The organism is Ferrimonas gelatinilytica (assembly GCF_039544205.1).
Classification (GTDB): Bacteria; Pseudomonadota; Gammaproteobacteria; order Enterobacterales; family Shewanellaceae; genus Ferrimonas; species Ferrimonas gelatinilytica.
This window is the reverse complement of sequence record NZ_BAABLF010000028.1, coordinates 1-56,979: the sequence shown is the minus strand read 5'-3', so window position 1 is coordinate 56,979 and position 56,979 is coordinate 1. Positions and strand designations below refer to the sequence as shown.

Sequence of the window (56,979 nt, the reverse complement as noted above, 5' to 3'; positions counted from 1 at the left end):
AGGTGGCGGAAACCGAGTGGCGCGGCGTGATGGAGGGGATCCCGCCGGAGCTGGGGTTACGTAAGCCACAGTTGGCCAAAGAGCAGGCCAATGTGCGCAGTGCCGAGGCCGCCCTCTCCCGGGCCCAGCGCAACCTGGAACGCACCGAGATCCGGGCCCCCTTCGACGGTATCATCACCGAGCGAAACGTCGATCTGGGCCAGTACATCAATGTCAGCGTCAACCTGGGCCGGGTACAGGGGACCGACATCGCCGAGATCCGCCTGCCTCTGCCACCGGAAGACCTGGCCTACCTCAACGACGAGAACAGCGGCACAGTCACCCTAATCCAGACCCAGGCCGGGCAGACCCGCCAATGGCAGGCCCAGCTCGTTCGCTCCGAAGGGGTGATCAACGACGCCAACCGGATGATCTACCTTGTGGCCCAGCTGGATGATCCCTACGCCATGGAAAGTGCCGGAGTACCCCTGAAGTTTGGCAGTTTCGTCAACGCCGAGATCCAGGGCCGTCGCGTGGATAACCTGCTGGCCCTGCCCCGCCATGCGGTGCGCAGCCAGCGGATCACCGTCATTAAGGCGGACAACACCGTGGAGCTACGCCCCGTCGAGGTGGTGCGTGCCGATCTGGAGCAGGTTTATGTTCGCACCGAGCTGGCTCCTGGAGAGCGGATCAGCCCCAATGTTCTCGATAGCCTGGACAGCGGCCGTAAGGTCAAGATCGCCGGTGAGGAGCCGGTGGATGAGGCCGAGGGGGGTCAGGGCAGCGCCAGCCAGATGGCCGTGGCAGGGGGTTAGCGATGAGAGCGACAGACAGCAGTAAAGGGCTGATTGCCTGGTTTGCCCGCAATCCGGTGGCCGCCAACCTTCTGATGATCATCCTGATCGTCGGCGGCCTCTTCTCCGCCAAGATCATCAACAAAGAGGTGTTCCCCAAGTTCGAGATCAACCAGGTGATGGTTCGAGTCGCCTATCCCGGCGCCGCCCCCCAGGAGATCGAAGAGGGGATCACCATTAAGATCGAGGAGACCATCAAGGATATCGAGGGGATCAAGCGGGTCCGCTCGGTAGCCCGGGAGGGCTCCGGCGAGGTACAGATCGAGGTGGAGGATGATTTTGATCCCAAGGACATTCTCGATGAGGTGAAGCTGCGAGTGGACGCCATCGCCACCTTCCCAGAGAGCATCGAAAAACCCAACATCTACCAGATCAAACCCCAGGCCAGCGTCATGTGGGTCTCTGTAGCCGGTGACAGCCTCAACGACACCGAACTCAAGGAGCTTGGCAAGGTGATCCGTGATGAGATCACCGCCCTGCCGGGGGTTACCAAAGCCGAACTTCAGGGGGCGAAAGCCTACGAGATCGCCATCGAGGTCTCCGAGCACAAGCTGCGGGAGTACCGGCTCACCTTTGACGACGTTGCCCGGGCGGTGAACGCCTCCTCCCTCAATCTGCCCGGCGGTTCCATCCGGGCCGAAGGAGGCGACATCCTGCTGCGCACCGACGGTCAAGCCTACGTCCAGTCGGACTTTGATCGCATCGTGCTGCGTACCGAGGCCGATGGCACCCGGTTGATGCTTTCCGACGTGGCCACCATCATTGATGGCTTCGAAGAGCGGTTGGGCCAGGCCAGGTTTGATGGCCAGCACTCTGTGGTGATCGCCGTAAACAGCGTCGGCGACCAGGACGCCCTGGCGATCGCCAAGCGGGTCAAGGCGTACGTTGCCGAGAAGCAGGCCCAACTGCCGGAGGGGATCGTGGTTGCCCATTGGGGTGACATGACCCAGTTTCTCTCCGGACGCCTCAACATGATGCTGAAAAACATCGCCCAAGGGGCTCTGCTGGTGTTCCTGGTACTGGCATTGTTCCTGCAGTTGAAAGTGGCCTTCTGGGTGATGATGGGTCTGCCTATCTGCTTCCTTTCCGCCCTGTTTTTCATGCCGCTGGAGCCAATGTCGCTCTCCATCAACCTCATCACTCTGTTTGGCTTCATCCTGGTGCTGGGGATCGTGGTGGATGACGCCATCGTTATCGGTGAGTCCTCCTACGCCCAGACCGAGAAAGACGGTCACAGCACCGACGCGGTGATCAAGGGCGCACAAAAAGTGGCGATGCCCGCCACCTTCGGGGTGCTCACCACCATCGCGGCCTTTATCCCGATGCTGATGATCACCGGCTTTGTCGGGGTGATCAGCTCCGCCATCGCCTGGGTGGTGATCCTCTGCCTCACCTTCTCGCTGGTGGAGTCCAAGTTGATCCTCCCTGCCCACCTGGCCCACATGACCCCACCCAAGCCCGGTGTCGGCTGGCAGCCCTGGCTGCGCTTCAAGGCCCGCTTCGACCGCGGCGTGCAGCACTTTATCCATCAGCGCTACCGCCCCGCCATGGGGTGGATGATGGGCCATCGCTACTCGGTACTGGCGGCCTTTATCGGTCTGATGATCCTCTGTGGCGGCCTCATCGCCTCGGGTCAGGTCCGCTTCGTCAACTTCCCGGACATCCCCTCCGACTTTATCGATGTCAAGGTGGAGATGGAGTCAGGGGTTTCCGAGCGGCAAACGCTGAAAGTGGTGCAGCAGCTGGAGGAGGCGCTCTTTGATGTGGATGCCGAGATCGCCCGTGAGCAGGGGATCGACGTAATTCGCCACGCCTTTGTCTGGTCCGGCAGCCGCACCACCGCCAACATGGTGATCGAGTTAACCGCCGGCGAAGAGCGTGAGGGGCTGGACGCGGTCAAGATCGCCGCCCGCTGGCGGGAAAAGTTGCCGGAGCTGGTGGGGATAAAGAATCTCAATATCAACGCCTCCACCGGCGATCAGGGGTCTGACGTCGCCTTCCGCCTCAACAGCGCCAACATGGATGATCTGATTGCCGCCAGCGATGAGCTCAAGGCGGAGCTGGCCAACTACGAGGGGCTGTTCGACATCCAGGATAACTTCTCCTCCGGCTCCCAGGAGATCCGCCTAATGATTAAGCCGGAAGCGGAAGCCCTGGGGCTGACCCTCTCCGACCTGGCACGCCAGGTACGCTATGGATTCTATGGCTACGAAGCCCAGCGGATCCTGCGAAATAAGGAGGAGGTGAAGGTGATGGTGCGCTACCCCGCCGAGCAGCGCCGCACCATCGGGCACCTGGAGAACATGCGGATCCGTACCCCCGCCGGCCACGAGGTGCCCTTCTCCAGCGTCGCGAGCATCGAGCTGGCCAAGAGCTTCTCCGCCATCACCCGGACCAATGGGGTTCGCTCCATCACCGTGCGAGCGCGGGCGTTCAAAGAGAAGGTGGAGCCGGGCAAGGTGATCGCGGAGGTCAACAAGAACTTCATTCCCAAGCTCACGGGGCGCTACCCGGGCCTGACCAGCGCCCTGGATGGCAGTGCCGAGGAGGACGCGGAGAACCGCATTTTGGTAATTCAGGGCACCTTCTTCGCCCTGTTCACCATCTTTGCCCTGATGGCAATACCGCTGAAATCCTACAGCCAGCCGCTGATCATCATGTCGGTGATCCCCTTCGGCATGATCGGCGCTGTAGTTGGCCACTTCCTGCTGGGCCTGGACCTATCGATGCTCAGCCTGTTCGGGATCGTGGCCCTGGCGGGGGTGGTGGTGAACGACTCACTGATCATGGTGGATTACGTCAACCAGGCTCGAGCCGATGGCTTCTCGCTGCGGGAATCGGTGCAGCAGGCAGGGACAGAGCGCTTCCGTGCCATCGTGCTAACCTCGCTGACCACCTTCCTGGGGCTGGTGCCGATCACCCTGGAGAGCAGCCTGCAGGCACAGATCGTTATCCCCATGGCGGTCTCTCTGGCGTTCGGGATCCTGTTCTCCACCCTGGTTACCCTGGTGCTGGTACCTGCGCTCTACCTGATCCTCGACGACATTCAACGATTCTTTGCCTGGTGGTGGCAACCGGGGGGAAAACCTCACCCGCTGCGACGCACCGAATAACCTCCAGGTATCGAGAGGTCCACCAAATCGCTCCCTCCCGGGAGCGATTTTTTTGCCTGCGGCCCAGCGTTGCAGCGCCCTCGATGCTCCCTCCACCGGACCAAGGCTCACCCCAGTTACCCGATTCCGCCATCGGCACTTCTCTGCGCCGTACTCCCCCGAGTCGAGGTTAGCGCGGTGTGCGCGCTAACCGCTTCGGCATGGAGACTCAGGTACAAAAACGCCCCCGGATCACTCCGGGGGCGTTCAATGGATGAGGCTTGAGAATCAGGCGTTTTCTGCCGCCACGCCGCGCTCACTGCGCTTGTAGATAAGGCCGATAACCAGGGAGATGGTCACAGGCAGGATCCAGGCCAGGTGCATGTCGAACAGGGGCAGGAAGTGGAACGCTTCGACGATCGGGGCGGCGAGCCCTGCCACGTTGAGGCCACTCAATACCCCGGTAAACAACGCGCTGATCAGCATGGTAGAGAGGGTGGCTGTGCGAGCAGCAACGAAGGGGCGGGCAAAGACAAAGATAACCACCGCCACGGTCACCGGGTAGATGATGAACAGCACCGGGATCGAGATGGCAATCAGCTGCTCCAGACCCACGTTGGCCACCAGCAAGCAGGTGATCACACAGATAAACACCCAGTTGCGGTAGCCGAGGCTGATCTTCTCGTTGAAGAACTCGGCGAAGGCGGTGGTCAGACCCACAGCGGTGGTCAGGCAGGCCAGCACCACAACGGCGGCCAACATCACCACGCCGAAGCTACCAAACATGCCATGCACGTAGGCGGCCAGGATCGCGCCGCCATTGCTGGCATCCGGGGCCATCTCTACGCTAGCGGCGCCAACATAGAACAGAGAGATGTAGACACAAGCCAAACCGGTGGCGGCAATGATGCCTGCAAGCAGCATCTGGCGAGCCTGACTGGCAGGTTCCGTCACTCCCTTACGACGAAGAATATCCAGCAGCAGGGTACCGAACATCATGGCACCCAGAACGTCCATGGTCATGTAGCCTTCCAGGAAACCGGTGGTGAGGGCATCCTCAGCCCAGCCGCCCTGGGCAGCAGGCACTGCCACTTCCGGAGCGAAAAGTACGGACAACGCCAGCACCGCCAGCAGCAGCATCAGTGTCGGCGTCAGCGCCTTACCAACAATGTCCATCAACTTTCCGGGATAGAGTGCCAGCAGGGCCACCAGGGAAAAGAAAGCGGCAGTGAAGACCAATTGCGTCATTGAGCTGGTAGCCCCCAGGAAAGGCACGGCGCCGATCTCATAGGCCACCAGACCGGTACGGGGGATCGCAAAGGCCGGACCGATAACGATGAAGATGGTGGCGGCGATGGTCACGCCAACCCAGGTGGGCAATCCGCGGGTCATGGCACTCACGCCACCGCCGGTGCGGGCAATCGCCACCATGCAGATCAGGGGCAAGCCCACCGCAGTCAGCAGGAATCCGGCCATGGCCGGTACCAGGTTTGGTCCAGATTGCATTCCGGCCAGGGGTGGGAAAATGATGTTACCCGCGCCCAAGAAGAAGGCGAACAACATGAATCCGAAACTTAAGGTATCGGCGGCGGTGAATTTCTTGCTCAAAACTGACCTCAACTTCAATCAACGATCTATCTGTAGGGGAACCGACGGCGACGTAAACCTATATGTACACTTTAGTTGACCAGTACTGGGGCGAATCACATCGATTTATGACTGTTTTACCGTGAATTTCCGCACCAGCCGGCCAAAAAACGTGCAAAAATTTAATTTGCAGGGAAAATCTGACTCATTCGGCAGAGACACTAATACCAGCAGCCAAACCCGCACACAATACGCAACACCGAAATACAACAATTCAAATCTTCTCGTTAACATAGTGATGGCGACGCATTTTTCAGAATTTGGCGGTAAAATCTGCTAGAGTCTGCCGCCCTAAATGTAGATCGCAGCCCGCCACACCATGCCCTTTACCTTCAAGCAGTTTCACGTCGACGACAGCCGGTGCGGCATGAAGGTGAGTACCGATGCGGTGCTGCTGGGCGCCTGGGCAGAGGTCAGACCTGATTGCCAACTGCTGGACATCGGCACGGGCAGCGGGGTGTTGGCACTGATGGCGGCGCAACGGGGAGCCAGGCAGGTTGTGGCGGTTGAGCTCGACGCTGCCGCAGCGGCTCAAGCACGAGAGAACTTCTCCGCCTCCCCCTGGCCCGAACGGCTGCAGCTTCGTCACGAGGCGATTCAGCGCTTTGTTCCGGATCAGTCCTTCGATGCCATCCTGTGCAATCCGCCCTACTTCCAGAGCGGCGCACGCAGCGAGCGATGCGATAGGAGGGCACTGGCTCGTCACCATGACGGCCTGACTCAGCCCGAGCTGCTAACGGCCATCGTGCGCTTGCTCAGCCCAGAGGGCTGTGCCAGCCTGATCTTACCCATGGCCGAGGCACAGCAGCTGCTCCAGATGGCGCCTCAGTACGACTTACACTTGAGCCGCTACTGCGAGGTACGCACCACTCCGGCCAAGCCGGTCAGCCGCCTCCTGCTGAGCCTGTCGGCAAAACGGTCACCGCCGCATGCCGAATCCCTGGTGATCCGCCAGAGCGATGGACGCTACAGCATTGACTTTTGCCGCCTCACCGAGGCTTTTTACTTGAATACTGGATCGCAACGCCCATGAGCTTTTCCGAACTGGATCTTGACCCCCGACTGGAGCGCGCCCTTCTTCGCGCCGGTTACAGTAAACCCACCACCATCCAGAAGGCGGTGCTGGAGACGGCCCTGGAACAGCGGGATATCCTCGCCAGTGCCCCAACTGGAACCGGTAAAACGGCGGCCTTTCTGTTGCCGGCGCTGCAACACCTGCTGGATTTCCGCCGTCGGGATCCGGGCCACGCCCGGGTACTGATCCTGACCCCGACCCGGGAACTGGCAGAGCAGGTACGGCAGTACGGCGAAAAGCTGATCGAGGGCACCGGGCTTACCATTGGGGCGATCGTCGGTGGCAGGGACTTCCAGCTCGACGCGGATCTGCTCGGTGGCAACCTGGATCTGCTGGTGGCAACACCAGGACGCCTACTGCACTATCTGGAACAGGAAAAGTTCGATCCTCGCCAGGTGGAACTGCTGATCATTGATGAAGCGGACCGGATGCTGGACATGGGCTTTATGCCGGATGTTGAGCGCCTCGCCGGTGAAGTGCGCTGGCGCAAGCAGACCATGCTGTTCTCCGCCACTCTGGAAGGTTCGGGGCTGGAGCGCTTTGTAAGCACCCTGCTCGAGGATCCGGTTCGGTGTGACGCCCAACCACCGCGCAGTGAGCGAAAGAAGATCAACCAGTTGGCTTACCGCTGTGACGACGCCAGCCACAAGTTCAAAATCCTGACCCGGCTGCTGGCGCAGCCAGATTGCGAGCGCAGCATCATCTTCTGCCGCACCAAGGAACGCGCCACCGCCCTTCACGCCCAGCTTTTTGCCGCCAAGTTTCGCGTCGCGGTACTCCAGGGGGGGATGACTCAGGGCAAACGGGATGACGCCCTGTTGAAGTTCAAGGAGGGCCGGGTCAAGCACCTGATCGCCACCGATGTTGCCGCCCGGGGCTTGGACGTGCCGCAGATCAGCCACGTCATCAACTTCGACATGCCCCGCAGCGGCGACGTCTATCTGCACCGCATCGGCCGCACTGCCCGGGCCGGCGCCAAGGGCACTGCCATCTCCCTGGTGGAAGCCCATGACGCCCCCATGCTGACCAAGGTCCAGCGCTATACCGAGGAACCGATACGCAACCGCGTCATCGACGACCTTCGACCACAGACCCGGGCCCCGAAATTTCGCAAGCCCAAGAAGAGTAAAGTGGCCGCAAAGAAAAAGGGCAGCAAAAAGGCCAAGCCGGGTAAAGGGTAAGCGGTCGGAGAAAAACTCGCCGCCGGTAGCAGCGTGGTTCCCCCTGCCACCACGTGTTAACATCCCCGCATCCAAAGAGACGCAGGGATGTTAACGTGGCGCAAAAGGAAAACAGCGGCGTCGGACTGTCCAATGTCCTGGCGAAACGTCGTCATGACCCCCCCATCAGCTTGGCTCACCCCCCCTTTAGCCTGCAGCTGCTGTTGTTGACCGTGGTGGTGATAGGTACCGCTTACCTACTGCTCTCCCTGAACCGCCAGATGCTCTATGAGCGCCTCGCTGCGCAACGCTTTACCGAAATGCAGGTGTTCAGCGATCGCATCAACGAGGCACTCCTGCGCCAGGAAGCCTCGGTCCAGCTGATCAGCCAGCTGCCTTTGGGCCAGCAGGCTGATGACGCCGGGACCCACTTCACCGAATCCATGCTGCAACAGATGCAGAGCAACCTGAACCGATTCGAGGCCCTGGCCCTGTTAGATGGTCAGGGAAGATCACTGTTCAAGGCGGGCCACAGCGAGTACCTCAGCCTGACTCGCGATGAGATCCTTCAGCAGCGGCAACAGCTGGACCCGGAGGAGCTTTTCGCCTCCAAACTCTACCTCGATAGCCAACGTCATGCCGCCTACCAATGGTTGTTGGTCCCCCTTCCCAGTAATCCCCTAGGGGCCGAATCCCTGCTGGCTCTGGTCAATATCAGCGATCTTTGGGAGAGTTTCTACGCCGTCTATGATATCCGCCGCTTGCCGCTTTTCCTGATCGACGCCGAGGGCAATTCCCTCAATCTCACCTCACGGGAGACGGGGTATCAAGGATCCATAGAGAGCCAGTTCCCGCAGCTTTGGAAGCAGGTCCGCCAGAACAGCTTCGGTCAATATACCGAGGCCCCCCAGCACTTCGTCTACATGCAGGTGCGTCCGGACAGCCACTCTCCCCTCTACCTGATGACCTACCTGGATGAGCGCACCGACCACCCGGTGGCGGATCGCTACCAGAGCCAGTTCTACCTCGCCATGTTGGCGCTGCTGGTGGTGCTGGCCCGACTGCTATGGCTAAGGCGTTACCGGCAGGACCACCAAAGCGCCCGGCTAAGGGCGGAGCAGCTGGCTGAGCACCTGTTTGAGCGGGACAACGGCACTGGCATGTTCGATAGCGCCGGCTACTGCCTGGCCGCCAACAGCAGCCTCTGCACTCAACTGGGAATGACCCCAGAGCAGCTGAACGAACGTCGGTTCCGCAACCTGTTCGACAGCGACCCCATGAATATCGATGTTGTCTGGCAGCTCGCCCGCTCCTCGGGATACTGGCAGGGACAGCTTATGCCCCGGCAGCAGGACGGCCCGCCGTTCCTGGTCCAAATCCGCCACCTGAAGTTCAAGGGCTCCAGCTCCCTGATGCTGGTGCGCCTGGAGGAGAGCCTCAAGCAACAGGCACAGCAACAGCGGGTTCGCTATCTCGCCAGCTTAGGGGAAAGCGGCTGTGGCCTGGCGTTGCTGGATACAGAACAGAACATCGTCGAGTGCAATGCGGCGATGTTGCAGCTGTGCGCTCAGCCCAAAGACCAGCTCGTTGGTCTGGGCTGGCAGCAGCTGCTGGCCTGGCACAACAATGAGATGACCCAGGTGCTCTCCCATCAACTGGGGGCCCGCGGCAGCTGGCAGGGCCCACTCTGGCTGCGCCGGGGTGATGGGGCCGTCAGCCGCTGCCTGGCCAATATTCAGCTCAACGAAAGCAACGATGGCGAAGATCCCCACTGGGTACTCGCCCTGATGCCGCTTCGAGATCCCAACCTGCCGCTGGAGGCGCCGGAGCAGATCCAGAAAAAAGAACTCCTGCAGCAGCGGGTGCGCCAGCAGGAGAATGGCCCCTGCTCGCTGCTGGTGTTACACCAGGTCCATGCCAGCACGCTCAATGGCTTTACCGATCTGGACAGTCAGCTTTTTCATCAATTCAAAATGCTCAATGTCCTGCGCCCAGCCCTACCAGCCGATGCGATCGTGGGTGACGAGCCGCTGCCGGGGGAGATCCATATCCTTCTGCCACACTGGGAGGACAGCCGGGCCACCCGCCTGGCCAGCAACCTGATCAAGCTGTTGCGCAAGAGTGAGCGGCCGGAAGACCTGGTGATCGGCATCGCCAGTGCCACCGCGCCCACCGAGTGGGACCCGCTACTGGCCAAGGCCCAGGCCGCGGTGGAAAGGGCCAAGTTGACCGGCCAGCGGGTCTGTCAGGCGTATACCCGCCACAACGAATAAGCCAACAAAAAAACCAGCCATGGTGGCTGGTTTTCTCACTTGAGCTGGACGCGTCAGAATTTATACAGCAGGGTTGCCAGTAGCTCGGTATCGGTACTTTCCTTGCCCACCTGGGGATCCGAGTTGTGCCTGATGTTGTAGCCCACCTTCATCGCCAGGTTACCCACCAGGTTAGCGCTGACGGAGGTTTCACTGCGACTGATGGTGGCCCCGTCGAAGGCGTACTCCGTGGTCAACAGCTGCTTGAACTCGGCGTTTTCTGAAAAGCGCCACCAGAACTCCGCCTTGGCACGGATGATGACGTCATTTTCATTCTGTCCACCCGGGTTATCGTCCTGGTCGACCGCCTTGTAACTGTAACCCGGGCCCGCTTCAGCCACCAGGGTCATGGTTTCCTGCTCGATAAATCGATGACCATAACCCAGCGCTGCCGTGGCGACATAGTCATAGCCCGAGAACTTGTCGATCTCGCCGCTGGCCATGGCAAAGAAGTAGTGACGGCCAGTGCTGGGGTAGTTGGTCTGCCCCAGCAGGTAATATCGCTCCGCGGAGCGGGTATCCCCATCCTCCGCATAGAGGGTTTCCGCCAGGTACTGGTTGCTCCACTCGCCAATGGTGTGCTTGCTGTCGACCTTGCCCTTGATGGAGGTGGTCTCGGTGTTACCGCTGACGATGGTGGCCCCAAGCTCCGCCGCCCCTTCGAAAGCAGCCACGGCCGGTCCGGCGATCATAGCGAGGCTGATCCCCATCGCTGTCGACAATTTTTTCATGCTCACTCCATGCACTGAATAATTAACGCGCCCAAAAATCAACGACATGATAACAATTCACACACAAGATACATAAAAAAACGCCCGCGTCAGCGGGCGTTTTGTCGAACCTCTGGGTTTACAGGTTAACCTTGGGATCCAGTTCGCCGGTCTGGTAGCGCTTGTACATCGCCTGCAGCGACAGCGGCTTGATCTTGGAGCCCTGGCCAGCACAGCCAAAGGCTTCGTTGCGGGACTCGCAGATCGCCGCCATGGCGTCCATGGACTGCTTGAGGAACTTACGGGGGTCAAACTCCGCCGGGTTCTCCGCCAGGAACTTGCGGATCGCCCCGGTCGAGGCCAGGCGCAGATCCGTGTCGATGTTGACCTTACGGACACCGAACTTGATCCCTTCGACGATCTCCTCCACCGGCACGCCGTAGGTTTCCGGGATGGCGCCACCGTACTGGTTGATCACCTCCAGCCACTCCTGAGGTACGGAGGAGGAGCCGTGCATCACCAGGTGGGTATCCGGGATCCGGGCGTGGATCTCCTTGATGCGGTCGATCCGCAGCACATCGCCGGTGGGCTTTTTGGAGAACTTGTAGGCGCCGTGACTGGTGCCGATGGCGATAGCCAGCGCATCCACCTTGGTGGCGGACACGAAACGGGCCGCCTCTTCCGGATCCGTCAGCAGTTGGTCCGCACTGAGGATCCCCTCGGCACCAACACCATCCTCTTCCCCGGCCATGCCGGTTTCCAAACTTCCCAGGCAGCCGATCTCCCCCTCAACGGAGACACCACAGGCGTGGGCAAACGCCACGGTGCGCTGGGTCACCTGGACGTTGTAACCGTAATCCGCCGGGGTCTTGCCATCTTCACGCAGGGAGCCATCCATCATGACGGAGCTGAAGCCCATCTGGATGGAACGCTGACAAACGTCCGGGGAGGTACCGTGATCCTGGTGGATACAAACCGGCACATCCGGATACTGCTCCAGGGCGGCTTCCATCAGGTAGCGCAGGAACTGGGGGCGGGCGTATTTGCGGGCACCGGCGGAAGCCTGAACGATTACCGGTGAATCGGTCTTCTCCGCCGCCTGCATGATGGCACGCATCTGCTCCAGGTTATTGACGTTAAAGGCCGGCACCCCGTAGTTGTGCTCGGCGGCGTGATCCAGCAATTGACGCAGAGAGATCAAAGCCATAAATGTCTAGCTCCATGTAGGCGATTAAAGTCTACCCAAAGGATAGAAAAATAAAGGACCGGCGCATCGCCGGCCCGAAACGAAATAGGTAATTATTGGGCAGCGCGGGCTTGCAGCATCGCCACCGCGGGCAGGGTCTTCCCTTCCAGGAACTCCAGGAATGCACCACCGCCGGTGGAGATGTAGGAGACCTTATCGGCGATGCCGTACTTGTCGACTGCCGCCAGAGTGTCACCGCCCCCGGCGATGGAGAAGGCGCTGGACTCGGCGATCGCTCGGGCGATGCGCTCGGTACCGGCACCGAACTGGTCAAACTCGAACACCCCAACCGGGCCGTTCCAGACAATGGTACCCGCCTGCTTCAGGATGGTGGCCAGGGCCTCGGCACTGTTTGGGCCGATATCGAAGATCATGTCATCCTCGGCCACCTCGGAAACCGGCTTCAGGGTCGCCTCCGTGTCCTCGGCAAACACCTTGCCGCATACCACGTCGGTCGGTACCGGAATATCCCCGCCGTTGGCTCGGGCCTGGGCGGTGAGTTGCTGGGCCTGCTCAATCAGGTCAGCCTCGTACAGAGACTTGCCCACCGGGTGGCCGGCGGCGGCGATAAAGGTGTTGGCGATCCCGCCACCCACCACCAGTTGATCCACCTTGCTGGAAAGGGACTCCAGCACCGTCAGTTTGGTGGAGACCTTGGAGCCGCCCACGATGGCGACCATGGGACGGGCGGGGTTATCCAGCGCCTTGCCAAGGGCGTCCAGCTCCGCCGCCAGCAGGGGACCGGCACAGGCGGCAGGGGCAAACTGGCCGACACCGTGGGTGGAAGCCTGGGCCCGGTGAGCGGTACCGAAGGCATCCATCACGAAGATGTCACAGAGCGACGCGTAGGCCCGGGCCAGGGTTTCATCGTCTTTCTTTTCACCCACGTTAAAACGAACATTCTCAAACACCACCACTTCGCCATCATTCAGCTCTACCCCGCCGAGGTAATCCCGCTCCAGGCGCACTTTCGCCTCCAACTTGGCGTTGAGGTAGTCGGCGACCGGTGCCAGGGAGAACTGGGCGTCAAACTCCCCCTCGGTGGGACGACCCAGGTGCGACATCACCATCACCTTGGCACCCGCTTTTAGGGCATGCTCAATGGTGGGCAGGGAAGCACGCAAACGGGCATCGGAGGTGATCACCCCATCTTTAACCGGGACATTGAGATCCTGGCGGATCAACACGCGCTTGCCAGCCAGCTCCAGCTCAGTCATCTTCAGAATGTTCATAACAGCGGTTCCTTAACGATTTGATATGAATTGATTACGTTTCTCCGCCATCGCCCAGGCGGTATCCAGCATCCGGTTGGCGAATCCCCACTCGTTGTCGCACCAGAGCAGCAACTTCACCAGGTGGCCATCCGCCACCCGGGTCTGGGTGCCGTCCACCACCACCGAGCGGGCGTCATGGTTGAAATCACAGGAGACCAGGGGGGCCTCGGTATAGCCCAGTAACCCCGCCAGGGGGCCAGCCTTCGACGCCTGGCAAAGCAGGCGATTGACCCCCTCGATGTCGACCCTATGGCTCAGGGTCAGGGAGAGATCCATGGCAGTAACGTTGGTGGTGGGCACCCTTACCGCGATCGCCTCCAGCTTGTCATGCAGTGCCGGCAGGATTCGCTCGATCCCCCGGGCCAGCTTAGTATCCACCGGGATGATCGATTGGCTCGCGGCGCGGGAGCGGCGCAGATCCGGGTGGTAGGCATCCAACATCGGCTGGTCATGCATGGCGGAGTGGATGGTGGTGATGGCACCGCGTTCGATGCCAAAGGCCCGGTGCAGCAAAGAGAGCACCGGGACCGAACAGTTGGTGGTACAGGAGGCGTTGGAGACGATCCGCTCGGCGCCGGTGAGCGCCTCGTGGTTGACGCCGAACACCACGGTGGCGTCGACCTCCGCATCGGCAGGATGGGACACCAGCACCTGGCCCGCCCCGGCGGTCAGGTGTGCCTCGCACTCCCGGGCCGTGGCCAACTGGCCGCTGCACTCCAGAACCAGGTCAACGCCCATCTCGGCCCAGGGCAGCGAGGCCGGCTCCCGCTCATGCAGCAGGGCGATGCGATCCTCGCCGATGCACAGATGCTCACCTTCGATCCGCACCGGCTCAGCGAAACGGCCATGAGTGGAGTCATACTGGGTCAGGTGGGCGATCCCCTCGGCGCTGGCCAACTCGTTGATGGCCACCACGCGAATACGGTCCTGCCACCTTCGTTCATACAGGGCCCGAAGGGTTGAGCGGCCTATTCGGCCAAATCCATTGATGGCAACGCGTAATGTCATGGCAATCGAGTTCGAGGTAAAATGCGAGCTGACGTCCGGTGTCGAAGCGGGCGACAGTGTATCTCAGTTTAGGGGGCAGCCCCAAGGTATTCGATAACCCCAAGGTCAAGAAAAAAGCCGTTGATACCGTGATAAAAGCCAATTTGAGAACTTTCCCCCGGAGCCTCGCCGATGCGGCTTGACCGTCTGCTTGGGCAGCACCGTCACTGGAGCCGCCGTCATGTGCGCCTCCTGCTGGCGACCGGCCAAGTCCGGGTCGATGGCCAGGAAATCACCGACGGCACCTTCGAGGTCCTGCCCCAACACTGTGTCGAGGCCCAGGACGAGTGCCTGCAAGCCGGCCGCCCCCGCCACTACCTGATGCTTAACAAACCTGCCGGGTTGCTCAGTGCCACCTCGGATCCGGTCCACCCCACGGTGATGTCACTGTTGCCGCCGGCGCTGGCTCAACAGCTCCATATCGCCGGACGCCTCGACAGGGCCAGCACCGGATTGCTGATCCTCACCAATGATGGCAACTGGTCACGCAACCTGACTTCGCCGACGCAGCGTAAGCCCAAAACCTACCGGGTTCGCCTGGCCCACCCCATCCACCCGGATACCGCCCGAGTGTTTGCCCAGGGGATCCACTTCCCGTTCGAAAACATCACCACCTTACCGGCTAAGCTGGAGCTTTTGGGGGAGCGGGAGGCCCGGTTAACTCTGTACGAGGGGCGCTATCATCAAATCAAGCGGATGTTCGGGCGCTTTCGAAATCCGGTCCTTGCCCTGCATCGAGAGCGCATGGGCGAGCTGTGGCTCGATGATCTTGCCGAAGGCACTTACCGGCCGCTGACCGAGTCGGAGATCGCCAGCGTCTGATCCCGGTGCGGCGCAGCAGTGGCGGTCAAAACAGGGTATACTTCGCGCCCGTTCCTTCTCCGGCAAATTCGACAGGCAAGCAGATGGTCAAAATCGGACAGTTCAACACCCTCACCGTGGTCAAACGGATGAGCTTCGGCCTCTATCTCGACGGCGGCGAGCTCGGCGAGATTCTGCTACCGAAGAAGGTGGCCCCAAAAACCGCGGAGCCCGGCGATCAGCTGGAGGTGTTCCTCTACACCGATTCCGAGGATCAGTTTATCGCCACGACCGCCCGGCCCAAGGCGGCGGTGGGGCAGTTCGCCAGCCTCAAGGTCAAGGAAGTCACCCGCATCGGCGCCTTCCTCGACTGGGGACTGGATAAGGACCTGCTGGTGCCCTTCAACCAGATGAAGACACCGCTGGAGGAGGGGCGCTGGGTGCTGGTTTACCTCTATCTGGATGAACACACCGACCGCATCGCCGCCAGCACCAAGCTGGATCGCTTCCTCGACCAGGAGCCGGCCAACTACCGGGAGAAGGAGCGCGTCTCCGTGGTGATTGGTGGCAAGTCCGATCTGGGTTACAAGGCGATCGTGAACGACGCCCACTGGGGGGTGATCTACTACGACAGTGTCTTCAAACCGCTGAAGATCGGCCAGCGGATGCCGGGCGTGATCACTAAGGTCCGGGAGGGAGGGCGCCTCGACGTCAGCGTCAATCCGCCGGTCAACAAGCAGGTGGATCGCCTCGGCGAGGAGATCCTGGCCTACCTGCGCAAGCAGCCCGACGGCTTTGCCCCTCTCTACGACAAGACCGATGCCGAGACCATCAAGGCGATCTTCGGCGTCTCCAAAGGGGTGTTCAAGCGGACCATTGGCGGCCTCTATAAAGCGGGCCACATCACCCTGCTGGATAACGGCATCGCCCTGCGCTAAGCGCACTCTTTGCCGCGCCGGCGCCCTGTTCCGGGGGCCGGCCCACCCTTTTCGCTTCCCTGCCCACAAACGATGCCCGCCATGATCGATCTGCCGACCCTACTGCTGTTCATCCCCACCTTTTTTGCCGTCTCCATTACGCCGGGGATGTGCATGCTGCTGGCCCTGAGCCTGGGGATGAGTGTCGGTTTTAAGCGGACCCTGCCGATGATGGCCGGGGAGCTGCTCGGGGTGGCGACGGTGTCGCTGGCGGCGGTGTTCGGGGTTTCGGCCCTGATGCTGCAGTGGCCCGTGCTGTTTACCCTGCTGACCGGCGTGGGCGGCGCCTACCTGGTTTACCTCGGGATACAGATGTGGCGAAGCCGGGGAGAGCTTGGCAGCGGCGATGCTGTGGCTGAGGTCGGCGCCGGAGCACTGTTTCAGCGCGGCCTGATCACCGCCATCGCCAACCCCAAAGGGTGGGCTTTCATGCTGGCGTTGCTGCCCCCCTTCATCCACGCCGACCTGCCGCTGGCACCACAGATGGCACTGCTGCTGACCGTGATCCTGCTGTGCGAGTTCACCTGCATGACTCTCTACGCCTGCGGCGGCCACGGCCTGCGCCGCTTGCTCAGCCGGGACAATGTCAAACGGGTCAACCGCATCTCGGGCACCCTGATGATCGGGTTGGGCCTGTGGCTGTTCTTTGGCCACTGAGTGACAACGCTGGGTCCTACAACCCTTTGATATCCACCCCAAGCTGCTCAGCCAGCTCGGTTAGCTGCTCCTCGTTATCCAGACGGATAGACCAGCTGACGCCCCCCCCGAAGCCGGTCACCACGTTGGCGATCCCCACCAGTTGAATGCAGTCCGCCGCCGCCTGGAAGGTGATACGGGCGGGACCCTCCAGGCGCACCATGAGCTCATTGGGGTTGGCGATCAGCGTCCCCTGGGAGAAGGTGAGTTTCACACCTTACCCTTGTGCTTTCGCACCGCCATGGTCAGCCGGCTCATGCAGACCAACCTTTCCTTCTCATCACGGATCTCGATCTGCCAGACCTGGGTCGTGCCCCCCAAGTGCAGCGGCGAGGCTTTGCCGGTAACGACGCCGCTGCGCTTGGCACGCAGGTGGTTGGCGTTGATCTCCACACCGACGCAATAGTGGTCATAATCGACACACAGGTTGGCCGCCAGCGAACCGACACTCTCCGCCAGTGCCACCGAGGCCCCGCCATGAAGCAGGCCCAGGGGCTGATGAGTCCGGTGATCCACCGGCATGCTCATGCTGAGCGAGCCATCGTCCACCGCCACCACCTCCATCCCAAGCTGCTGCACCAGGGTGTCCTCACCACGGTTGTTGAGCAGGGAAAAGTCCAGTTCGCGCTTCCAGATCGACATAGGGGCTCCTTATTTTTGGTCAGGAGGCCAGCATACTCACTAACATTGAGCCTGAACAGGGGACAATAAGATTCCTCCCGGCGACGTGGCTTTGGTACAGTGACCTGCCTACACGCAGGTCGGCAAGAGTTTAGAAACCATGAAAAAACACAACGAACTGAAGGACTACCCCTATGCCTGGGTGTTCAATCGGGCCGATCTGGCAATAAGCCCGGAAGATAAGGCGCAGATCCGCCCACTGACCCCGGTCTATGCCCAGCAGGTCTGGCACAACCAGGTGGGACAGCAGTGCCATGACCTGGAGCGGGTGGAGGAGGAACCCTGGCTCAGCGACGACCAGTGCTGGCCCTCCCAGTGGGAGTGGGCCGAAGCCTTTGAGTCGGACGAAGGGCCCCTGCCCCAGCCCCTGCACCAGTTCCTAAACTGGGATCCCCAGACGCTGGTGTTCATCTGTTACGACGACCAACACATCCTCGAAACCCGTTACGACGTTTTTCAGCGCAACTGGAAAGCCTTCCTGTTCGCCGCCGACCAGGCCCTTGTCTGTGGTCGGCGGCGCCACGAAGCACTCTGGTTTGTGGATGAGCACAAGGTCCGGCTCGGTTGTCGCAAAGCCTGAGACAACCAGCAGGGTTTCCCCAAAACAGTGACACCGGGGGCCCGGGTCCAACGAAAAAGCCCCCGGCATGGCCGGGGGCTTTTTGTTTAGCGCGGAGTTGGGCGCCTTAGCCGTTCAACATCTCGTTGGCCGTGTCGACGATGTTCTCGACGGTAAAGCCAAACAGCTTGAACAGTTCACCGGCAGGCGCAGACTCACCGAAGCTGGTCATGCCGATGATGCGGCCGTCCAGACCGACGTACTTGTACCAGTAATCGGCGATCAGGGCTTCCACCGCGATGCGGTTGGTCACATCGGAGGGCAATACAGACTCCTTGTAGGCCGCATCCTGGGCATCGAACACGTCGGTCGCCGGCATGGAAACCACGCGTACCGCCTTACCCGCTGCTTCCAGCTCGGCCGCCGCCTTCATCACCAGCTCCACCTCGGAGCCGGTGGCGATCAGGATCAGCTCCGGCTTGCCGACGCTGTCCTTGAGCACGTAGCCCCCCTTGGCCACGTTGGCCAGGGTCTGTTCATTCCGAGCCATCGGCTCCAGGCCCTGGCGGGAGAAGATCAGCGCCGTGGGCACCTCGGTGCTCTCAACCGCATAGCGCCAGGCCACTGCGGACTCGACAGCGTCACAGGGGCGCCAGGTGCTCAGGTTCGGGGTCAACCGAAGCGTCGCAACCTGCTCCACCGGCTGGTGGGTCGGACCATCTTCCCCCAGACCGATGGAGTCGTGGGTGTAGACGAAGATGGTGGGCTGCTTCATCAACGCCGCCATCCGCACCGCGTTGCGGGCGTACTCCATGAACATCAGGAAGGTGGCGCCGTAGGGCTTGAAGCCGCCGTGCAGGGCGATGCCGTTCATGATGGCACTCATGCCAAACTCGCGAACGCCATAGTGCAGGTAGTTACCGGAGGCATCCTCGGCGGTGACCGACTTGGAACCGGACCAGTTGGTCAGGTTAGAGGGCGTCAGATCCGCGGAACCACCCAACAGCTCCGGCAGCAGCGGGCCAAAGGCGTTGAGACAATCCTGGGAGGCTTTACGGGTCGCGACCTTGTTAGCACTGGCTTGCAGCTCGGCAATGTAAGCGTCAGCGTGATCGCTCCACCCCTCGGGCAGCTCCGACGCCATACGACGCTGGAACTCCGCCGCCAGTTGCGGGTGCGCCTCGGCATAGGCGGCAAACTTCGCCTCCCAGGCGGACTCGGCTTCCGCCCCGGCACGTTTGGCGTCCCAGGCCTGGTAGATCTCTGCCGGAACCTCGAAGGGCGCGTGTGTCCAGCCCAGGAAGTCGCGGGCGGCGGAGATCTCTTCAACCCCCAGCGGTGCGCCGTGGCAGTCGTGGGAGCCAGATTTGTTGGGGCTGCCGTAGCCAATCACGGTCTTGGTACAGATCAGCGTCGGCTTACCGGTTTCGGCTCGGGCGGCTTCGATGGCGGCGCGGATCGCCTCGGAGTCGTGGCCATCGACCGCAGGGATAACGTGCCAGCCGTAGGCTTCAAAACGTTTCGGGGTGTCGTCGGAGAACCAGCCTTCCACCTCACCATCGATGGAGATCCCGTTGTCGTCCCAGAACGCGATCAGCTTACCCAGGCCCAGGGTACCCGCCAGGGAACACGCCTCATGGGAGATCCCCTCCATCAGGCAGCCGTCGCCCATGAAGGCGTAGGTGAAGTGATCGACAACCTCATGACCCGGACGGTTGAACTGCGCCGCCAGCACCTTCTCCGCCAGCGCCATGCCGACCGCATTGGTGATCCCCTGGCCCAGGGGACCGGTGGTGGTTTCCACCCCTGGGGCGTAACCGTATTCCGGGTGGCCGGGGGTGCGGGAGTGCAGCTGGCGGAACTGCTTCAGATCCTCGATACCCAGGTCGTAACCGGTGAGGTGCAACAGGGAGTAGATAAGCATAGAGCCGTGGCCATTCGACAGCACGAAGCGATCCCGGTTGGCCCACTGCGGGTTGGTGGGGTTGTGCTGAAGAAAATCGCGCCACAGCACTTCGGCGATGTCCGCCATCCCCATCGGGGCACCGGGGTGACCGGAATTGGCTTGTTGAACGGCATCCATGGACAATGCGCGGATTGCATTGGCAAGCTCTTTACGAGAAGACATCTTGGCTCCTGGTGAGGGGGTGAATTGAAAATCGGCGCCCATATATTCCCCCTTCAACGGCGCAGACGCAAATCCCCTCGGACAATTCCCGTTCCAAGCACCACCTCTCCCGGCCAAACCGGCAGAACCGTCTCAAAATGCGACAAAAGTTCGGTCGAAACGGGCAAATCTCGGCAAGCCACTGGCGGTACGGCCATTGAAGCGGTAGGTGATCACCGTACCGACCTCGGGTGGCTCCCGCCGCTGGGCATGGGTAAACCCGGAGCCGATACGAAACTGCCTCCCCTGGCGGTCCTCCACCAGCAGTGAGCCCATCATTCCCCGGAACTGACCCTTGCCCGGAAGGTGCGCCAGCACCACGGCTTCATCGTCCTGGTAGGACTTGAGCTTGAGCAGCTCATCGCTGCGCCCCGGCAGGTAGAGTCCCTGGCGATGCCGAAGCACCACCCCCTCTCCCCCGGCGGCCACGATCCGCGCCAGCTCTGCCTGCAGCTGCTTCTCATCCTGGATCGACCTATGTTCGATCCGCGCGAGCTGGGGCCGTTCAGCACCCGACAGCAGGGTGGCAAGGTGGCGATAGCGCTGCTCGTAGATTACACCCCGGTCGGGTGCGTCGAACAGCATGAAACGGACCTGGCGCCAGGCCGCCTCGTCCGGTACGCGATCCCGGACAATGGCCATCAGGGCTTCGAACTGGCCCCGTCCCAGCCAGAGCTCGCCGTCCAGGGGGTGCGCCGGCAGCTGTGCCAGGAAAAAACCGGGGGCATGGATCTTGTGGCCACTGCGGGAGCTCAGCTGTGTGCCATCCCAGTAAGCGCGCATGCCATCGAGCTTTTCACTCATCCAGTAGTGGGTCAGGTTGAGCCCGGGTCGATACGCTTTGGCCAGTGGCAGGGCTGGCGCCTTGGGCTGCTCCGACACCCCGAGCGTATCGACCGTGGAGGGCGGTTCGGCGCCACTGAGCGGCAGGGAGAGCGGGGCCCCCAGCAGCATCGGCCAGTATGAGACCGGCCATCGGATAGGATTCAACGGCATAAAACCTCCCTGTTTTGCAGTGTGGTTAGCATCAGTGGGTGAAGGCCTTAGCTTAATGGGCAGCGGGACAGGGAAGGGGCCGGTTGACTCAAATCCACCACTTGTTGGCAAGGCCGAGCCTCAGCAGGCTCGATGCGGGCCGCCTCAATGGACAAAAATCGAAAACAAAAAAGGCCCTTACGGGCCTTTTTCATTCGGGTGCAGTCAACTGCGCTCAGGGTTCCAGGTAGGTGTAACCCTGAAGCCCCGCTTCCAGCTCCTGGAGGAACTGGGCTTTCTGCTCCGCCTCCAGCGGCTGGTCCCCTAAGCGGGAGCGGTAGCGGGCGAGGATCACCTTAGGATCCAGGTTCACGTACTCCATCACTTCAGCCACCGTGGTGCCCGCAACCGACTCGACGAAGTCGAGCTCGCCGTTGGCGTCCAGGCGGACATCCACCACCTCGGTATCGGCAAACAGGTTATGCATGTCACCGAGGATCTCCTGGTAGGCCCCCACCATAAAGAACGCGATATGGTAAGGCTTTTCCGCCTGCCACGCCGGCATCGGCAGGGTGGTCTCGATCCCCTGGCCATCCACGTACTGATCGATGGTGCCGTCGGAGTCGCAGGTGATGTCGAGGATCACCGCGCGCCGGTCCGGCTTTTCATCCAGCCCGGAGAGGGGCAGTACCGGGAACACCTGGTCGATCCCCCAGGCATCGGGCAACGACTGGAACAGGGAGAAGTTGACGTAAAATTTGTCCGCCAGCTTCTCATTGAGATCGTCGATCAACGGCCGATGGGAGCGGTTTTTCGGCGACAGTTGCCTTGCCACGTGCCAGGAAACCTGCAGGTGTACCTGTTCCGCCCAGGCGCGCTCACTTAGATCCAGCAAACCGTAGTTGTACTTGGCATGGACATCCGCCAGATCATTGACCGTATCGTGGTAGATCTCCCCCAAAGCGCGCACGTCAGTGTTACTGCGCGCCTCCTCCAGGGTCTGCCACATGTTGCGCAGCACCATGGGCGCACCCGGTAACAGTGGTGGGAGATCCGACTCCGGCTGGTACGCCTCCACACCGATAACGTCGGCGATCAGCACCGCATGGTGAGCGGTCATGGCCCGGCCGGACTCCGAGATCAGGCGCGGATGGGGCAGGCCGTACTGCTTGCACACATCACCGATGGCGTACACCACGTTGTTGGCGTACTCCTGCTGGGAGTAGTTGACCGAGCAGCTGCTCTGGGAGCGGGTCCCCTCGTAATCCACCCCAAGGCCCCCGCCCACATCGACGGTGGTGATGGGGGCGCCCAGCTTGCGCAGCTCCATGTAGAAGCGACCACACTCCGTCAGACCCTTCTGGATATCGCGGATATTGGCGATCTGGCTGCCGAGGTGGAAATGCAGCAGCTGCAGGCTGTCGAGACGGCCCTCGGTGCGCAACCGTTCCACCAGTTTCAGGATCTGCATCGCCGAGAGGCCGAACTTGGACTTTTCACCGCCGGAGGACTGCCATTTGCCCTTGCCCTGGGAGGCCAGTCGGGCCCGAACCCCGAGGCGGGGCACGATCCCCATCTTGCGGCTTTCCTGCAGCACAAGCTCCAGCTCCGACATCTTCTCAATCACCAGGTAGACGTCGTAGCCCATCTTCTGGCCGATCAACGCCAGGCGCACGTACTCGGAATCTTTGTAGCCGTTGCAGACGATCACCTGGGCAGCATCCTGTGCCATCGCCAGCACCGCCATCAGTTCCCCTTTGGAACCGGCTTCCAGCCCCAGCTGCTCACCACCACCGGCGATCAGGGCATTCACCACGCTGCGCTGCTGGTTCACCTTGATGGGGTACACCGCCAGGTAGTCACCGCGATAACCGTACTCCTCGATGGCGCCCCTAAAGGCACCGCAGAGGTTTTGCACCTGCCCCTGAAGGATATCGGGGAAGCGTACCAGCAGGGGCAGCTTGGCACCCCGCTCGCTCACCAACTGCTCAGTCAGTGCCGCCAGGTCGATGGCACGATCCGGCTTACCCTGCTCCGGTCGAACCTCCACATTACCTTGTGAATTGATGTGGAAGTAACCGCGTCCCCAGTAGGGCACGTTGTACAGTTCCAGCGCTTTATCAACGGTCCAGTTCAATGACGTCGTCTCCAATCAGTCGATCTTGGCTAGGCGGTCAACCAGGTACTGCGGCAGCGCGAACGCGCCGGTATGGATGGCCGGGTTGTAGTAGCGGGTTTTAAAGCCAGCGCGGGCGAAACGCTCGGCGATCACCTCGGTGCTGTGCTGACGCAGGCCGGCATCGTCGCTGGCCCAGGCCAGGGACATGATACCGCCGATGTAGGTGGGCACCGCGGCGCAGTAGAAGGTCCGGTCCGCAAAGAAGGGCTGCAGACGGGCCTTAGTGGTTTCCGCCTCGTCCGGCTGCATGAAGGGCACGCCGTTTTGCGCCACGAAAATCCCGCCCTCGTTGAGGCACTGCTTGCAGCCCCGGTAGAAGTCGGACTCAAACAGCGCCTCACCCGGGCCGATTGGGTCAGTACAGTCGGAGATGATGACATCGAACTTCTCGGTGCAGTTCATCACGAACGCCTTGCCATCGTCGATGACGATGTTCACCCGGGGATCCTCAAACGCACCGGCGCTGTGGTTGGGCAAAAACTGCTTGCACATCTCGATCACCTGGGCATCGATCTCCACCTGGGTAACCTGCTCAACCGCATCGTGGCGCAACACCTCACGCAGGATCCCACCGTCACCCCCACCGATGATCAGTACACGCTTGGCACTGCCATGAGCCAGCAGCGGCACATGGGTCAGCATCTCGTGATAGATAAACTCATCCACTTCCGTGGTTTGAATCACCCCATCCAAGGCCATGACGCGACCGAATCGCTGGTTCTTGAAGATGATCAGTTCCTGGTGTTCGGTCGGTGCACGAAACAGCACCTCCTCCATCTCAAACTGCTGGCCGTAAGACGGGTACAGGGTTTCCAGGTAACGGGGGTCGCTCATGGTGTTGTCTCCTCAACGTGCGCGTGTGCGCAGGGGTGATGCAAAGGCAAAAGCATGGGGCATCGCTGTCAGCTCAGCAAGGCCGCATGTAACAGGTGCAATTGAGAGGATGGATCAGGACTCTTGGAGCCGGAAGAGCGGGAGGGGAGTGCAGGCACGGCCGGGGGCCGCCGGGGATGAACCATATCGGATGCCGTGCAAGCCTCGCCCGCACGGCTTACGCCTCGAGAACCATGTACCTATTAACCTCAAAACTAAACCAGAAACTTCTTTAGCACTCGGTGCCAAAGCGAGCCGTTATACCCCCTTTATAGGGCAAAATCCAGCCCCTCTAAAGGGTCTACACTGGAGAGCGGGCCTCGGCATTGGCAGCGCCGCTTCCCACTTTTGTTCGCCCCGATTGGCAACCGGGATAAAAACCCCTAGAATAGCCATCCAGATGTAGATGCTTCTACACGTTTTTCAGTATAGATAGACGAGAGATTAATCAAATGGCACGTCACCTGTTCACCTCCGAGTCGGTGTCCGAAGGTCATCCGGATAAAATTGCGGATCAGATCTCCGATGCGGTTCTCGACGCCATCCTGGCGCAAGATCCCAAGGCCCGTGTAGCCTGCGAAACCTACGTAAAAACCGGCATGGTGATGGTAGGGGGAGAGATCACCACCTCCGCCTGGGTCGATATCGAAGAGATCACCCGTCAGACCGTCCGTGACATCGGTTACACCCACTCCGACATGGGCTTCGACGCCAACTCCTGCGCCGTCCTTTCCGCCATCGGCAAGCAGTCCCCGGACATCAACCAGGGTGTCGACAAGTCGGACCCGCGCGAGCAGGGCGCCGGCGACCAGGGCCTGATGTTTGGTTACGCCAGCAATGAAACCGATGTGCTGATGCCCGCCCCCATCACCTACTCACACCGACTAGTGAAGCGTCAGGCTGAAGTGCGCAAGAACGGCACCCTGCCCTGGCTGCGTCCGGATGCCAAATCCCAGGTAACCTTCGCCTACAACGCCGACGGTACCGTGGCCGGCATCGATGCGGTCGTGCTCTCCACCCAGCACTGTGACAGCGTCTCTACCGAAGAGCTGCGCGAAGGCGTGATGGACACCATCATCAAGCCGGTGCTGCCGGAGAAGTGGATCAGCAAAGAGACCAAGTTCCACATCAACCCCACCGGTCGCTTCGTGATCGGCGGCCCCATGGGCGACTGCGGTCTGACCGGTCGTAAGATCATTGTCGACACCTACGGCGGCATGGCCCGTCACGGTGGCGGCGCCTTCTCCGGAAAGGATCCCTCCAAGGTGGATCGCTCCGCGGCCTATGCCACCCGCTACGTGGCCAAGAACATCGTTGCTGCTGGCCTGGCGGATCGCTGTGAGATCCAGGTTTCCTACGCCATCGGCGTGGCCGAGCCGACCTCCATCAGCATCGAGACCTTCGGCACCGGCAAGCTGCCGGAAGATAAGCTGATCGCCCTGGTCCGCAAGCACTTCGATCTGCGCCCCTACGGCCTTATCCAGATGCTGCACCTGGAGCGTCCCATCTACCAGCCGACCGCCTCCTACGGCCACTTCGGCCGAGTTCAGTTCCCCTGGGAGCAGACCGACAAGGCGGAAGCCCTGCGCGCCGACGCCGGCCTGTGATCAGAAGCTGACACAAAAAACGCCCGCTCTTTTGAGCGGGCGTTTTTGTTGGAGCGCGCAACGCTTAAGCCGGGACGCCCACTACGCGCGTAACCGAGCCATCTTAATCACGTCGGTAAACCGCCTCGACCGAAACACCGCCTGGCGGGCGATGCCCTCCTGCTCGAAGCCAAACTTGCGGTAGAGTGCCAGGGCCGCTTCATTATCGGGGTATACCTCCAGCTCCAGACGGGAAAGGTTCAGCCAGTTGTCCGCCAACTCAACGGCCGCCGCCATCAGGGCGGTGCCGGCGCCTAGCCCTTGCCACTCATCATGGACGAACATGCCGACTTGGCCAACGTGCCGGCGTCGCGGCAGCTGCAACGCCTCCAACCCCAGGTTGCCGATCACCCTCCCCTAGCCGCTTTGTGCCACCAGTACATGGAGATGCTCCGGCCACTGCTCGCAGCGTTGCTGCCACATCGCCACGCTGGGCCAGGGCAGCTGCATGGTGTTGCTGTAAGCCTTTTCCCCTGCGGCGATCTCCTGGAAGGCCTTGGCATCGGAGGGCTCGGCCCGGCGGATAGTAAAGGATTCTGACATGGTCGACTCCTGGATACTGCAGCACGGTATTAGGCGGGACAGTTTATTTCTAACAGCTTGAGCAACAATAAAAAACCGCCACTGACCGGAGACAGTGGCGGTTTTTTTCGACCCAGCGGATAGCCCTTACCGCCCCGCCTTGAGGTAGTCCAGTTGCGACTCGGCAGTCAGGGCGCCGGGGCGGGCCGCTCGGATGGCCGCCAGGGTCTTATCCCAGTCGCCGCCACAGGACAGCACCAGCTTGGCAGCCACCAGGCCGGTACGCCCGGTTCCCCCGCGACAGTGCACCGAGACCCGCTCTCCCGCCTCAAGCAGCGCTTTGAGCTGGGGCAAAGCCTCGGGCCAACGGGCGTCGAACGCCCCCGCCGGCAAGGATTTGTCTTCCACCGGCAGGTGAAACCAGGAAAGACGCGCGGCCTCCAGGGACTGGCCCAGTGCGGTCAGGCCCAGGCTCGCCAACTCGGCCTCGGTCAGAGTCGTGACGACGGCGCTGACACCGGCCGCTTTGAGCAGGGCAATATCCTCCGCCAGCGGAGCTTCCAGGCCCGGGGCCGGATGCAGCGCCAACTTGAAGCCATCGGCTTCGGTCAGGACAGGTGAGAAACTCATACAGGTCTCCTTTTAACCTTGGGCCACCACGGCGTCATGGCGCGGCAGCCAGAGTGAAATGAGGGTGGCCAGGATCAGAAACAGCACCGAGATCCAGAGGCAGGCCGCCAAACCCGCCAGCTGGAACACCAAGCCTGAGAGTACCGTTCCCAGCAGCCGTCCCATGGCGTTAGCCATATAGTAGAACCCCACATCCAAAGAGACTCCATCCTCACCGGCGTAGTGGACGATCAGGAAGGAGTGCAGGCTGGAGTTGATGGCAAACACCGCGCCGAAGGTCATCAGGCCCAGGACGATGGTCGGCTGGGGAGGCCACTGAAGCTGAACCCCAAGAGCCAGGAGCGCCGTCACCAGGGTCAGCCCCCCCGCCCAGAGCAGCGCCGAGCGGCCATCGGGCACTCGCTCGAGTGGCTGGGCTGCAGCCCTGGCAGTGCCGGTCAGGCGGGGAGCGAACCCCTGGATCACGCCATAACCGATCACCCAGGCCGCCATGAAACCGCCCACCTGCAGGTGACTCCAGCCAAAGACGCTACCCAGGTAGAGCGGCACGGCGATGACGAACCAGACGTCCCGGGCCCCAAACAGGAACAGGCGGGCGGCGGAGAGCAGGTTGATGCTTCGGCTTTTGGAAAACAGCTGCGAGAACTTCGGCTTGCTTTTTGCCCGGCCCAGATCTTTGCCCAACCCTCTCAGGCTCAACAGCAGCACCACCACCAGCACCGTTGCCATGGCGACCATCGCCCAGCGGAACCCCAGCCCCATCAGCAGGGCCCCACCGAGGAAAAAGCCAACGCCCTTCAAGGCGTTTTTCGACCCGGTCAGCAGGGCGACCCAGCGATAAAGGGCCCCCTCCTGACCCCGGGGAAGCAGGGTCTTAATGGCACTTTTCGCACTCATCTTGTTGAGATCTTTGGCGATGCCAGAGAGGGCCTGCGCCGCCATGACGTAGGGCACCGACAGGTAAGCCGCCGGCACCGCCAGCATCCCCAGGGCCACCACCTGCAGCGCCAACCCGACGTTCATGGTGCGGTTGAGCCCCAGCCGGGCCCCCAGGTACCCGCCGACCAGGTTAGTGACTACGCCGAAAATTTCGTAGAAGAGGAACAGCGAGGCGATCGCCAGCGGACTGTAGCCCAGCTGGTGAAAATGGAGCACCACCAGCATCCGCAGGGCGCCGTCGGTGAGGGTGAAGTTCCAGTAGTTGAAGGTGACCAGCAGGTACTGTTTTACCTGCCGATCCAGCCCCTGGAGTCTGGCGATCATGGCAATTCCAAAACGGGTAGAGGGAGCAGCAGGCAGAGCGTTGCGCGATCCCAAAGGCAGGTGCTGGGCCTTTTCCCGGCACCTGCGCGCTTTTCCGGGTTACAACCCCTGTTGCACCAAGTAGCGAGCAAGCTCCATGGTGCGGTTCACATAACCCCACTCGTTGTCGTACCAGAGGTAGAGCTTGAGCTGTGTGCCGTTGACCACCATGGTCGACAGGCCGTCAACGATGCAACTGCGGGGGTCGCTACGGTAATCCACCGACACCAGCGGACGGGACTCAAAGCCGAGGATCCCCCTCATCTCCCCCTGGGAAGCGGTTTCCAGCAAGCCGTTCACCTCCTCCACCGTGGTGGCGCGCTCCAACTCGAACACGCAGTCGGTAAGGGACGCATTGCACAGAGGCACCCGCACCGCATGGCCATTGAGGCGCCCCTTCAGCTCGGGGAAGATATGGGTGATGGCGGTGGCGGAGCCGGTGGTGGTGGGGATCAAGCTCTCACCGCAGGCTCGAGCCCGGCGCAGATCCTTGTGGGGGGCATCGAGGATGGTCTGGGTGTTGGTGATGCTGTGGATGGTGGTCATGGATCCGTGCTTGATCCCCAGCGCCTCATGGATCACCTTCACCGCCGGAGCCAGGCAGTTGGTGGTGCATGAAGCTGCCGTAACGATCCGGTGCTGCGCCTTGTCGTACCAGTGATGATTGACGCCATAGACAGCGTCGAGCACCCCCTCCTGTTTGACCGGTGCCGTCACTACCACCCGTTTTACCCCCTGGTCGAGGTAGGCCTGGAGCTTGGCCTTATCCTTGAACTGTCCCGAGGCTTCAATCACCAAATCGCAGCCGGACCAGTCGGTCTGCTCCAGCGCCCGGTGACGGGTAACGGTGATCGCCTGACCGTCGATCAGCATCTTGTCACCCTTAACCCCGACTGCGTGGCCCCAGCGCCCATGGACAGTGTCAAACTCCAGCAGGTGCGCCAGGGTGGCCGCATCTCCGGCGGGATCGTTGATCTGAACAAACTCGAACTCGCGCTGATCCCATGCCGCGCGCAGGGCCAGGCGGCCCATGCGGCCGAAGCCGTTGATCCCCACTTTTACTTTCATCGTTGTCTCTCTTCAGGATTGCAGTGCCCGGGGATTGGCCCGGGCGTCGTCGTGAAACCAATGCCTAGTGCGATTGGCCAGCCCCACCAGGGAGAGCATCACCGGCACCTCCACCAGCACCCCTACCACGGTGGCCAGCGCCGCTCCGGAGTTCAAACCGAACAGCGCGATCGCCACCGCCACCGCCAGTTCGAAAAAATTGGAGGTGCCAATCATCGCCGCCGGCGCCGCCACGTTGTGCGGCAGCTTAAGGACTTTTGCCAAGCCATAGGCCAGGGCAAAGATCCCGTAGGTCTGGATCATCAGGGGCAGGGCGATCAGGACAATGAGCCCGGGCTGGGCTAGCAGCGTTTGGGCCTGGATGGCAAACAGCAGCAGTACCGTTGCCAGCAGCCCCATCATCGAGAAGGGTTTAAGGCGGGCAACAAAGCCCTCCAGGGCCGCCTCCCCCCGGCGCAGCCACCAGGCCCGGGCCACGACGCCCGCAACCAGCGGCAGTGCAACGTATAGCCCGGTGGCAAGTAACAAGGTTTGCCAGGGCACCAGCACCTCGTTGACCCCCAGCAGCAACGCCGCGATCGGCGCAAAGGCCACCACCATGATCAGGTCATTGACCGACACCTGGACCAGAGTATAGGCGGGGTTACCTCGGGTCAGCTGACTCCAGACGAACACCATGGCGGTACAGGGTGCCACCCCCAGCAGGATCATCCCGGCGATGATCTCGGAGGCGCTTTGGGGGTCAACCCAGTCGGCAAACAGCACACGAAAAAACAGCCAGGCGATGGCCGCCATGGAGAAGGGCTTGATCAGCCAGTTGATGACGAGCGTCAACATCAGCCCCTTGGGCTGCTGGCCCACCTGTCTCACCGATTGGAAATCGATCTGCACCATCATCGGGAAGATCATCACCCAGATCAGCAGGGCGATAACCCCGTTGATCCCGGCGATCTCCCACTCGGCCAGGGTGGCAAAGGCCTGGGGAAACAGTCGACCAAGGCCAATTCCAGCGAGAATCGACAGACCGACCCAAAGACTCAGGTAACGTTCAAAACGTCCCATGCTCACACTCCTCAGTTACAGCACTGCTGCTGACGTTGGGGCCTGTCCCCCATGGTGGCAAGGCGGTGCTCGGTTTCGGCCAGGAACTCCTGATGCTGGGACAGGATCCCCTCCAGGGTTGCCAGCAGCCAGGGCGGCAGGCTCGCCAAGGAGTAGTAGACCCACTGACCCGCCCGCCTATCCTGCAAGACTCCCTCCTGGCGCAGCCGGGCCAAGTGACGGGAAATCTTGGGCTGGCTCTCCTCCAGGGCACAGGTCAATTCACAGACGCAGCACTCCTTTTCCAGGAGTATCAGCAGCAGGATCTTGAGCCGGGTCTCGTCGGCAAGCGACTTGAGCAGGTTGACGGGATTCATTCTGATGCCTCGGGACTCATTTCGCAGTTCGGCCACATATAACAATAATCATATATATGAATTTTCATATGTAAAGCATAGGACGCCACAAAGCCGCAGGACGGGGTGAAGGTTTCAAGCACAAGAAACTGAATAGATTATAAAAAAGTGTCTCCATTCTGGGTTCATGCCGCAACGGCGGCGACGTTCGAAGCTCAATCCCACTGGCGGCCAACTCCCGTCCTCCTACATTCTTGCAACAACCTATTGTGCGATGCACAATATGCTCATAAACTCATCACAAAATGATGAGATTGTCGGCACTACCACCATGTCCGGTGGCCGGCCGCAGAGAGAGGAGTTCACCATGACCAACGCGTTCTTCGCACAGTGGCAGCAAGGGCTGGAGCAATTTACCGCTCCCTGGCTGCAGTGTCAGCAGACCTGGCTCGACAGCCTGGAGAAGCTGGCCCAGTTGCAGCTTTCCAGTGCCAGCTTTTACAGTGAGTTGTCCATTGAGCAACTGCACAATGTGAGCCAGCTGCGGGATCCCGAGAACTGGTCTGCGCTGACGGAGCAGCAGCAACACCACTTCGGTGCCCTGGTTGAGCGTCTGAACGCCGACTGCGGCCAGATGAATGAAACGCTCAAGGCGTGCCAGGCGGCTTGGCAACAGCTGCTGAGCCAGAGCCCCCAATTCAGTCAGTGACAAGAAGGGAGTCACCATGAGTAAAGGAACCTATGAACAACTGTTGGACAGCCTGATGCACTGCAACGAGCAGTTGCTGGAGCTGGCCAAGAACCAGGGACAGCACACCAGTCAGGCGGTACTCAAAACCAGCCTGGATGACGTGAACAAAGCGGTCACCGAGGGGATGAAAGATCCCGCCGGGGTGATCCAGCAGCAGGTTAACTGGTGGCAATCCCAGCTGCAGCTGTTCCAGAACACCATGCTCAAACAGGCTGGCCAGACCGTAGACCCGATGATCGAGCCGGAAAAGGGCGATCGCCGCTTCCGCGATCCCCAGTGGCACGAGAACCCCTGGTTTGATTACATCAAGCAATCCTACCTGCTGACCACCCAGAGTCTCCTGGCCAGTATCGATGGACTGGAGGAGCTGGATGAGGACGCCAAGCAGCGGCTGCGCTTCTTTACCCGCCAGGCAGTGAACGCGCTCGCCCCCAGCAACTTCATCGGCTCCAACCCGGAGTTGCTTCAGCTCACCCTCGAGAGCCGGGGAGAGAACCTCAAGCGCGGCATTGAACAACTGTTCAGCGATCTAAAGCGCAGCGCCGGCAGCCTCAATGTCAGCATGACCGACGAGTCGGTGTTCCAGTTGGGTAAAGATCTGGCGGCCACCCCCGGCAAGGTGATACAAACCGGTCAGCTGTTCCAACTGCTTCAGTACAGCCCCACCACCAAGACGGTCTCAAAGCGTCCGGTGATGATCGTGCCGCCTTTCGTCAACAAGTACTACATCATGGACCTCCGTCCGGATAACTCGCTGGTGAAGTACCTGGTCGATCAGGGCCATACCGTGTTTATGCTCTCCTGGGTGAACCCAGATATGAGCCACGCCGACGTCGATTTTGAAGACTACGTGGTCGATGGCGTGATCGAGGCCCTGGATGCCATTGAGCAGGCCACCGGGGAGCAGGAGGTCAATGCCGTTGGTTACTGCATCGGCGGTACCCTGCTGGCCACCACCATGGCGTACATGGCGGCACGGCGCATGAAGCAGCGGATCAAATCCGCCACCTTCTTCACCACCATCCTCGACTTTGGCCAACCCGGCGAACTCGGCGTCTACATCAACGACGACGTTGTCTCCGCCATGGAGCAGCAAAACGCCGAGAAGGGGGTGATGGATGGCCGACAACTGGCCGTGGCCTTCTCCCTGCTGAGGGAGAACAACCTCTACTGGAACTACTACGTCGACGGCTACCTCAAAGGCAAGACACCGGTGGCCTTTGACCTGCTGCACTGGAACTGTGACAACACCAATGTGGCCGGGAAAACCCACTCCACCATGCTGCGCCGTTTCTACCTTAACAACGAGCTGATGCAGCCCGGGGCCTTCACGGTGCGGGGCACCAAGATCGACCTGAGCAAGATCACCGCCCCCACCTACTTTGTCTCCACCATCGAGGACCACATCGCCCTTTGGCAGGGGAACTACGACGGCATGTTGAAGCTGGGCGGGGAGAAAACCTTCATCCTGGGCGAATCCGGCCACATCGCCGGGATCATCAATCCCCCAGGTGGCAAATATGGCCACTACATCGGTGCCAGCGCCGACGTGTCGCCGGAAGCCTGGCTCGAGAGCGCCGAGCACCACTCCGGCTCCTGGTGGCCCACCTGGGAAGCCTGGATGAAAGGACTGAGCAAAGCCGAGCCGGTTCCGGCCCGTAAACCGAAAGCGGAACTGGAAGATGCGCCTGGCAGTTACGTTAAGCAGCGCCTCAACAGCACCACCGCGAAGGAACAGGAGGAAGTATGAATTTGCAGCTAGGCCAGAGCGCCGAGATCAGCAAGGTGTTTGGCCCCAGTGAAGTGGCGGCGTTTTCCGAGCTGTCGGAAGATCGCAACCCGATCCACCTGGATAGCGAGTTTGCCGCCAAGACCCCCTTCGGCAAACCTATTGTTCACGGGATCCTGCTCTCCAGCCTCCTCTCAGGCTTGCTGGGTCAAAAGCTCCCCGGCGCCGGTGCCGTCTACCTGGGGCAGACGCTGAAATTTGTCCGCCCGGTCTTTGTCGGCGACGCCGTCACCGCCCGGGTGACGGTGTCCCAGGTGCGCGATGATAAACCTATCGTCACCCTGCTGACCGAGGTACTCAACCATAACGGCGAACCCTGCGTTCAGGGCGAAGCCGTGGTCAAGATCTGATCCTGCCGCGAGAAGCAAACAACGCCCGTCCTACGCGGGCGTTTTCTTTCCGGGCCGTTCAACGCTCGGCCCCAGACTGTGTTTCAATCCCCAAACCAGCAGCAGCATCACCAGGTAAAGCACCAGCGAACCGAGAATCACCCCATCCCAACCCCTCTCCTGCCACCACCACAACAACCAGAACCCGCCCAAACTGCCGCCGAGGTAGTAGTGCACCAGGTAGAGCGCGGTGGCACCCGCTCGCGCCTGCCGGGCCTCCCGTCCCACCCAGGCGTAGGCCAGGGCATGTACCAAAAAGGCGCCGGCGCTGATCAGCAGCAGCCCGAGGAGGATGGCCCACAACGTCTCCAGTCTCGCCAACACTAACCCAAATAGGGCCAATAACACGCCAAAGGCCATCCCGGAGAGGGGGCCAAAACGCTGGCTCCAGAGACCCGAAAGGGCCGAGGTGAGGGTGCCAGTCAGGTAGCAGAGGAAAATTCCGGCACTGACGGCCACCGGCAGCTGATGCGGGGGCGCGACCAGGCGAAACCCCATCACGGAGAACTGATTCACGAACAGGGCAAAGTTCACCCCGCCCAACAGCATCGCCAGCACCAGCCGGGGCGCCATCAGGTGGCCGAAGATAGCGCGCCACAGCGGCATCCACCCCGGGGTATGGGGTCGAAACTCGCGCTCTTGCGGCAGCCAACGCAAGGCGCCCAGCACCACCAGAACCCCCACCGCCGAGCTAGTCAGCAGCATCCCCTGCCACCCCAGCCACTGCCCCAGGGCACCGCCGACAAGCCGGCTGAGGATCCCACCCACGGAGTTCGCCGCCACGAATCCCCCCACCGCCAGCGCTAGGGCCGAAGGCGAAAACTCCTCGGCCATGTAGGCCACCGCTACGGCGGTAAAGCCCGCCAGCACCCCACCCAGCACTACCCGTGCGACCACCAGGGCCCATAGCGAATCCGCCATCGCGCCGAGGGCACCGACCGGCGGGATCGCCATCAGGCTAAGACAGATCACCCGGTAACGCCCTACCCGCTCCGACAATACGGCCCAAGGCAGCAGCGCCAGGGCAAGTCCGAGAAACACACCGGCATGGGCCCAGTTGGCCTCACTGGCACTCACCGAGAAGGTCTCGGTCAAGGTGGGAAGCAGGGGCTGGAGCAGGTAGAGATTACCAAACACCAGCAGCGCCCCTAGGGTCAGCGCCCGGCGCGCAGCAACATAGTCTGGGGTGCCAACATCAATCATGGCCGCCCTCAATCAATGGGTCAGGGCGCCCAGCTTAGCAATTGGACGTCGTGAAGCCGGCATTGAAATCATCACTGGTTAAATATCGATAGGTTATTGCAACCTAAAGAACTTTTTTTGCCGAGACCGCAAGAACTCAGTACCTTGTAGCCTAATTGAGAACCCAAGGAGGATCGCCATGAACAAGCTGGGATGGGGACTGGCCATGAGCTTAGTGAGCGGCGCCATAATGGCCGCCCCGCTGGACACCGAGGAATTGCGCCTGGAGAGGGCCCAGGAGACGATGGGACCGCTGACCCAGCGTTATGAGGCGCAGGTGGATCAACTGATCCAACGTTACCGCGCCGATGACGGCGAACTGACCGCGACCCGAAAAGTGGCCGAAGATGCCAGCGCCCTTTGGCGCGCCGCCGTCGAAGACGTCCAGGGCGGATTTTTCGATGACCGCGCCCTCTACTGGAACCGCCTGGCGGCGCGGACCCGCCTGAAGCAATCAGACCCTGGATTTGCGATCGTGCCCTGGCAGCGCGAGATCATGCTCAGCACGCTGGAGAAGGCGTCCAGGGGAATGAGCGACATCCACTTTGACGACGACAGTGATATCAAGATACTGCTCACCGGCTTCGATCCCTTCCGCCTGGATGACCACATCGACCAGTCCAACCCTTCCGGTCTTGCCGCCCTGGCGCTAGACGGCCAGCGCTGGCAGGTCGACGGTCGGAAGGTGCAGGTTGAAACCGTGCTGATCCCGGTTCGCTTTGCCGATTTCGACCAGGGCCTGATCGAATCCCTGCTGACCCCCTACCTGCGGGATCGCCGGGTCGATATGGTGGTCACCGTCTCCATGGGACGGGATGGCTTCGATCTTGAGCGCTTCCCCGGACGCAACCGCAGTGCCGAGGCCGGCGATAACCTCAACGTCGTTACCGGGGCCAGCAAGACCCAGCCCCTGCCGCCGACACTGAACGGTACCGATCTCAATGGCCCTGAGTTTCTCGAGTTCAGCCTGCCGGTCGCCCAGTTACAGAAGGCCACGGGGCGCTACGAGATTCGCGATAACCGCCAGGTCACCACTCGGCAGGGTGACAGGGAGGCCCGAAGCCTCCTCTCTTTGCGGGATGCCACTTCGGTCGCCGGCTCCGGGGGCGGTTACCTCTCCAACGAGATCAGCTATCGCAGTCTCCTGCTGAAGCAGCTGCTGGAGAGCCCGGTACCTGTGGGCCATATCCATACCCCTAAAATCCAGGGCTACGACGAGCAGCAAAACCGTGCCATCGTTGAGCAACTCGAGGCGATGCTCAAACACGCCGTCACCGCGCTCTGATCTGCCCATGGCCATGCCCTGACGGCATGGCCATGGACACCCACCAGTAACCCCTTATACTGGCGACCCTTCCAGACCCAGCACAGCAAAGCAAAGCAAAGCACACCGAGTTTCCGCCCCGAGAGCACGATGAATACCTCCCACCCCCAACAACCCGCGCTGCTGGCGCGCATCGAGCAGTGTTACCGCCTTGCGGAATCCCGACTGGCGCGCCCTTTTGCCCGCCCCGAGGTACTCCTGACACTGCGTGGCCAAAGCGCCGGTGTGGCCCATCCGTTGCAAAACCGACTGAGATTCAATCCTGTCCTGCTAAGCGAAAATCCCGAACCCTTCCTCACAGAGGTGGTCCCCCATGAGATCGCCCACCTGCTGGCCCATACCCTCTATGGCCGGGTTCGCCCCCACGGGAGGGAGTGGCAAGCGCTGATGACCAACGTGTTTGAACAACCCGCCCGCACCCGACACGCCTTCGATGTCAGCAGTGTGGCGCCCAAAACCTTCCCATATCGTTGCCTTTGCCAACGGCATGCCCTGACCCTGCGCCGGCACAACCGGGTGCAGCGCGGCCAGGCCCAGTATCACTGCCGGCGCTGCCAGGGCCCCCTGACCCCAACCGAATAACCGCCTTTATCCACTCTTCTAAAACGAGTTCCCATGCGACTGTTACTCCTTCTCCCCCTCTGGTGTGCCCTCATCGGCACCGCCCAGGCCACACCGGAACGCTTCTCCCAGTCGAAACGGATCCTGGGCCAGCTCTACCAGGGGCCGTTGACCTCCCAGACCCTCTACTGTCAGTGCCCCTTTGACGCGGAAGATGGCAAGCTGGTGCCGGACCTCGCCGCCTGCGGATACCAGGTGCGCAAACAGCCCCGCCGCGCCGGCCGAATAGAGTGGGAGCACGTGATGCCCGCCTGGCAGTTTGGTCACCTGCGCCAATGCTGGCAACAGGGCGGGCGCAGCCAGTGCCAGAAAGACCCGGAATTTCGCCGCATGGAGGCGGATCTTCACAACCTCTACCCGGCCATCGGGGAGGTGAACGGCGACCGTTCCAACTACCGCTTTTCCGTCTGGGGCGACACCTCAAGCCAGTATGGCCAGTGCGAGATGCTGGTGGACTTCAAGGGCCGACGTGCCCAACCGCCGCAGTCCAGCCGGGGCCCCATTGCCCGCGCCTACCTCTACATGGCCGAGCACTATCGACTGGCGCTGTCCGATAGCCAGGAGAAACTCTATCGCGCCTGGCATACAATGTACCCCGCAGACGCCGCCGAGTGCCGCCGCCACCATTTGGTTGCCGAGCACCAGGGCTGGCCCAACCCCTACATCGCTACACAGTGCGATGAGTGAAGAGTCAAGCATGCGCATTCCAAGAATTTACCAACCCGGCCCCCTTGAGGTCGGTCAAACCCTGGCTCTGGACGACGATGGCGCCAACCATGTCGGCCGGGTACTGAGGATGCAGGCCGGTCAGGCGCTGATCCTCTTCAACGGCGAGGGAGACCAGTTTCCCGCCACCATCACCGAGGCCGGCAAGAAGCAGGTTTTGGTTCGAATCGAACAACGCGAAAGCCAGGACTCGGAGTCTCCCCTGAGTTTGCACCTGGGACAGGTGATCTCCCGGGGCGACAAAATGGAGTTCACCATCCAGAAGGCGGTCGAGCTCGGGGTCGCCAGCATCACACCGCTGTGGTCTGAGCGCTGCGGGGTTAAACTCAGCGGCGATCGGCTGGATAAGAAGATCCATCAGTGGCAGAAAGTGGCCATCGCCGCCTGCGAGCAGTGTGGCCGCAACCGGGTGCCCGAAGTCCGGCCGGTGATGAAGCTGGAACCCTGGCTGGCAGAGCCATTTGACGGCCTTAAGCTGAACCTCCACCCCCGTGCCCGCTACAGCATCAATACCCTGCCGGAGCCTGTCACCACCCTGCGGCTGCTGATCGGCCCGGAGGGGGGCCTCTCTCCCGGTGAGATCGAGGCTGCCGCCGCACAGGGGTTTACTGATATTCTGTTAGGCCCAAGGGTGCTGCGTACTGAAACCGCAGCCCTGACCGCCATTACCGCTTTGCAGGTCCGCTTCGGCGACCTCGGATAAGGAGCTTTCGATGATCAAGCTGGGTATCGTGATGGACCCCATCAGCAGCATCAACATCAAAAAAGACACCAGCTTTGCTTTTCTGTTGGAAGCACAGCAGCGTGGCTATGAACTGCACTACATGGAGATGGCGGATCTCTACCTGTTGCAGGGCGAGGCCCGCGCCTCCATGCGGCCGCTCCAGGTCGAGGAGAACCCGCAGCAGTGGTTTACCCTGGGCGAAGCGGCTGACCATCCCCTGGCGGATCTGGACGTGATCCTGATGCGAAAGGATCCTCCCTTCGATACCGAGTATATCTATGCCACCTACCTGCTGGAGCGGGCCGAGGAGCAGGGAACGCTGATCGTCAACAAGCCCCAGAGCCTTCGGGACTGCAACGAAAAGCTGTTTACCGCCTGGTTTGCCGAACACACCCCAACGACCCTGGTCAGTCGCAGTCCCGCCCAGATCCGCGCGTTTCACCGCGAGCATGGCGACATCATCATCAAACCGCTGGACGGCATGGGTGGCGCCTCCATCTTCCGGGTCAAAGCCGATGGCGATAACCTGGGAGTGATCATCGAAACCCTGACCCAACATGGCCAGGTGTTCACCATGGTGCAGAAGTTCATTCCCGACATCCGCGATGGGGACAAGCGGATCCTGATGGTGGATGGGGAACCGGTTCCCTACTGCCTGGCCCGGATCCCGCAAGGGGGAGAGACCCGGGGCAACCTGGCCGCCGGTGGGCGGGGGGAAGCCCGGCCGCTGAGCGAGAGTGACTGGGCGATCGCCCGTTCGGTGGCACCGGAGCTGAAAAAACGCGGATTGATCTTTGTCGGGCTCGACGTCATCGGAGACCGGCTCACGGAAGTGAACGTCACCAGCCCCACTTGCGTACGCGAGATCGATGCCGCCTTCGGCACCAACATCAGCGCACTCTTGATGGATGCCATCGAAAAGCACCTGCGCTGACAGAGTTCGGGCCGCCCACTGGGCGGCCCGATTTGATGAGGGGATTCCCCCTTCGTTACAGCAGGACTCGACAGGGCCTCCCTTCCTAACGGGCCTGACGCCCCAGCAGACGCTCCTCATCCCGCCACACCAGATCCGGCCCCAACTGGGCCAGGTAGCGCAGCATCTCGCCATCATCCATGGGCGCCGAATAGAGATCTCCCTGGACACAGTCACAGTGCGCCTTGAGCAAAAACTGACGCTGGTCATGGCTCTCGACCCCTTCTGCCACCACCACCCGCCGTAGGTTATGGGCCAGGTCGATCACGCTGGTGACAATGTTCCTATCCACATCGGAGTTATCCAGTTCAGAAACGAAGCCCCGATCGACCTTGAGGATGTCAAACGGCAGTTGCTTGAGATAGCTTAGGGAGGAGTAGCCGGTACCAAAATCATCGATGGCGATCTGCAAGCCCATCGCCTTGATCTGATGCATGATCTTCATCGCCTTATCGAGGTTTTTTATCAACACTTCCTCGGTGAGCTCCAGCACGACCCGGGCCGGATTGATCTGGCGCTGCTCCAGTTGACGCTGCAGGAATCCAATCAAGTCCAGGTGCAGATACTGAGTGGGCGATAAGTTGAGGGCGATGTAAAACTGATCATTGTCCAGGATCCGGCTTACCCGCTCCAGCAACTGTAAACTGGCCTCGATGACGAAGTACCCCATCGCGATGCCCTGCTCCGTGCCCTCGATATCCCGGATAAACTCCTCCGGCAGCAGCACTCCGCGACTGGGGTGCCGCCATCGCACCAGGGTTTCAAAACCCACCACCCGGTTCTCCGCCAGGGCCAGCACCGGCTGCAGCACCATGAACAGCTGCTTTTCCTGCAAGGCGGTCCGGATCTCCTGCTCCAGCATCAGCTTTCGAGATGCACTCTCCAGCATCTGTTCATTGAATACCCGGTAGTTGCTGCGCCCCGCCTGCTTCGCCTGGTACATCGCCAGGTCAGCCCGCTTAAGCAACTCTTCCGGACGCGCCATCGGGTTGTCGCAAAAGACCACGCCGATGCTGGTGGTGATGATGAGGGTATGTCGGCCCAGTTGCAGGGGTTGCTGCAAACTGGTGAATATCTGATGGATGATACGGTGGATATTCTTCTCGGAGTCGACGCCTCGTACGATGACGGTAAACTCATCCCCACCCAGACGGCAAACGGTATCCATGCTGCGGACGCTTTTCTGCAATCGGCTGGCCACCGTCTTTAACAGTTGATCCCCCACGTCGTGCCCCAGGCTGTCGTTAACGCGCTTGAACTCATCCAGGTCCAGAAACAGCAGCGCGATCTGCTCCTCCGTCCGGCCGATACTGCCCAGGGCCTTGGACAGCTCATGATGGAACATGGCGCGGTTGGGCAAGCCGGTCAGGGCATCCATCATCGCCATCCGTTGTAGTTCGTTGGTGTAGCGCTCCACGTCGCTCTCCAGCCGCTCAAGCTGGCTGGCAACATCCAGAGTCGCGGACTCCAGCAGTGTCAATTCGTCTCGGAGATGGCCTCGGTTGCGCTGCAGGCGCTGACGTAACTCATCGAAACGGCTCTGTGCCAGCAAGGGCAATGCCTGACCCAATCCGCGCAATCGACCCAAGGGACGCCAAAACAGCGAAGCACCTACGGCCCCCGCCATCAGCATCGCCATCAACAGGATCCCTAGCAAATCTTTGATGAAGGCCTGTTCACTCTGAACCAGCTCATCGATGTTATGAAACATCAGTAGACGCTCACCGGTGTCCGCAATGGGCCAACTGAAGAAGGCCCACTGCTGCTGGGCCAATTCAACCTGAATGGCCGACCGCTCGGAGTCTTCGATGGAAAACTGCTGGGATGCCTGGGTCAGGAAGGGCATGGAAAACGTGCGGTTGGTCAGGCTGAGGAGTTCTCTTTGCCACGGGCCCTGCGGCGCGCTGCCGGGGCGGGAAAGCATCGCCAATTCGGTCCTGTGGTTCTCAACCAGCTGCGCCAGGATCTTTTCAAAACCCATGCTCAACACCAGTTGGCTGATCTCACCGTCAACCAGCACCGGCACCGCCACATCGATCTCGCAAACCCTTTCGCAACGCACCCTGCTCACGGGTTCTCCGGTAAGCCGGCTGCTCTCAAGCCAGGGGCGATCGATATCCGGGAGGCGACCGTAATCGAGAACCGTTTGAGAAGAGGCATCATAAAGCCTGAGTCCATTGAGGCCCCAGAACAGCTCAAAGTCACTCCAGCTTTGCGACAAGATCTTCTCCATCACCGAGCGCCGAAGCTGATGCTGCTCATCGCCCATCATCAGGTGCAACTCCTGACTGAAGCTGATCAAGTGCTCCTGCTCTGCAGCCAGCCGGATTCGATAGTCCCGATGGAAGTTGTCTCGCTGGGTATTGAGCACCTTCTCCAGCTGTTGATCGAAGCGGCGGATCCCCAAGCTTCCGATCACCACGCTTACCGTGGTCAGCATCAACACCACCGAGAGAATGTATTGCCAGCGCATGCTAAAGAAAAAACGACCCAAGGGGAGTTTCATCGCCGCGCCCTCGCCAGCAGGTTACCGACCCAGCTGCGGGATATGGCTCCGTGGTGGCACGCATCATCGTTGCCAACTCTGGCGCTGCACAGTTTCCGTCCCGTTTCACCGGACAATCTGGTGAGGAGCAGGTTCAAACCCAGCCTAAGGCGCTCACACCTTGTTCCTATCAACACCGCCTCTCCTCCTTCGCGCTCGCCCTACGACGACCATCCTGTCTACCCGACCTTTTAAACACCGGGCTCTTCTGGCTTTGGCCCAAACACCACACCATGGCAATTCGCGCCTACCTTGGCCTGCGGCTCAGGGTCGCACTGACACCGGAAACGCCGTCGTTTCCACATCGCTGGGCAGGTAACCGATGGCGCCGGGAGTCTGGGCTACCTGCCGCAGCATCTGGCCGTAGGTCAGCACCACCACAGGGCGTTTGCCGATACCGGAATACACCTGTCGCTCCCACGCCCGATCCAATTGAAACGGCAGCAACTGCAACTTGTTTCGGCAAAACTGCTCGTGTATGGGATGCCGGGGATTCAGCACAAACACGTTAATCGCCGAACCATCCGGCCAGAACTTCTGCTTCATGGAAAAAATCGCACGCAGATCCTGTTGGCTCAGGGTTCCAACGGGGGCGCCGTCATGAGCGATCACTTGAACCCCTTCCACCTTACCCGGCTCCGCTTCCACCACCAGCGCTGACAACAAGGTCAGCACCAAAAGACCGGAGTGCCAATGTGTCCTAGGAATCACCAGAAACTCCCTTTTCGTTATGTCACCCATCCAGTGTCACTTCATACCGAACAGGCCGTGACTGGAAAACAAAAGCCAGAGGCCCCGCACCGCTAATTTCAACTTATTACCCCAATGCGAGATAAGTGTAGGTCAACTTATCCCCGTTCCACGTATAATGGGCATCACACCAGCACCTTATGACATCCCATGGCACTCACGAATCCCAGCCGCCTAGTGGCCAAAAACCTGGACCTTTTTGCGGGCCAGAGTCTCCTTATTCTCAATCCGGACAGTGATGAGTTACCGACGCTGATCGCGAAACAAGATTGTCGCGTCACCTTGTTAAGCAGTGACCTGCTTACCTACGAAGCTCTGGACAGTCTGCTTCCATCCCAGATCCACAGACACTTCGGCGCGGATCTTGAGGCCCTGTCCCTCCCCCCCTTCGATGCCGCCTTGATACGGCTACCCAAGTCCAAGGCAGAGCTGCTCTACCTCACCGCCATGGCGGCCTCACAGCTGCCGCCAGAAGCCCCAATCTACTGGGTGGGCGACAACAAGGGGGGGATCCGCTCGGCAGGGAAGGCTCTGGCCCGTTGGGTCACGCCACCAAATAAAGTGGCATCCGGAGCCCACTGTCAGCTGCTGCAGGGACACAATCTTGAGACTCAGCCCTGGGAGACGAATCCATGGTGGCTACACCATGACGTTACGACACCGGATGGCACGCTGCCCCTGGCCTCTCTTCCCGGCGTATTTGGACATGGCACCCTGGATCAAGGTACCCGCTTGTTACTGGCGCACCTGCCCCAACTTCCTCAGGGACGTGTTCTGGACTTTGGCTGCGGCGACGGCATCATCGGCGCCTTTCTCGCCCGAAGAAACCCAAAGATCGATTTAACCCTGGTCGATGTCAGTGCGCTGGCCCTGAAGGCTGCCGAAGAGAGCCTCCGTCTCAACGGGTGCCGGGGCCGTGTGCTCGCCTCGAATGGCTTAGCCAAGGTCACCGGCAAGTTTGACCTGATCGTCTCCAATCCCCCCTTTCACCAGGGGCGGGATCAGAGCTTCGACGTAGCCCGCCGCTTCATTCAAGATGCGGCCAACGCCCTGGCACCGGGAGGCCAGTTGATCATCGTCGCCAACCAGCATCTCCCCTATGGAGAAGACCTGGATCGCGCTTTTGGCCGCGTCAATATCATCGGGCAGGACAACAAGTTCAAAATCTACGCAGACAAAAAATAATTTCCTCTGCGAGTGTTGACCGGCATCAGAATCTCCCTATAATGCGCCTCCGTACCAACGATGAATACGACGCAGATGTGGCGGAATTGGTAGACGCGCTAGCTTCAGGTGCTAGTGTCCTCACGGACGTGGGAGTTCAAGTCTCCCCATCTGCACCATCGTTGAGACAAAGACATACCGAGCAGAAGTGGCGGAATTGGTAGACGCGCTAGCTTCAGGTGCTAGTGTCCTTACGGACGTGGGAGTTCAAGTCTCCCCTTCTGCACCATGTTTTCATGGTGGTATGCAAACAGTTTTATGCACAAGTGGCGGAATTGGTAGACGCGCTAGCTTCAGGTGCTAGTGTCCTTTCGGACGTGGGAGTTCAAGTCTCCCCTTGTGCACCACATTTGCAGATGTGGCGGAATTGGTAGACGCGCTAGCTTCAGGTGCTAGTGTCCTTACGGACGTGGGAGTTCAAGTCTCCCCATCTGCACCAGATTTTAAGCCCCGGCTCACTCGAGCCGGGGCTTTCTGTTGTTGCCCAGCACCAAATCCACGCCGTAAAGATTAGCGTGGAAAGAAACAGCCCAGTCCGCACAACGCAAAAGGGCCCCTAAGGGCCCGTCACAGGTTGACGCACTGGTTAGATCACGGCCAGCAGTTCACGCTCGGCCTGGCGCTCACTCAGCTGCAGTTCCACTGCCGCGATGATTCGACTGTAGGAGTCCACCCTCAGTGGTTGCTTCCACTCCAGCGTATTGATGAATACCGCAAAGGCATCATACAGCTGGCGGGCACTCAGTCCCGCGACGGCATCCTCCATCAAAGGGTTTTCCAGGGTACCGGCGGCTCCACGCTGGAAATAGCTCAGCATGGTATGCACCGTTTGCACCTGTTGATCCGTGGCACACAGCTCTCCTTGGATCCGCGCCCCTTCGATAACCCGCAGGATGGTGTTGTAAAACTGCGTCAGGTACATTTTCAGTTCCTGAACGCGAAAATCGCTCGCCTTCTCCAGCACCTGGGGTGCCCCTCCCAGGGTATTGAGCCCCAAAGACCAATTCGCCTGCTGACTGGCCATAACGGCGTAGAGGTGCATGGCAATCCAGCACTCGGCATGGCTTAGTGAGCAACTCAGGAAGTGCGGCTGGCTCGCAACCAGTCCCTCGACCTGCCGAGCGAAGATCGCAATAAGCAGATCCTCTTTACTGGCAAAGTGTTTGTAGAGGGTACCCGCACTGCAGCCCGCCAGCGGCGCCAGTTCGGAAAAGCGGAACGACACCAATCCCTGCTGTTCAATCAGCCGCTCAGCCAGTCGAATTAGAACCTGATCCCGTTGGCGAAATCGCGCCTGGTTAGGCGATCCCCAATGTCCCGATAAGCCCACTTCCATGGCCTGCCCTGTCATAACGTCCCCTAGAGATAATCAATCATTCAATCACCTCGCCACTCTATAAAATGTCCCCCTGTAACACTGTGCTCTAGGGCAAAGTTCCGCCCCAAAAATGGACAAAGTGGCTCACGCGCCACGCCGGGAACAGATCAAAAACAAGCCAGGCGTCGCAGTAAAGCCAAATTGGCGTAAGTAATGACAAAGCAAAGGGAGCAAGAGAGACAAATTGTCCACAAGTGTCACCACGACGACACCATGTCGCGCTCTTGGGAACGCCCTTAGCCCTAATGCTGGCGTGCCACCGGCAAGATCTGCTCTCACTCCCCAATGACCGCCTCCGCTTGGCACTGTGCCCCAGATATGGAGCACGCATACGATCAGAGTTGTCCGTGGACCAGCAGCCCTTGAGAAGCTGCAGCGACAGGCCTAACATTGCTACCGACCTTCAGATCCATTGGGTGAACCTGCCGTGCGCATCAGTCTGCGCGTCCGGGGGATCAGAGTGACAGTTTTTAAGATCTCGCTGAGACGTTAACTGCTTGAACAAAAAGCAATTACAAAAATACCCCCTCCTACGGCCCATTTTTCATCTACATTGGCTCTCGATCTTTTGTGTCTGGACTGTTATTAATTGGGATCATGAGTGATCATCCACGGAGGTAATATGGCAGAGCATGAAAAACAGGGAGTGCCCACCCACCAGCCCCAGGAGCACCAGCAGAACTGGCGGGAAGGTCGGCTGGGGCAACAGCTGGTCGACCTTCTGGAAGAGGCGGCAGAGCATAGGCTCAAAGAGGAGTAGGACTCCGGCCGTTTGGCACACCCATTGAAAAACGGGCCGTTTGGCCCGTTTTTTTATTGTCACATAGCAGGGTGTCGTCGCCGAAAGCCTAACCCGAAGTAGGAAGCCGACAGCGAAGCCGAAAGAGTGCCTGACCAGACTGACCATATTTTCGCTCGAAAGGGGTCAACGGTGGTGCCTCCGGCAGGGGCTCACAGGTCCCGCGGTGGCCAGCCTCCGCCAGAGCCGCCGAAAACTCCTCAAGGTAGAGCTGCCAGTTGGATCTGAGTTCCAGCTGCCCCCCCAGCGCCAGGATGGAGGGAAATAGAGGCCCACCGTGCCAGCGTCGCTGCAGATGCGAGGACTTGGGCCAGGGATTGGGATAAAGGATGTAGTGATGGGTTGGTGCCCATCCATCTTCAACCATGAGCCGCCAGAGGTCGTTTAAATTTCCCCGGGCAACACGATAGTTCTCCAACCCACTGTTGTAAGAGTCATGCTTGCTGATCCGGGCCGCCGACTTATCCAGTCCCAGCACCAGGGCCTCCGGGTGCATCCTGGCCAGGTTCGCGGTTGACTCACCGACCCCGCAGCAGGAGTCCAGTACCAGGGGACGACCATCGGCCTCCCTCCAGGCTTTCAGCTCCTCGAACAGTGCCAGGCTGTGTTCGGCATAGGGAGCCTGGAAAGGATGCTTCAGGTGCCGTCGAACCGTCGCCAGCAGGTTATCGTGGATCCCTGTCTGGTTGGACTGTATAACCCTTGAGTCGCCGCTGCTCATCAGTGCCTTAATCCTATGCCTCGGTCAATCAAGGTATAGGCGACGGCGCCCAGGGCCACAATGAGTGCGGTCAGAACCGACAGGGAGAGGGCCAGGCTGACATCGCTGTAACCAAGGAAGCCGTAACGGAAGGCGTTGATGGTGTAGACCACCGGGTTAAGCTGGGAGATCCCCTGCCAGAGTTCCGGCAGCAAGCTGATGGAGTAGAACACCCCCCCCAGATAGGTCAGTGGCGTCAACACAAAGGTCGGGATGATGCTGATGTCATCGAAGGTCTTGGCAAAGACGGCGTTAATGAGTCCCCCCAGGGCAAACGCGGTCGAGGTCATCAGCAGCGTCAGCAGCAGCACCGGCAAGTTGTGGATCTGAATATCAACAAAGAACAGCCCCACCAGGGTGACAATCGCTCCGACGCAGAGCCCCCGTGCAACACCGCCGGCCACGTACCCCAGGATGATCAAGATATTGGGCACCGGCGCGACCAGCAGTTCTTCGATGTTGCGCTGGAACTTGGCACTGAAGAAGGAGCTGGCCACGTTGGCGTAGGAGTTAGTGATCACTGACATCATGATCAAGCCCGGCATGATGAACTCCATGTAACTGAATCCCCCCATCTGGCCAATTCGGGAGCCGATGAGATTGCCGAAGATCAGGAAGTAGAGGGTCATGGTGATTGCCGGGGGAACTAGGGTCTGCACCCAGATCCGGCTGAACCGGGTAACCTCTTTACGAACCAGGCTGGTAAAGGCGATCCAATAGGGGTGACTCATTTAACCTCCTTCCGCTGACGGCCATTCTCGACCAGGGACACGAACAACTCCTCCAGTCGATTCGCCTTGTTGCGCATCGATTGGACCTCGACCCCCTGCTCCGTCAGTTGGGCAAATACCCCATTGAGGCTGGCACTCTTTTCCACGTCGACCTCCAGGGTGTTGTCGTCCAGTCGACGCCATTCAACCCCCTCGAGGCGAACCTCACCGCTACCGGGCTTGAGATCGAGCATAAAGGTTTCGATATGCAGTTTGGCAAGCAGTGATTTCATACTGGTGCACTCCACCAGCAACCCCTTGTCGATGATGCCAATATTCCTGCACAGCATCTCCGCCTCCTCCAGGTAGTGGGTGGTCAGAATGATGGTCACCCCTTCCTGATTGATCTGTTTCAGGAAGCGCCACATGGAGCGGCGGATCTCGATATCCACACCAGCGGTGGGCTCATCCAGGATCAGCAGCTTGGGCTCGTGCATCAGGGCGCGGGCGATCATCAATCGCCGCTTCATGCCGCCGGATAATTCCCGGGCCCTGGCATCCCGCTTCTCCCACAGGTCCAGCTGTCCCAGGTACTTTTCGGCCCGAACCAGCGCCTCGGAACGGGGCACTCCGTAGTAGCCTGCTTGGTTGACCACGATCTGGAGAACGGTTTCGAACTGGTTGAAGTTAAACTCCTGCGGGACGAGGCCGATGCACTTTTTGGCCGCGTTGAGCGCCGTATCGATGCTGTGGCCAAATACGCTCACCTCTCCCTGGGTCTTGTTGACCAGGGCACTGATGATGCCAATGGTGGTGGATTTTCCGGCGCCGTTGGGGCCAAGGAGGGCGAAGAAGTCCCCCTGCTGCACGGTGAGGTCGATCCCTTTCAGTGCCTCAACACCGCCGTCGTAGGTTTTTCGCAACGCCTTGATAGAAAGGGCGTTAACCTGGCTGCTCATAATCTTCCCCTTAAAAGTGTCGGCTCATTATAAGTCTTCACCGCATAAGACAAAACGTTACGATGGCAGTGGATCTCCTCCCATTCGTTAAGCCGCAAATGGGTCGGGGCGAGCAGAAACAGAAAAGGCGCCCTAAGGCGCCTGTATCAGAGGAAACTGCCGTTTTAAGGTCAGATAGCTTCCTCGTTCTCCTCGCCGGTGCGAATGCGGATCACCCGGGCGATGTCGGTCACAAAGATTTTTCCGTCACCGATCTTGCCGGTTCGGGCGGTATCGATAATCGCCTCGATGGCCTGCTCCACCAAGTCATCCGCCACCACGATCTCCAGTTTGACCTTGGGCAGAAAGTCCACCATGTACTCGGCCCCGCGATAGAGCTCTGTGTGCCCCTTCTGCCGGCCAAAGCCTTTCACTTCCTGTACCGTCATCCCGCTGATGCCAATCTCGCCCAGGGCTTCACGGACATCATCGAGCTTGAAGGGTTTGATGATCGCTTCCAGTTTTTTCATCGTCTTCTCTTACCAGTTAGTTCGGCCAAACCCAGAGGTGATGGGATAGCGTCGATCCTTGCCAAACGCACGAGGCGTGACCCGAGGCCCCACCGCCGCCTGACGCCGTTTGTATTCATTAATGTCAGTGAGACGCACCACCCGCCGCACATCCGCCTCTTGATGTCCGGCAGCGACCATCTGCGCCACACTCTCGTCCCGCTCCACGTAACGTTCCAGAATGTCATCCAAAACGTCGTAGGGGGGCAGGCTGTCTTGATCCACTTGATCCGGAGCCAGTTCCGCCGATGGTGGACGCGTGATTACCCGCTCCGGGATAACCGGTGACACCGAATTGCGGTAAACCGACAAGCGATACACCCACTGTTTGGGCAGATCTTTGATGACCGCAAAGCCGCCGCACATGTCACCATAGAGGGTGCAGTAACCCACCGCCATCTCGCTCTTATTACCGGTCGTTAGCAGCAAACGGCCACTCTTATTGGAGAGTGCCATCAGAAAAACACCGCGGATCCGTGCCTGCAGGTTCTCTTCCGTCGTGTCACGAGGCTTACCCTCGAACATGGGGGAGAGGGCCGAAAGAAAACCGTCGAACATAGGTTCAATGGGTGCCACATCGTATTCCACCCCAAGAGCCCGAGCTTCCGCTTCCGCGTCCTCCAGGCTCATGGAGGAGGTGTAGCGATAGGGCATCATCACCGCCCGAACCTTGTCAGCGCCGATGGCATCGGCGGCGATCGCCAGAGTCAGGGCCGAGTCGATACCGCCGGACAGACCCAGTACCGCCCCCGGGAAACCGTTCTTGGTAATGTAATCCCGAACCGACATCACCAGGGCGTTATAGACCTGGGCTTCGACGCTCGGCAAAGCAGCCCGTTTCGCGGGTTGCGGCTGACCATCCACGAAATGCACCAACGCGAAAGACTCTTCGAACTGGGGCAGTTCCTGGGTCACCCGACCAGCGGCGTCCACCACCATCGAGTGCCCATCAAAGACCAGTTCATCCTGGCCGCCAACCTGGTTAAGGTAAACCACGGCAGCATCAGACTCGGCGCTGCACGCCTCCAGCACGTTCAGGCGTTCGTCCAACTTGGTCATGTCGAAGGGGGAGGCGTTGAGAGTAAGCAGGATCTCCGCGCCCTGGGCTTGCTGGACAGGCTCGGTATGCCAGATATCTTCGCAGATGAGGATCGCCAACTTGTGGCCGCGGACGGTGACCATACAGGTCTCCTCCCCTTCCTCAAAGTAGCGCTCCTCGTCGAAGACTCGGTAATTGGGCAGTTTCTGTTTTCGGGCCAGGGCCAGCCGTTCACCATTCTCAAAGACGGAGGCGGCGTTATAGAGCGCGCCGCTCTCATCCTGAACCGGATGCCCCACCACCACCGCGATATCCGTCGATGCCGCCTGGATCTCGGCCAGCACCGCATCCACCCGGGTCATCAAGTCGGAGCGCAAAAGCAGATCTTCCGGCGGGTAGCCGGTCACCGCCAACTCAGAGAAAAGTACGAGATCGGCGCCCGCTTGACGGGCGCGCTCAATGTCCTGGCAAATGGTCTCGCCATTGCCTTCAATGGCCCCGACCACAAAATTTCTCTGGGCCAGGGCGAGGGTGAACTGCTTACTCATCGAATTAGATCCAGACTGCGGAGTGCTCGCATTGTAAAACAGTGCGTCATCACTGTCTCGATCACTTACCTGCATTCACCCCGCTTGCGTGCGTTATCAAATACCACACACATTCGGCGCCGTCTGCCCTTCACCATTCACGATCATCGCAACGCAGTTTTCGATACGCTCAACCTCTGTCATATCCCTGACCAACGCTGCGTTAATCTCGGGGGCGAAGGTGGCGAGGACATCACCCTTGTTATTGGTAAACACAATAGCGTTCGCATCATCGTCCAACCAAGTCATCGGGACGTTACAGGAGAAGGCGGGAGTTTGCTGCCCCTGCAACTTGGGTTGAACCGGGCAAATAGTGCCGTCAGAGAGCGACACCGTGACATCAAACTGCCCTTGACCGCAACTGGGCCAGTTATTCGTCCCCGTCGCTTTGTAGGCGATACATTGGATCCAGCCCCCAATATTGATGGTATCCGCCGGTGCCTCATCGAAGCTCACCGCAAGGTAGCGACGACGCAAGGTAAGGCTATCGTATGGGGAGACCGCACCTAGCCCCGTCAGACTGGAGTTAGCCATCCTCGTAGTGAGTTCAACCACATAGTTTCCAGTCGCTGAGGTCTGATAACTCAACTCTCCACGGCTAAAATAATCTGAATAATAATCATTTGAACCCATGCCTTGGCCACTGGCGACCGGCTCATTGGTCAGGTTAACGTTGCCGCACTTAGCAATACCAAACCCATCCTCCTCGCAGCGTATACAGCCGTTTAGAGGAATACTGGGATCGTACGCTTGAGACCCACAGCTATAGAGCGCCCAGTCCGACAGCAAGGTGGCATTGACCTCGTGGAACGGATAACTGAGCAGCGACATCTCACTGACACTTTCCGGGTAGCTCTCCAGGGGATCCACGTAGATGGAGCGGGCCAGGAGTTGGCTGCGGCCGCTGTTCGGGTCCAGGTAGACTTGGTTTTGCGGAAAGCTGGTTACCCCACTGGGATAGCTGGTAAATTCGAAGCTGGCCGGCGCATCCCGGTAGTTCGTAGCCGAAGAGGCAAACCTGCGCAAAATGCCGCCACTGTCGGTCACCAACTTCTGGTACTGCTCGACCACCCCTTCGTTCTCCAGATAGCTACGCGTCATCAGTTCAACGTGCACCTGCTGCCAATCCGGCATAAGCCGGTAAAACCCGTCGATGCGCTGCATACGACAGGCAGCAAGGAAATCTTCGTTCGGCGTAGCAGCAACAAAAACACCAAGCTCATTCCGCTTATATCGAACAGAACTCCAGCGATTCTTATCGTAGCTGTAGTGCTTCTCCAACCTATCGGCCCCATTGTCAGTAAGCGTGCCTGCATCGAAGTGATCCTCACAGCAGCGATTGCACAGCTTGGCCATCTGAGGGGTCACCGTTGCGCCGCTTGGCGGGGTATAGGTGCCATAAAGCTTGTTGGACAAGCCGATTCGGGTAAACATCACCTCACCATCGAACCACTCCAGCTGAACCGGGTTTTCTGCATCCTTTTTTTGCCCATCCGGGGCCAGCCTGCAGTTACAGCCAACGGTCATGTAATCCTCTTGGGTCACCTTGCCCTGGGAATCACTGTTGATGAAGTTCACCGAGTCAAACTGCACCAGCACAATGCCATCCCGGCTGCTGATGGAGGGGATCGGCTTGGAGGTTTCCCGCTTGGTGCCGGTTCCATCATCCAGAATGAAATCGATAACATCCGGCGCCTCTGCATCCTGGTGCATCACAGTGGGGCCGGGGCCGCCAAATCCGGCATCCCCACCGGAGACTGCTGTTCCAGTGTCAGGCGCCGTAGGGGCAAGGGTATGTGACAGCGAGATGGTCTCTTCATTACCAGTGGCCGTGGTCCAACCCACCTTTACGACGACGTGCTTTCGCGCGATGACATCATCAGCTGCTGTAGTGGGTATAAAGGTCCCGCCTTCAAGTTTGTAATCGGTGACCGACCAGCCCAGTGAAAAGGAGTGATTTTCAAACCTGATGCCGGTTCCGGCCCCCAGTTCGCTTGCACGTCCGCCTTGATCATCGATGATCTCACCAAAAGCAAAGTCCTTACGCTCAGAAAGAGGGACATCTTCCTCTTCTGGTTTTATGTATGTAAAACTGCGCAGATCATCGACCTTGGCTTGCGCCAGTTTCAGAGCCACTTCGCGTTGACTGGTTGCCGCGCTGCTCTTAATAAACTTGCCCTGCAGTGTGGTCAGAGCCACGACACCCAGCCCAATGATCAATACCGCGACAAGAATTTCTATCAGGCCAAAGCCCTGGCTATATCGTCTTGTTGTCATGCCCGAATCTCCTTTAGAAATCTTTCCAGCTTCCTGCAACCCGAGCCAAAGGTCGGAAAACCCCGTCTGGATCTTCCTCAAACGCATCAAAGACGTTAGGGTTCCATGCCACACCCGCGACACCATTGATATTCACTGGGGTCAGGCTGTTAGTCATGACCGCGCCCTGGACCTTACCGTCCCCCGTCAAGAAAAGCCGCGGTGAAAGGGCATCTGTCACATCGGAATCAAAGTTAAACACCACACCATAGACATCACCGGTATTCAGTTTGGCGTCCGCGTCCACCACCAACAGGATGACTGGCGCATCCGCTGAGCCGGCATTATTGATGACGCACTCAGCGGTCCCCTCGTAAACAAAAATACCCGTGCTGGCAGCACTGAGCTGGCTGGTATCCGAGCAGTCGGTGATTTTGGTCGCACCGCGATGATAAATCTGCTGCCAGTTGTCGCTGGCGATACCGAAGGTGTATTCGAAGAGATCTTCAGGGAAGTTGGGATCATTGAGCACCATATCCTGGCCTCCCGACACCGAGTTCCCGGCTCGTTCCGTGTAGATGTGATTGGCGCTGCTACAGGTGCCGCCCGCCCAACCAAAATCCTCAACCGGGCAGGTTGACGCAGAGCCGGTAAAGTCATCGGTCCCACCGGTCCAGAGTGAAAGCGGCACGCCTCGCCCGCCGCCATTGGGGTTCACCCCCAAGTGCAGGTTGCCGTTAATCATTGCCGCTGTTGCCATAGTGACCGGAGCCGGTTGCCCAATCGAAAACAGTGCGGAACGAGCAAAGGCTTCGGACACCGTTGCGGACGCCCCATCGCTATTACTGTAAGTTGAGCTGATCACGACCGGAGAGGTTCCATCAGTGCAAACCCATTCAACCGTCACATCCACCGCGGGGCTACCTGCGGGCACTGGGAGGCTGAGCAACTCGGTTCTGTCACAGGTACCGGCAATATCGGCAATGAACATCTGCCCCGCAGCATCCAAACCGGCCTCTGCATGGGCAAAAGCTGTCGCATATTGCTGTTCGTTGGCAGAGATACGTTTTTCAATCAACAATACCTTGCCGGCGTAGAGGGTCACTGCTGCCAACATCAGCAGAAGCAAAAGCGTTACCCCTACCGTGGCAAACCCTTGGCTCTCCTTGCTTCGCATATCGTCCCTTACTTAATAGATGTTATTTCTAAGTCGTACCCGCTGACGCAATGTCAGGCTCAACTCTGGACGACTGGCAACATTGCCAGTCAAAACCACTTCGACGGATTGAATCAGGCGTGAGGTTCCGAGCTCCAGGGCAGGATCCAGTAAAAAATCTAACTGGGTGATCTCAAGATCATTGCTGGTTAACGCTTCCCAGATGCCGTTATCACATGTCGGGTCAACACTCGACCAACGTCCCACATTCACCAAAGTGCCGGATAGGCGATAACCAGATATATCTTCACTGGGAGTTACCGTACCGTCATTATCCAGGTCTGCCATCAACACGATGCACTGGTACGGCCCTCCGTTGGCATCAGTGCCACTTAAGCCCGAGAGATGTCGATGCACCCAGCCTGTTCCGTCAGCAGTCTCTTCTGCGGGAATGAACATGAACGACCTGTCGCCGATATCTCTATTCTCAAGTGCATCACCGCGGTACCCCGCCCGACGAATATCTCGAGCCATCATGTTCATCACCGTCTGCAGCTCCTGATTCAGGCGAGACAGCTCAAGTGTCGTACTATTAGCACGCAGGTTCGATGAAAAAAATGCCAGCATTGCTGAGAGGATCAATAACCCTAAAGTTACTGACACCATCAGCTCTACCAGGGTAAATCCTCGTTGAGGCTTCCTAGCCTTCATTAGCATCCCTCTACCCCAAATATTCCGTCATAGCCATTAGGAACACAGATACGGACACGCCCCACCCCTGACGTCTTAACCTGTACCTGCTTATCCGTTCCAATTGAGAAAGCCACGTTCCCGGCTTCCATAGTGCCCCGCCGATTGGATAAAGTCAGGACCCCATCCACATAGGTCGGCTGAAATGCGAGACCGACATAATTACCAGCGTCATCGCCTTTGATAACGCCATCACCTGCCACATCACAACGATTTACCTGATCAGAAAAATCGCAACTGACACAGGCATTCGGCGTATCCGTTACGCGATAACACCAGTTACCACCGGTATTCAGAAACTTGATTGAAACCTCGGGGAGATCCCGTTTAATCGCCTCAGTGCGCGCTTGATGTACGGTTTCAAGAAAACCAAATGCAGCGCCACGTAGGCGTATACTTTGCGCGAAGCTCTGGAAGGAGGGCAAGGCAACCGCGAGAACGATGGCTAGAATGGTGACAGCGATCAAAAGCTCCACCAATGTCAAACCGTGCTGCCAGTAGGGGCGGCATGTTGAAGTCCGATTTCGCACGTTCAGATCCTTTTGAGAGCGACAACCATTAGAGTAACAGGATAAACTGTTTTATCAGAGCATTGTAGTTTAGCCCTAAGGGGCCGATCACTTAAACAGGGAAATAGCCATGCAAAGGTTGATGAAACATAGCCAGGGAATGACGTTGATTGAGCTCATGATCGTTACCGTCGTTTTAGCCATTTTGGCCACTATCGCGGTTCCTTCCTATCAGAGCTACGTCCGTAAAGCGACGCGTTCAGAAGCCAAAGAAGCCTTAATGAGCGCTCAGCTCATGCTGGAGGAATATCGTATAAGCTGCAGTCAATATGGACAACGACCTTCCGATTGCACCGCCGTGGACGCATCAACGCTGGTCTCCAGTAATACAGCACACTATACCTTCACACTAACTAATGCCGCCGCAGCAACGTATACACTGAGTGCATCGGCTCGCGGAAACCAAGCTCAGGACAGTGAAGGGTCAATAAGTTGTGCAACATTAAGTGTCGATCAAAACGACAATAAAACGCCGGCACAATGTTGGTAGATAGTCGCGCCAACTTTCAACACCGCAAAGCCCACTCAAGTCTCCAAGAGTCCATCAGCTTCTGATGGGCTCTCTCGTATTTACAGCTCCCGCTCAGGCACCGAGTAATGCCCAAACTCACCCATACTGTTCTTCGCCATCTAGCCAATCTGCTGCTGTAAAAAACTACCGCGTTACTTCCCCTGCCACTGCCTTGTTCACCATTGCACTGCGCTACCAGAACCAAAGGAATTGGGACTCAGAAGTACCAGGTTTAGATTCGCGTCTTAAATAGCACCTGAGCCACCGGGGCCTCAACTTAGCACCATACGCGGCTCCTGCTGGCCCCAGTCTTGTATCAACAAGGCTCGCTCGGCAGTCACTGGATTCGGTAATAGATCTCACTCCTTACCTGATGATTCTCAGAGAAGCTAATAGATTCGGACAAATAGGCCAAGACTGTCTTACTGGATACAGAAGTGCTGGCAGTGGGCATTAAAAGAGTGCCTATCGCAATAGTCCTAGCCAACCTGTGAAATGCAGGGCTAGCGAACACGAAAAAGCCCCACATCCGAAGATGTGGGGCTTTTTCTAAATATGTGTCTGGCGATGACCTACTCTCACATGGGAACTCCCACACTACCATCGGCGCAACTGCGTTTCACTTCCGAGTTCGGCATGGGATCGGGTGGGGCCACAGCGCTATTGTCACCAGACAAAACTGGGTGATGCATCTGCATCATGCAACGAGCTAATTCGGTGCATTTTAATAGGTGCTTGGCGGTGACCTACTCTCACATGGGAACTCCCACACTACCATCGGCGCAACTGCGTTTCACTTCCGAGTTCGGCATGGGTTCGGGTGGGGCCACAGCGCTATTGCCACCAAGCAAAAAACGTCAATTTGAAATAAGCTGCCTTACAACGAAGGTCTTTCTCGCAATTCTTACAAGGCTTTGATATCCAGCTACAAAACCACTTGGGTGTTGTATGGTTAAGCCTCACGGGTCATTAGTACAGGTTAGCTCAACGCCTCACAACGCTTACACACCCTGCCTATCAACGTCCTAGT

General features: G+C 59.6%; 52 protein-coding genes, 4 tRNA genes and 3 rRNA genes (1 of these 59 only partly in view). 25 read left to right on the top strand and 34 right to left on the bottom strand.

The window, feature by feature from the left end; all coding sequences use genetic code 11:
- Both ABD997_RS13585 and ABD997_RS13580 read left to right on the top strand, forming a co-directional pair.
- Positions 1-794 carry the 3' portion of an efflux RND transporter periplasmic adaptor subunit gene (locus ABD997_RS13585; protein WP_345317653.1) on the top strand. The gene continues 394 nt to the left of window position 1, outside the view, so only the last 794 of its 1,188 coding nucleotides appear in the window; its start codon lies off the left edge, out of view; it ends in the stop codon at positions 792-794.
- Between the two features lie 2 nt (positions 795-796).
- On the top strand, positions 797-3,946 hold the full coding sequence (locus ABD997_RS13580; protein ID WP_345317652.1) for an efflux RND transporter permease subunit: 3,150 nt from the start codon (positions 797-799) through the stop codon (positions 3,944-3,946).
- A gap of 267 nt (positions 3,947-4,213) precedes the next feature.
- Here ABD997_RS13580 and brnQ read toward each other — a convergent pair whose 3' ends face one another.
- On the bottom strand, positions 4,214-5,533 hold the full coding sequence (gene brnQ / locus ABD997_RS13575) for a branched-chain amino acid transport system II carrier protein (protein ID WP_345317651.1): 1,320 nt from the start codon (positions 5,531-5,533) through the stop codon (positions 4,214-4,216).
- A 358-nt stretch (positions 5,534-5,891) separates the two neighbouring features.
- Here brnQ and ABD997_RS13570 point away from each other — a divergent pair, with 358 nt between their 5' ends.
- The 3 genes from ABD997_RS13570 (at position 5,892) to ABD997_RS13560 (ending at position 10,080) form a co-directional block, all read left to right on the top strand.
- Complete coding sequence (locus tag ABD997_RS13570) at positions 5,892-6,605, top strand: tRNA1(Val) (adenine(37)-N6)-methyltransferase (protein WP_345317650.1); 714 nt, start codon at positions 5,892-5,894, stop codon at positions 6,603-6,605.
- The gene (gene srmB / locus ABD997_RS13565) at positions 6,602-7,828 is read left to right on the top strand and encodes an ATP-dependent RNA helicase SrmB (protein ID WP_345317649.1); all 1,227 of its coding nucleotides are present in this window, start codon (positions 6,602-6,604) and stop codon (positions 7,826-7,828) included. The genes ABD997_RS13570 and srmB overlap by 4 nt, the downstream gene beginning before the upstream one ends.
- A 95-nt stretch (positions 7,829-7,923) precedes the next feature.
- Positions 7,924-10,080, top strand: coding sequence for a PAS domain-containing protein (locus tag ABD997_RS13560; RefSeq protein ID WP_345317648.1), 2,157 nt, complete (start codon positions 7,924-7,926; stop codon positions 10,078-10,080).
- A gap of 53 nt (positions 10,081-10,133) precedes the next feature.
- Here ABD997_RS13560 and ABD997_RS13555 read toward each other — a convergent pair whose 3' ends face one another.
- The 4 genes from ABD997_RS13555 to epd all read right to left on the bottom strand — a co-directional run bounded on the left by ABD997_RS13555 (position 10,134) and on the right by epd (position 14,357).
- Entirely contained in the window at positions 10,134-10,850 is a 717-nt protein-coding gene (locus tag ABD997_RS13555; RefSeq protein WP_345317647.1) for a DUF481 domain-containing protein, read from the bottom strand.
- A 118-nt stretch (positions 10,851-10,968) separates the two neighbouring features.
- Positions 10,969-12,036 carry a class II fructose-bisphosphate aldolase gene (gene fba / locus ABD997_RS13550; protein WP_345317646.1) on the bottom strand — a complete coding sequence of 356 codons (1,068 nt, stop codon included), beginning with the start codon at positions 12,034-12,036 and terminating at the stop codon, positions 10,969-10,971.
- 92 nt (positions 12,037-12,128) lie between these two features.
- Positions 12,129-13,307 carry a phosphoglycerate kinase gene (locus ABD997_RS13545; RefSeq protein WP_345317645.1) on the bottom strand — a complete coding sequence of 393 codons (1,179 nt, stop codon included), beginning with the start codon at positions 13,305-13,307 and terminating at the stop codon, positions 12,129-12,131.
- A gap of 12 nt (positions 13,308-13,319) precedes the next feature.
- Positions 13,320-14,357, bottom strand: a complete 1,038-nt coding sequence (gene epd / locus ABD997_RS13540; protein WP_345317644.1) for an erythrose-4-phosphate dehydrogenase — start codon at positions 14,355-14,357, stop codon at positions 13,320-13,322.
- A gap of 171 nt (positions 14,358-14,528) precedes the next feature.
- On the opposite strand from epd, the gene ABD997_RS13535 reads away from it, so the two are divergent.
- The 3 genes from ABD997_RS13535 (at position 14,529) to ABD997_RS13525 (ending at position 16,831) form a co-directional block, all read left to right on the top strand.
- Positions 14,529-15,218, top strand: a complete 690-nt coding sequence (locus tag ABD997_RS13535; protein ID WP_345317643.1) for a pseudouridine synthase — start codon at positions 14,529-14,531, stop codon at positions 15,216-15,218.
- Positions 15,219-15,301: 83 nt separating this feature from the next.
- Entirely contained in the window at positions 15,302-16,135 is an 834-nt protein-coding gene (locus tag ABD997_RS13530; protein ID WP_345317642.1) for a CvfB family protein, read from the top strand.
- Between the two features lie 81 nt (positions 16,136-16,216).
- Positions 16,217-16,831, top strand: coding sequence for a LysE family translocator (locus ABD997_RS13525; protein ID WP_345317641.1), 615 nt, complete (start codon positions 16,217-16,219; stop codon positions 16,829-16,831).
- A 16-nt stretch (positions 16,832-16,847) separates the two neighbouring features.
- On the opposite strand, the gene ABD997_RS13520 is transcribed toward ABD997_RS13525, so the two are convergent.
- Both ABD997_RS13520 and ABD997_RS13515 read right to left on the bottom strand, forming a co-directional pair.
- Entirely contained in the window at positions 16,848-17,084 is a 237-nt protein-coding gene (locus tag ABD997_RS13520; RefSeq protein ID WP_345317640.1) for a DUF3389 domain-containing protein, read from the bottom strand.
- Entirely contained in the window at positions 17,081-17,512 is a 432-nt protein-coding gene (locus ABD997_RS13515; RefSeq protein ID WP_345317639.1) for a hotdog fold thioesterase, read from the bottom strand. Before ABD997_RS13515 ends, ABD997_RS13520 begins: the two co-directional genes overlap by 4 nt.
- A gap of 139 nt (positions 17,513-17,651) precedes the next feature.
- Here ABD997_RS13515 and ABD997_RS13510 point away from each other — a divergent pair, with 139 nt between their 5' ends.
- The gene (locus ABD997_RS13510) at positions 17,652-18,131 is read left to right on the top strand and encodes a DUF2947 family protein (protein WP_345317638.1); all 480 of its coding nucleotides are present in this window, start codon (positions 17,652-17,654) and stop codon (positions 18,129-18,131) included.
- 106 nt (positions 18,132-18,237) lie between these two features.
- Here ABD997_RS13510 and tkt read toward each other — a convergent pair whose 3' ends face one another.
- From tkt to speE, 4 genes are all read right to left on the bottom strand, one after another.
- Complete coding sequence (gene tkt, locus ABD997_RS13505) at positions 18,238-20,238, bottom strand: transketolase (protein ID WP_345317637.1); 2,001 nt, start codon at positions 20,236-20,238, stop codon at positions 18,238-18,240.
- A 132-nt stretch (positions 20,239-20,370) separates the two neighbouring features.
- On the bottom strand, positions 20,371-21,273 hold the full coding sequence (locus ABD997_RS13500) for a DNA ligase (protein WP_345317636.1): 903 nt from the start codon (positions 21,271-21,273) through the stop codon (positions 20,371-20,373).
- A 214-nt stretch (positions 21,274-21,487) separates the two neighbouring features.
- On the bottom strand, positions 21,488-23,404 hold the full coding sequence (gene speA, locus ABD997_RS13495) for a biosynthetic arginine decarboxylase (protein ID WP_425557075.1): 1,917 nt from the start codon (positions 23,402-23,404) through the stop codon (positions 21,488-21,490).
- The gene (gene speE, locus ABD997_RS13490; protein WP_345317634.1) at positions 23,405-24,265 is read right to left on the bottom strand and encodes a polyamine aminopropyltransferase; all 861 of its coding nucleotides are present in this window, start codon (positions 24,263-24,265) and stop codon (positions 23,405-23,407) included. It lies immediately after the preceding gene.
- 491 nt (positions 24,266-24,756) lie between these two features.
- On the opposite strand from speE, the gene metK reads away from it, so the two are divergent.
- A complete protein-coding gene (gene metK, locus ABD997_RS13485; RefSeq protein ID WP_345317633.1) occupies positions 24,757-25,911 on the top strand; it encodes a methionine adenosyltransferase in 1,155 nt (384 codons plus the stop codon).
- 81 nt (positions 25,912-25,992) lie between these two features.
- Here metK and ABD997_RS13480 read toward each other — a convergent pair whose 3' ends face one another.
- From ABD997_RS13480 to ABD997_RS13450, 7 genes are all read right to left on the bottom strand, one after another.
- Positions 25,993-26,301 (bottom strand): GNAT family N-acetyltransferase, encoded by a 309-nt coding sequence (locus ABD997_RS13480; RefSeq protein WP_345317632.1) that lies wholly within the window; start codon positions 26,299-26,301, stop codon positions 25,993-25,995.
- A 6-nt stretch (positions 26,302-26,307) separates the two neighbouring features.
- Entirely contained in the window at positions 26,308-26,493 is a 186-nt protein-coding gene (locus tag ABD997_RS13475; RefSeq protein WP_345317631.1) for a GNAT family protein, read from the bottom strand.
- A gap of 126 nt (positions 26,494-26,619) precedes the next feature.
- Positions 26,620-27,102: a phosphatase domain-containing putative toxin gene (locus ABD997_RS13470; RefSeq protein WP_345317630.1), complete on the bottom strand. Its 483-nt coding sequence runs from the start codon at positions 27,100-27,102 to the stop codon at positions 26,620-26,622.
- A gap of 12 nt (positions 27,103-27,114) precedes the next feature.
- Positions 27,115-28,365, bottom strand: coding sequence for an organoarsenical effux MFS transporter ArsJ (gene arsJ, locus ABD997_RS13465; protein WP_345317629.1), 1,251 nt, complete (start codon positions 28,363-28,365; stop codon positions 27,115-27,117).
- 99 nt (positions 28,366-28,464) lie between these two features.
- Positions 28,465-29,472, bottom strand: coding sequence for an ArsJ-associated glyceraldehyde-3-phosphate dehydrogenase (locus ABD997_RS13460; RefSeq protein ID WP_345317628.1), 1,008 nt, complete (start codon positions 29,470-29,472; stop codon positions 28,465-28,467).
- 12 nt (positions 29,473-29,484) lie between these two features.
- Positions 29,485-30,534, bottom strand: a complete 1,050-nt coding sequence (gene arsB, locus ABD997_RS13455; protein WP_345317627.1) for an ACR3 family arsenite efflux transporter — start codon at positions 30,532-30,534, stop codon at positions 29,485-29,487.
- An 11-nt stretch (positions 30,535-30,545) separates the two neighbouring features.
- The gene (locus ABD997_RS13450; protein ID WP_345317626.1) at positions 30,546-30,890 is read right to left on the bottom strand and encodes a metalloregulator ArsR/SmtB family transcription factor; all 345 of its coding nucleotides are present in this window, start codon (positions 30,888-30,890) and stop codon (positions 30,546-30,548) included.
- Positions 30,891-31,152: 262 nt separating this feature from the next.
- On the opposite strand from ABD997_RS13450, the gene ABD997_RS13445 reads away from it, so the two are divergent.
- The 3 genes from ABD997_RS13445 to ABD997_RS13435 are packed head-to-tail and all read left to right on the top strand — an operon-like array spanning position 31,153 to position 33,759.
- Entirely contained in the window at positions 31,153-31,578 is a 426-nt protein-coding gene (locus ABD997_RS13445) for a phasin family protein (protein ID WP_345317625.1), read from the top strand.
- A gap of 16 nt (positions 31,579-31,594) precedes the next feature.
- Complete coding sequence (gene phaC / locus ABD997_RS13440; RefSeq protein ID WP_345317624.1) at positions 31,595-33,370, top strand: class I poly(R)-hydroxyalkanoic acid synthase; 1,776 nt, start codon at positions 31,595-31,597, stop codon at positions 33,368-33,370.
- Positions 33,367-33,759: a MaoC family dehydratase gene (locus tag ABD997_RS13435; RefSeq protein WP_345317623.1), complete on the top strand. Its 393-nt coding sequence runs from the start codon at positions 33,367-33,369 to the stop codon at positions 33,757-33,759. Before phaC ends, ABD997_RS13435 begins: the two co-directional genes overlap by 4 nt.
- A gap of 30 nt (positions 33,760-33,789) precedes the next feature.
- On the opposite strand, the gene ABD997_RS13430 is transcribed toward ABD997_RS13435, so the two are convergent.
- Positions 33,790-35,001 carry an MFS transporter gene (locus ABD997_RS13430; protein WP_345317622.1) on the bottom strand — a complete coding sequence of 404 codons (1,212 nt, stop codon included), beginning with the start codon at positions 34,999-35,001 and terminating at the stop codon, positions 33,790-33,792.
- Between the two features lie 178 nt (positions 35,002-35,179).
- On the opposite strand from ABD997_RS13430, the gene ABD997_RS13425 reads away from it, so the two are divergent.
- From ABD997_RS13425 to gshB, 5 genes are all read left to right on the top strand, one after another.
- Positions 35,180-36,325 carry a pyroglutamyl-peptidase I gene (locus ABD997_RS13425; protein ID WP_345317621.1) on the top strand — a complete coding sequence of 382 codons (1,146 nt, stop codon included), beginning with the start codon at positions 35,180-35,182 and terminating at the stop codon, positions 36,323-36,325.
- A gap of 129 nt (positions 36,326-36,454) precedes the next feature.
- Positions 36,455-36,946: a SprT family zinc-dependent metalloprotease gene (locus tag ABD997_RS13420; RefSeq protein WP_345317620.1), complete on the top strand. Its 492-nt coding sequence runs from the start codon at positions 36,455-36,457 to the stop codon at positions 36,944-36,946.
- 33 nt (positions 36,947-36,979) lie between these two features.
- Positions 36,980-37,672 (top strand): endonuclease, encoded by a 693-nt coding sequence (locus ABD997_RS13415; RefSeq protein WP_345317619.1) that lies wholly within the window; start codon positions 36,980-36,982, stop codon positions 37,670-37,672.
- 10 nt (positions 37,673-37,682) lie between these two features.
- Positions 37,683-38,414, top strand: coding sequence for a 16S rRNA (uracil(1498)-N(3))-methyltransferase (gene rsmE, locus ABD997_RS13410; RefSeq protein WP_345317618.1), 732 nt, complete (start codon positions 37,683-37,685; stop codon positions 38,412-38,414).
- A gap of 10 nt (positions 38,415-38,424) precedes the next feature.
- Complete coding sequence (gshB, locus tag ABD997_RS13405) at positions 38,425-39,369, top strand: glutathione synthase (RefSeq protein ID WP_345317617.1); 945 nt, start codon at positions 38,425-38,427, stop codon at positions 39,367-39,369.
- Between the two features lie 85 nt (positions 39,370-39,454).
- On the opposite strand, the gene ABD997_RS13400 is transcribed toward gshB, so the two are convergent.
- Both ABD997_RS13400 and ABD997_RS13395 read right to left on the bottom strand, forming a co-directional pair.
- Positions 39,455-41,914 (bottom strand): putative bifunctional diguanylate cyclase/phosphodiesterase, encoded by a 2,460-nt coding sequence (locus tag ABD997_RS13400; RefSeq protein ID WP_345317616.1) that lies wholly within the window; start codon positions 41,912-41,914, stop codon positions 39,455-39,457.
- A 303-nt stretch (positions 41,915-42,217) separates the two neighbouring features.
- The gene (locus ABD997_RS13395; protein WP_345317615.1) at positions 42,218-42,664 is read right to left on the bottom strand and encodes a hypothetical protein; all 447 of its coding nucleotides are present in this window, start codon (positions 42,662-42,664) and stop codon (positions 42,218-42,220) included.
- A gap of 189 nt (positions 42,665-42,853) precedes the next feature.
- On the opposite strand from ABD997_RS13395, the gene ABD997_RS13390 reads away from it, so the two are divergent.
- The 5 genes from ABD997_RS13390 (at position 42,854) to ABD997_RS13370 (ending at position 44,366) form a co-directional block, all read left to right on the top strand.
- Positions 42,854-43,888: a methyltransferase gene (locus ABD997_RS13390; RefSeq protein WP_345317614.1), complete on the top strand. Its 1,035-nt coding sequence runs from the start codon at positions 42,854-42,856 to the stop codon at positions 43,886-43,888.
- A 71-nt stretch (positions 43,889-43,959) separates the two neighbouring features.
- A tRNA-Leu gene (locus ABD997_RS13385) sits at positions 43,960-44,046 on the top strand.
- Between the two features lie 23 nt (positions 44,047-44,069).
- Positions 44,070-44,156 (top strand) — tRNA-Leu (locus ABD997_RS13380).
- A 31-nt stretch (positions 44,157-44,187) separates the two neighbouring features.
- Positions 44,188-44,274: transfer RNA gene (locus tag ABD997_RS13375), tRNA-Leu, on the top strand.
- A 5-nt stretch (positions 44,275-44,279) separates the two neighbouring features.
- A tRNA-Leu gene (locus tag ABD997_RS13370) sits at positions 44,280-44,366 on the top strand.
- A gap of 147 nt (positions 44,367-44,513) precedes the next feature.
- On the opposite strand, the gene ABD997_RS13365 is transcribed toward ABD997_RS13370, so the two are convergent.
- The gene (locus tag ABD997_RS13365; RefSeq protein ID WP_345317613.1) at positions 44,514-45,278 is read right to left on the bottom strand and encodes a TetR/AcrR family transcriptional regulator; all 765 of its coding nucleotides are present in this window, start codon (positions 45,276-45,278) and stop codon (positions 44,514-44,516) included.
- Between the two features lie 649 nt (positions 45,279-45,927).
- Here ABD997_RS13365 and ABD997_RS13360 point away from each other — a divergent pair.
- Positions 45,928-46,065 carry a hypothetical protein gene (locus tag ABD997_RS13360; protein ID WP_345317612.1) on the top strand — a complete coding sequence of 46 codons (138 nt, stop codon included), beginning with the start codon at positions 45,928-45,930 and terminating at the stop codon, positions 46,063-46,065.
- A gap of 88 nt (positions 46,066-46,153) precedes the next feature.
- On the opposite strand, the gene trmB is transcribed toward ABD997_RS13360, so the two are convergent.
- The 9 genes from trmB to ABD997_RS13315 all read right to left on the bottom strand — a co-directional run bounded on the left by trmB (position 46,154) and on the right by ABD997_RS13315 (position 55,399).
- Positions 46,154-46,825 carry a tRNA (guanine(46)-N(7))-methyltransferase TrmB gene (gene trmB, locus ABD997_RS13355; RefSeq protein WP_345317611.1) on the bottom strand — a complete coding sequence of 224 codons (672 nt, stop codon included), beginning with the start codon at positions 46,823-46,825 and terminating at the stop codon, positions 46,154-46,156.
- Positions 46,825-47,595: an ABC transporter permease gene (locus tag ABD997_RS13350; protein ID WP_345317610.1), complete on the bottom strand. Its 771-nt coding sequence runs from the start codon at positions 47,593-47,595 to the stop codon at positions 46,825-46,827. The genes trmB and ABD997_RS13350 overlap by 1 nt, the downstream gene beginning before the upstream one ends.
- Complete coding sequence (locus tag ABD997_RS13345; RefSeq protein WP_345317609.1) at positions 47,592-48,533, bottom strand: ABC transporter ATP-binding protein; 942 nt, start codon at positions 48,531-48,533, stop codon at positions 47,592-47,594. The genes ABD997_RS13350 and ABD997_RS13345 overlap by 4 nt, the downstream gene beginning before the upstream one ends.
- Before the next feature lie 170 nt (positions 48,534-48,703).
- Positions 48,704-49,042, bottom strand: coding sequence for a nitrogen regulatory protein P-II (gene glnB, locus ABD997_RS13340; RefSeq protein ID WP_345317608.1), 339 nt, complete (start codon positions 49,040-49,042; stop codon positions 48,704-48,706).
- Positions 49,043-49,051: 9 nt separating this feature from the next.
- On the bottom strand, positions 49,052-50,668 hold the full coding sequence (locus ABD997_RS13335) for an NAD+ synthase (RefSeq protein ID WP_345317607.1): 1,617 nt from the start codon (positions 50,666-50,668) through the stop codon (positions 49,052-49,054).
- Positions 50,669-50,764: 96 nt separating this feature from the next.
- Positions 50,765-52,984, bottom strand: coding sequence for a type IV pilus modification PilV family protein (locus ABD997_RS13330; protein WP_345317606.1), 2,220 nt, complete (start codon positions 52,982-52,984; stop codon positions 50,765-50,767).
- A gap of 13 nt (positions 52,985-52,997) precedes the next feature.
- Positions 52,998-54,140 carry a PilX N-terminal domain-containing pilus assembly protein gene (locus ABD997_RS13325; RefSeq protein WP_345317605.1) on the bottom strand — a complete coding sequence of 381 codons (1,143 nt, stop codon included), beginning with the start codon at positions 54,138-54,140 and terminating at the stop codon, positions 52,998-53,000.
- A gap of 12 nt (positions 54,141-54,152) precedes the next feature.
- Entirely contained in the window at positions 54,153-54,830 is a 678-nt protein-coding gene (locus tag ABD997_RS13320; RefSeq protein ID WP_345317604.1) for a PilW family protein, read from the bottom strand.
- On the bottom strand, positions 54,830-55,399 hold the full coding sequence (locus tag ABD997_RS13315; RefSeq protein ID WP_345317603.1) for a GspH/FimT family pseudopilin: 570 nt from the start codon (positions 55,397-55,399) through the stop codon (positions 54,830-54,832). The genes ABD997_RS13320 and ABD997_RS13315 overlap by 1 nt, the downstream gene beginning before the upstream one ends.
- Positions 55,400-55,508: 109 nt before the next feature.
- On the opposite strand from ABD997_RS13315, the gene ABD997_RS13310 reads away from it, so the two are divergent.
- Entirely contained in the window at positions 55,509-55,928 is a 420-nt protein-coding gene (locus tag ABD997_RS13310; RefSeq protein ID WP_345317602.1) for a type IV pilin protein, read from the top strand.
- Between the two features lie 580 nt (positions 55,929-56,508).
- Here ABD997_RS13310 and rrf (ABD997_RS13305) read toward each other — a convergent pair.
- From rrf (ABD997_RS13305) to ABD997_RS13295, 3 genes are all read right to left on the bottom strand, one after another.
- Positions 56,509-56,623 (bottom strand): 5S ribosomal RNA (gene rrf / locus ABD997_RS13305).
- Between the two features lie 59 nt (positions 56,624-56,682).
- Positions 56,683-56,797, bottom strand: a 5S ribosomal RNA gene (rrf, locus tag ABD997_RS13300).
- Between the two features lie 100 nt (positions 56,798-56,897).
- Positions 56,898-56,979 (bottom strand): 23S ribosomal RNA (locus ABD997_RS13295); the annotation flags it as partial.

Bases quoted from the DNA above. Each gene is read 5' to 3' on its own strand.
- ABD997_RS13580 (WP_345317652.1), top strand. From the start codon at position 797: ATGAGAGCGACAGACAGCAGTAAAGGGCTGATTGCCTGGTTTGCCCGC.
- ABD997_RS13570 (WP_345317650.1), top strand. From the start codon at position 5,892: ATGCCCTTTACCTTCAAGCAGTTTCACGTCGACGACAGCCGGTGCGGC.
- srmB (WP_345317649.1), top strand. From the start codon at position 6,602: ATGAGCTTTTCCGAACTGGATCTTGACCCCCGACTGGAGCGCGCCCTT.
- ABD997_RS13555 (WP_345317647.1), bottom strand. From the start codon at position 10,850: ATGAAAAAATTGTCGACAGCGATGGGGATCAGCCTCGCTATGATCGCC.
- fba (WP_345317646.1), bottom strand. From the start codon at position 12,036: ATGGCTTTGATCTCTCTGCGTCAATTGCTGGATCACGCCGCCGAGCAC.
- ABD997_RS13545 (WP_345317645.1), bottom strand. From the start codon at position 13,307: ATGAACATTCTGAAGATGACTGAGCTGGAGCTGGCTGGCAAGCGCGTG.
- epd (WP_345317644.1), bottom strand. From the start codon at position 14,357: ATGACATTACGCGTTGCCATCAATGGATTTGGCCGAATAGGCCGCTCA.
- ABD997_RS13535 (WP_345317643.1), top strand. From the start codon at position 14,529: ATGCGGCTTGACCGTCTGCTTGGGCAGCACCGTCACTGGAGCCGCCGT.
- ABD997_RS13530 (WP_345317642.1), top strand. From the start codon at position 15,302: ATGGTCAAAATCGGACAGTTCAACACCCTCACCGTGGTCAAACGGATG.
- ABD997_RS13525 (WP_345317641.1), top strand. From the start codon at position 16,217: ATGATCGATCTGCCGACCCTACTGCTGTTCATCCCCACCTTTTTTGCC.
- ABD997_RS13515 (WP_345317639.1), bottom strand. From the start codon at position 17,512: ATGTCGATCTGGAAGCGCGAACTGGACTTTTCCCTGCTCAACAACCGT.
- ABD997_RS13510 (WP_345317638.1), top strand. From the start codon at position 17,652: ATGAAAAAACACAACGAACTGAAGGACTACCCCTATGCCTGGGTGTTC.
- tkt (WP_345317637.1), bottom strand. From the start codon at position 20,238: ATGTCTTCTCGTAAAGAGCTTGCCAATGCAATCCGCGCATTGTCCATG.
- ABD997_RS13500 (WP_345317636.1), bottom strand. From the start codon at position 21,273: ATGCCGTTGAATCCTATCCGATGGCCGGTCTCATACTGGCCGATGCTG.
- speE (WP_345317634.1), bottom strand. From the start codon at position 24,265: ATGAGCGACCCCCGTTACCTGGAAACCCTGTACCCGTCTTACGGCCAG.
- metK (WP_345317633.1), top strand. From the start codon at position 24,757: ATGGCACGTCACCTGTTCACCTCCGAGTCGGTGTCCGAAGGTCATCCG.
- ABD997_RS13475 (WP_345317631.1), bottom strand. From the start codon at position 26,493: ATGTCAGAATCCTTTACTATCCGCCGGGCCGAGCCCTCCGATGCCAAG.
- ABD997_RS13470 (WP_345317630.1), bottom strand. From the start codon at position 27,102: ATGAGTTTCTCACCTGTCCTGACCGAAGCCGATGGCTTCAAGTTGGCG.
- arsJ (WP_345317629.1), bottom strand. From the start codon at position 28,365: ATGATCGCCAGACTCCAGGGGCTGGATCGGCAGGTAAAACAGTACCTG.
- ABD997_RS13460 (WP_345317628.1), bottom strand. From the start codon at position 29,472: ATGAAAGTAAAAGTGGGGATCAACGGCTTCGGCCGCATGGGCCGCCTG.
- arsB (WP_345317627.1), bottom strand. From the start codon at position 30,534: ATGGGACGTTTTGAACGTTACCTGAGTCTTTGGGTCGGTCTGTCGATT.
- ABD997_RS13450 (WP_345317626.1), bottom strand. From the start codon at position 30,890: ATGAATCCCGTCAACCTGCTCAAGTCGCTTGCCGACGAGACCCGGCTC.
- ABD997_RS13445 (WP_345317625.1), top strand. From the start codon at position 31,153: ATGCTCATAAACTCATCACAAAATGATGAGATTGTCGGCACTACCACC.
- phaC (WP_345317624.1), top strand. From the start codon at position 31,595: ATGAGTAAAGGAACCTATGAACAACTGTTGGACAGCCTGATGCACTGC.
- ABD997_RS13435 (WP_345317623.1), top strand. From the start codon at position 33,367: ATGAATTTGCAGCTAGGCCAGAGCGCCGAGATCAGCAAGGTGTTTGGC.
- ABD997_RS13430 (WP_345317622.1), bottom strand. From the start codon at position 35,001: ATGATTGATGTTGGCACCCCAGACTATGTTGCTGCGCGCCGGGCGCTG.
- ABD997_RS13425 (WP_345317621.1), top strand. From the start codon at position 35,180: ATGAACAAGCTGGGATGGGGACTGGCCATGAGCTTAGTGAGCGGCGCC.
- ABD997_RS13420 (WP_345317620.1), top strand. From the start codon at position 36,455: ATGAATACCTCCCACCCCCAACAACCCGCGCTGCTGGCGCGCATCGAG.
- ABD997_RS13415 (WP_345317619.1), top strand. From the start codon at position 36,980: ATGCGACTGTTACTCCTTCTCCCCCTCTGGTGTGCCCTCATCGGCACC.
- rsmE (WP_345317618.1), top strand. From the start codon at position 37,683: ATGCGCATTCCAAGAATTTACCAACCCGGCCCCCTTGAGGTCGGTCAA.
- gshB (WP_345317617.1), top strand. From the start codon at position 38,425: ATGATCAAGCTGGGTATCGTGATGGACCCCATCAGCAGCATCAACATC.
- ABD997_RS13400 (WP_345317616.1), bottom strand. From the start codon at position 41,914: ATGAAACTCCCCTTGGGTCGTTTTTTCTTTAGCATGCGCTGGCAATAC.
- ABD997_RS13390 (WP_345317614.1), top strand. From the start codon at position 42,854: ATGGCACTCACGAATCCCAGCCGCCTAGTGGCCAAAAACCTGGACCTT.
- ABD997_RS13365 (WP_345317613.1), bottom strand. From the start codon at position 45,278: ATGACAGGGCAGGCCATGGAAGTGGGCTTATCGGGACATTGGGGATCG.
- ABD997_RS13360 (WP_345317612.1), top strand. From the start codon at position 45,928: ATGGCAGAGCATGAAAAACAGGGAGTGCCCACCCACCAGCCCCAGGAG.
- trmB (WP_345317611.1), bottom strand. From the start codon at position 46,825: ATGAGCAGCGGCGACTCAAGGGTTATACAGTCCAACCAGACAGGGATC.
- ABD997_RS13350 (WP_345317610.1), bottom strand. From the start codon at position 47,595: ATGAGTCACCCCTATTGGATCGCCTTTACCAGCCTGGTTCGTAAAGAG.
- ABD997_RS13345 (WP_345317609.1), bottom strand. From the start codon at position 48,533: ATGAGCAGCCAGGTTAACGCCCTTTCTATCAAGGCGTTGCGAAAAACC.
- glnB (WP_345317608.1), bottom strand. From the start codon at position 49,042: ATGAAAAAACTGGAAGCGATCATCAAACCCTTCAAGCTCGATGATGTC.
- ABD997_RS13335 (WP_345317607.1), bottom strand. From the start codon at position 50,668: ATGAGTAAGCAGTTCACCCTCGCCCTGGCCCAGAGAAATTTTGTGGTC.
- ABD997_RS13330 (WP_345317606.1), bottom strand. From the start codon at position 52,984: ATGACAACAAGACGATATAGCCAGGGCTTTGGCCTGATAGAAATTCTT.
- ABD997_RS13325 (WP_345317605.1), bottom strand. From the start codon at position 54,140: ATGCGAAGCAAGGAGAGCCAAGGGTTTGCCACGGTAGGGGTAACGCTT.
- ABD997_RS13320 (WP_345317604.1), bottom strand. From the start codon at position 54,830: ATGAAGGCTAGGAAGCCTCAACGAGGATTTACCCTGGTAGAGCTGATG.
- ABD997_RS13310 (WP_345317602.1), top strand. From the start codon at position 55,509: ATGCAAAGGTTGATGAAACATAGCCAGGGAATGACGTTGATTGAGCTC.